The organism is Bacillus sp. FJAT-26390 (assembly GCF_001682865.1).
Lineage (GTDB): Bacteria > Bacillota > Bacilli > Paenibacillales > Paenibacillaceae > Pristimantibacillus.
This window is the reverse complement of record NZ_MAQX01000003.1, coordinates 1-57,671: the sequence shown is the minus strand read 5'-3', so window position 1 is coordinate 57,671 and position 57,671 is coordinate 1. Positions and strand designations below refer to the sequence as shown.

Here is a 57,671-nt window from a genome sequence, read left to right as displayed (position 1 = left end):
ACGGCAAGCTTACCGATGAAATCGAGCAACGGATCATGGCATTCGGACAGATTAGCTGTCTCCACGGACCAATAATTCATCTGCGCATTGATATTTAGCGTCCAGTTGCTGCTCCATGGAGCACGGGTATAAGCGTTCCAAATGCCTTGCAAATTCGCAGGCAGCGTGCCAGGTCGTGAGCTTGCGATCAACAGATATCGCCCGTATTGAAACAAGAGCTCGATAAGCGACGGATCGCTTGCTCCGTAAGTCTCCATATGTTCACCGACAGGCATTGTATTCGGCTTCGTCTTGCTACCTAGATCAAGCTTTACCCTGTCGTAGAGCGAACGATGGTCTGCAATATGGCGGCTGCGAGCCTCGTCGTACGACCGAAGCAACGCGCCTTCTAGATAAGCGAGCGCGGTCGCTCCCGCATCTTTGCCTTGGCTGTGTCCTGCCCGTTATAGCTAGTTGCCCCACTGAAGTACAAGGTTATGCGCGTAGCTCCTGTAGCATGAATACCGGCCGCATCGACGTTCAACATTCCGCCATCCACCTCGGCATGCAGATATCCTGAGAAGCACATTGCTTCCGAAGTTTCGTCCCCGTAAACGATTGGATGATCGACTTCATGGTAGTTAGGCGAAACATGCTCCGGCGCAAGTCCCCGCAGAACGAACTTCCCATTATCCACCGCAACCGAATGCCTCAAGGCGCTGTCCAGACGGGCACGAACATCTAGCGCCCCCGGCACGCTGGCCTCTAGCCGTACGATCAGCACTTGATCCGGATGCGAAACGAACATTTCGCGGGTATACACGATATTGCCGATTCTATATTCGACGCGAACAAGGGCATTCTCTAAATCCAACGAACGGCTGTAATCGTGGTGCAGATCTCCGTGCCCGAAGGTCAGGTGCAGGTCGCCGAACGGCAAATAGGATTGCGTGTACGGGCCCATCATCTCCTTGCAGGTGATATCGGCTTCTGCATATCGCCCTTCTCTCACAAGCTCCCTTACTTTGGAAAGCACCTCTATTGCGTGCCCATTGCTCCCTTTCTTCGGCATCCCTGACCATAACGTATGCTCGTTGAGCCCGATTCTGTCGCGTTCTACTCCGCCGAATGCCATGGCGCCGATGCGCCCGTTGCCAAGAGGCAGCGCTTCCGTCCATACGGAAGCCGGTTTGTTATATTGATGTTTCGTTTAACACCTCTGTTATTTGTAGTCCCACCGCTGCTTGCACCGAATAATAAATTATTTAATAGCACCAAGCGAATTATTAAAAATATCCACATCGGTGCAAGCCGTCAATCGGATGCCCTCATTCACCTCCGTTATACATTCGAAGCCGGACACCGTCATGAGCACATTGTTTCTGATGCGCAGCGTGTGGGCGCTCTTGGCGTCCAAAAGCCGTGCTTGCGACATAAGGAAGAGATTGTCCTCGATCCGAATATTGCGGTGGACCGGCGATTCTGGATCGATCTCCACGTTCTCCGGCACAATGGCTATAACCGCCAGTTCGCCGCTTCCGCATTCAATGAACCCGTTCTCCTGAATCAGTAGATCCTCCACCCGACCGGATTCGTACCACGACGCCGCATCGTCTGCGACAAGTATGGCGCTCATCCGCATCCGCTCGAATACGTTGCGCGCGATGACCGTCCGCTTTCGCGTCGTCGCCAGTACCCCCCGCGTCGGAATGCGGGCGAAATAGTTGTCCGTGATTTCCACTTCCGGTGTCCATGTTGCATTCTCAACGGCATCTCCCTCCTCAATGCCCTCCGGTAGATTCGCTTCCAAGGTAAGCAGCATCACACGAGGCTCGATCAGCTTCGCATCCGTTACCCGGGTGCTGCCCGAGGATACAAGCGAACGCTTCTTGATCCATTCGATGTCGTCGCCTGCATGGAAGGCTTTGAAGCCGTATGTTTGCGGATGCATGAACCGAACCAGAACCTGATTGGCGGACGGAAACCCAACAATGCGTAGATGCGTGCCGTGCACGTTGATGGCATCGTCATGAGCACCGACAAAACGGCTGTTCGTAATGAAGATCCGGCCCTTACAGCCGGACAGGTGCACGAAATCCGCAAACGCCGCCACGGTCCGGCCCGTCTCCGGACGCGGAGACATGTCGAGTCGGTTGAAGCTCAGATTGTCGCTGAACTGGCCTACAATGCCAAGTCCATGCATGAAATGGACGCCAATGCGTTCCAGACGAATGTCGCGGCTTCTGTGTATGAACGCTCCCACTTGGTCGCGGATACCGTCCCGTGCCTGCAGAATCCAGCCTTCGGCAATATCGGGCAACAGCTCGTAGTGAAGCCTGATCCTCCCCGGATTCAGCTCTTCGGCGCGTAGGGCTTGCATGAACACGTTATCGATTCGCCAAGTCGAATTGCTCGCTTTATCAAAGATTTGCATGGGACCGTCCCGAAAGCTCCAGCCATCCCCGACCCAAAATAGCAAACCATCCCTAATCTCATATCGGGAGTCTGAATGTACACTAATGTCCAAGTAGGTGCCGGTATCCGCATTCGCCGCCGTCTTCTCCACTTTCATCTCCACGACTGTCGGCCAGGCGTAATCGAACTTCAGATTGCAAATCTCGATGCGCTCACAATCGTCGATCACGAGCATGGTCATTTTCCCGTGGAATAGGAAGAGCGCGCCGCCGCCGTCGAGCACGAAATCGTTCAGACCTTTCAAGCAGATCCCTATCGTCTTAACCGGATTCGGATTTTCTGCTTCGCTAGCCGTATTAGACACATAATAGACGGATCTTTCGGCGAAATCGGTATAAAAATCATACCGTCCCGGTTCTACGACGAGCGTCACAGCCGTCCCGCTTATCCGCGAGGCCGCTTCAATCGCGCGTTTCATCGCAGGCACGGCGTCTTCTCCCGAGTCCGGCTTGCCGCCAAACTGTGCAAATTCAAGTTTCACCATACTGCTGTCATTTACGCTTGCTACTGCCATACAACCTCCCTCTCCTCACACCAACAACAGAACTTCCTATCTATTTATATTAATTCCAATATCACTGGAACATGTGGCTCAAGCTTGATCCGAATCGATCTGTCCTCGGCGGTATAATCATCATAGAGTTCGCGGCCGTCTTTCGTTAGGCGATAGGCTTGATACTTCATCCCTTGCCAAGTCCGCGGAAGTGTCCATGCTCGTTCGCTCCCATGCCTGCTGTATGCATATATCCGATTATCTATCGGGATGAAACGGTCGTCGTTGTCTGCGATCACAAGATCTCCCCAGGTAACCGCGAGGCGATTCGCCCCTTTGTCCGCCATCATCGTCACGCCGTCGCCGAACCGCATCATAACGGTGTGCTCGTCCTCGCGCATTTCGACCATTTCCCTAGCCAAATAAAAGCGATAAAGCATCGATCCCAAATAGAGGATATCCACGATTTGATTCCAATTTGAATCAAAGGAGGCCGATTTTACCATTTCACCTTCGAGACGGGTAGGCTCGCCTCGGTACAAAATATCCGCATCGATCGAAGCGCCTTTGCCCCATGCGATTGCGTTCATGTCCACGCTGCCTCCGCCGACGATTTTCCCGTGATACATCTGGGACGGGGAGAAATGCCAATATGCGCTGAATACGCCCGCATCCTCGATTGGCATGCCGTTTTGGCCTTCCGTGGATACGTCGATCCCTCTTTCTTTGAAATACGCGATAATCGGTTTCATTCCGCAGACAAGCTCTTCCATGGGACCGATATATCCGTCGCCGTCCCAGCTTGCATTCGTGTTGCGGAATGCATCCAGATGCACCGTCCGCTCCACGGGCACGAGCTTAAGAAATTCGTCCAGTCGAGCAAACGCATGACCGCTCTCCACATCCTTCGAATGCGAAATGTGGTACACCCGCTGATCCAAGTCCAACCAGACGCGTGCCGCGCCGTCCGGATCGCGGCTCAAAATATCCGGATTCCAGTCCGGCGAATCGTCATAAGCATCGTCAACGTTTATGTGATAACTGACCGTGCATGCGTATTCCTTCTTAGCCGTTTGAACTAGCTCCGCCAACTCTTCGCCCGCTCTGTCCGGATTTACGGCCAGCTTCGGATTAATTCGGTTCAGCGACGGATACCCTGTATCGTGGCCGTCAAATTGCCAGCCGACCAAGTAAACGATTTGGGGAATCCCACCGGTAATATGGTGAACTTGACGTATAATGTCCAGCGTTTCCCGGAAAGTTGTAAGAACGCCTCGTTTTCTCTCAGCGCAAAACACCTTGTACCAGATCGCTTCCTTGTAGATCGGGTTCGCATCCGGAAACTGTCGATTCAGCCACAACTGGTAGTCGCATTCGTCCGCCTTGCCGTCGCCGTTGCCGTCCGTCAAAAAAACGATGCTCATCTCAAGAGGCTCCATCGCTTGTCCACGCACGCGGTATTGGTACGTATTCGGAGAAATGGCGTACGCATCCGACCGCTCCGAGTAATGGCCGCCGCCCGACGCTTTGCTAAGAAGAGGAATAACCGGATAGTTGGTATGCACGAAGCAACAAAGCTCGCCATTGAACAAACAGGAATGCATCGTCGGTACGTCATGGCGGTCGGGAACGGCATAGCCAATTTTATCCTTGATCTGCTTTCGATCGTACAATCCTCTGCCCCCGCCGGGTATCAGCTTCCAGCTTTTCGGATGAATTTCTGTCCGGGCATAAGAGAAGCCACTGTTCGTGCATGCAAGCAAGGGCTGATCAATCCAATCGATCCGCTCCAACCATTGCTCGGTATCTTCTTTCACTTGCAGATGCACGGATACTTCGTTTTGCTCCAGACGGAAGATGACCGATAGTCTCAAATCGTTGCTTTTTAATTTCATGTCGTAAGAAACAACTGACCGCTCGGGAAGCTGTCTGGCCTCAATCTCCCACTCTTCCCACGACTTCACGCTTCCGTTCAAGGCCCATTTTCCTTCCGGACCACTTCCGTTCATCCCGATTCCGGTATCCTTGTGTGCGTATCGCCTGATCCCCGGCCAATCGTACAACCCCACCAATAAATGATCATTCTCCAATAGAAACATGCCATGGCCTCCCGCCCAATGACCAAGGAGAGGAACGCATCAAGCCCGCCGCCCCTCTCCTTGGTCACATCAATGTCGATACTTGTTTTATTTTGCTATATTGTCGGCATACTGCTTCGTATATTCTGCCTCCAGCTTGGCAATCCCGAGCTCTTCCGACTTGTCCAGAACAAAGCTGAAGACGGATTCGAACTCTTCTTCGGATTCCGCGAAAACGAGCTTTGGCAAATAGTCGCTTCTCAGCGTATTTATTTTCGCCTCTATGACGCCAAGCTCGCTTGCGCTGTCGATGACAAAATTGAATTCAGGGAAAAACTTCATCTTCGGAGCCATTAATTGATCATAAGCCAGTTTCTCCTGATCTTGCGGATTCCAGAATACGGTATTCGAAACGGCCCAATTCGCCACCAGCATAATCGGCTCGCCGAGCCCAGCCTGTTTCCACGTGCCGCCCCAATCCTTGTTCAACGCATCGTTGAATCCAGTTGTAAATGTCGGTTTGCCTTGCGGGAAATAGTTGTTCACCGTCGATTTGTCATAGTAGAAGTGCGGTCCGTTCTCCAAATCTTTGAACGCCTCTACTCCCGTCCCCTCCACGCCGAAGAAAAAGTCGGCCTGACCTTCTTTGGAGGCCGCATATTCCAATAATTTCATCGTACGCTCCGGATTTTTATTGCTTTTCGGAATGACAAGCGCCATCCATCCTTTCGGAATGGTCGGATACATATAGCTCGAGAAGGGGGACAGCATTTCAAAGCTGGTGTCCGGATTATCCTTTGGAGGCGTGTTGTTTTTCGCTGCCGAGTTCAACGCCGATACGATCACGTCGCCTGCCGCCACCTTTTGCGCGGTAACTTCTCCGGTATTAACAAATGATTCCTTTGTCAGCAATCCCTTGCCGGCCATCTTGAAGGCGAACTTCACCATTTCTTTCCACTGCGGATCTTTGATTTTATGTTGGACGGTCTCTCCGTTTAAATAATAGTCCGCGATTCCGAATTGAGGTAGGAACCAGCCCAGATCGTTCGAATGCTGCCCCTTGTCGCCCAGGTAAGGAATTTTGTCGGGATGATTTTTAGCCATTTGCTCAAGCGCGGCCAAAAATTTGTCCGGGCTTGAAGTGTCAGGACGGCCGATCTCATCGTAATAATCTTTGCGGACGACGAATTGCGGCAGCCAGACCGGCGCCAGACCGGCGTTTAGTTTCGCTTCATCCAAATACTTTGTCGTTTGATAGCCAGAAATGAGCTTATAGGTTTTGCCGTCTTCTTCCTTGAAATTGGCGAGCAGCTCCTCGCCGTACTGCTCGTTCAGGATGCTACGCAGGTTAGGTGCATACTGCTCGATCAACTCATCCAGAGAATACAAATAATTGCCTTCGACCAATTGCTGAAGCATCTTGTTTCCTCTGTCAACGACCATAATGTCCGGCAAGCTGTTGCTTGCGATCATGAGCGAAATATCTTTGCCGTCGCCGTCGTCTTGTACAGGCTTCTTGACATTAAAGCTGATTCCGGTCTTTTCTGTAATCCTCTTCGCTCCCGCACCGGTCCAATCGCTGTACCAAGCCCGATCGGAATACAAATCAAGTGTCAACGGTGAATCGCTGGCTTGCCCATTGTCCGCGGGCGGTTCGGCCGATGTTTCCGGCGTTGCGCCGCCGTTGTTATTGTTTGCGCATCCCGCGAACACGGAGATTAACAGACTGACAATCAGCAACGCGGACAAGCTTCTTAACGATCTTTTCATTGAAAACGTCCTCCCCTGATTTTTTCTATATATCATAGGCTTGCCGAAGACAATCCTTCGATACCGCAACTAAGCTTTGATAGCTCCAACCATCATACCCTGCACAAAATACTTCTGTATGAAAGGATAGACGAGCGTAATCGGTAAAATAGTAACGATTAATGTTGCGTATTTGATAGCCAGCAATGTCGATAACGGATCCAACCGCATATTGGGCGGCAAGTTCTGCATATTGTCTATAATGGCCGTGTCGGACAACATGCGCACGATAATCGTAGGCAGCGTCCATAGCTCCTGATTAGAAACAAAGTAAGCGGAACTAAACCAATCGTTCCAATGATTAACCGCGACAAACAAGGAAACGGTAGCCAGCACCGGCTTGGAGAGCGGGAGAATGATTCGCATGAAAATGTAAAAGTCGCCTCCGCCGTCCACTTTGGCCGATTCCTCCAGCTCATTCGGCATCTGCCGGAAAAAGGCCATAAACAGTAGCGCATTGAATATATTGAACATCGCCGGAATGATGTACACCCAGAAGGAATTAAGAAGATGCAGCTTTTGCAGCAGAAGATAGGTTGGAATTAAGCCGCCGCTTACGTACATAGTAACCAGTCCAACCAAGGAATACACCTTTCTAAACAGCAGCCGCTCCTTTGATAGCGCATAGGCGCCTATTGCCGTAAACAGCACGCCGGTTAGTGTGCCGAGCAAAGTACGGGCTACCGTGACGAGAAAAGAATGGAGCAGCTGCTCGTCTTGAAAAATGACGCTATAGTTGGACCATGTAAATTGTCTCGGGAACAGATATAGCTGGCCGCTGGCCGCATCGACTGGATCATTTAAAGAATAGATGAGCAAGTAATAAAGCGGATAAAAGGTCGCCAGAAAAGCAATAATGCCAATGATTATGACGGTAACGTTCACAACCTTATCTTCCAGCGTTAGCTTAATGGATGAACGCATCGCAGTCACTCCCATGCAGTAGAATTAAAACAATCGGTTGCCGGATACTTTGCCGGAAAACCAGTTAGCGAACAATACAAGAACCAGAGACAAGACGGCCTGGAACGAACTGACGGCCGTAGCATATGAATACCGGGTGAGTTCGAGCCCCATTTGCAGGGAATAATATTCGATTACGTACGACGTTTCTTTGTTAAACGAATTGCCGAGCAAGATAGAATGATCGAGATTTCCGCTGAACAAGGTGCCAATCTTCAGAATGAATAAAATGGCGAATAACGGAACGAGATTGGGCAGCGTTATATGGATCATCTTTTTGATTCGGCCTGCCCCGTCCATCGTAGCCGCCTCATAGAGATCCGGATTAATGCCGGCGATGGCTGCCAAGAATATAATGGCGCTCCAGCCCGTCTCCTTCCAAATACTAACGAGCGTGGAGAGCGGCCGGAACAGTCCGGGCTCCGTCCAAAACTCAATTGGATGCTGGATCATCTCCAGCAACAGCAGCGATTGATTAACCAATCCTTTGTTGTCGAGCAAAATAATCCACATGGACGCAACCATTGCAAAGGAAATAAAATGGGGCAAGTAGCTTGTCGTTTGCACGAGCTTTTTAAACCGCAAAAACGGAATTTCATGGATTAGCAACGCGAACAGCAACGGCACTGGAAAGACCACCAACAAATATAGCAGGCTCAAAATGACCGTGTTTCGCATCGCCATATAAAAATTCGGGTCCGAAAACATCTCCGCGAAATTTTTAAATCCGACAAATTCGCTCCCTGTAAATCCGGACGTGATCTTGAAGTCCTGAAAAGCGATTATATTGCCCGCGAGCGGAATATAAGCGAATATAACGAGAAACAGTATGCATGGTAAAATCATCATTTGCAGTGTAATTTGAGATTTAAATAGGTTCCAAGTTCGATTATTCCTTCGTTTCCTTGCTGCTTCCAGCTCCATCATTGCGCGTTCCCCTCCTGTAAAAAGAATACTATGAGTTCTCCGAGCTGCCTATGAGACAAGTCTAAGCTTTACTGATACAAAACCAATCAATCGGATTTTCATCATTTCTAAAAAAAACGCCCTCCATTAAATGGAGGACGTCCTGCTTTCGCTTGCATCCGAGCGTTAAATATCTAGATCCGTCGTATTCAGCGGCAATACGGGATGCAGAAGAACAATCGTCGTTCCTCTGTCTTTCTCGCTTTCAATCTCCAATCCGTAGGACTCTCCGAAGTAATGCCTTAAACGCTCATGCACATTAATCAGTCCCAATCCTCCTTCGAAGTCGATCCTCGTTTCTCTAGCGTTATCAAGCAAGGTTAGCCTGATATCATCCGGAATTCCCGGTCCATTGTCGGTGATCCGGAAGCAAATGCCGCCCTTCTCGAGGCTGCCTTGAACAAGAATCATTCCCGCATCGCCCTTATCCGCAATACCATGCCGAATCGCGTTTTCCACCAGCGGCTGAAGGACAAGACGCATGAACGGCAGATGCTGAATTTCCTCTTCTATCCGGTACATGATGCGAACCAGACTCGACTGCCTAACTTTCTCGATATGAATATACGATGCCAGTAGCTCCAGCTCTCTTCGCACGGTCGTCAATTCCTTTCCCCCGTTCAAGCTAAGGCGGAACAAAGAGCCTAGGGAACTGACGATTTCGCTGATTTCGTCGATATGATGGGCTTCAGCCTTCCAACGTATCGTATCCAGTGTATTATACAGAAAGTGAGGATTGATCTGGTAAGCCAGCACTTGGAATTCAAGCTGTTTTTTTCTCTTTTCTGATTCTTTTGTTTCCTTGAGCAACTTGTTAATTTCCCGGATCATATTGCTCATACTACGATAAAGCCATCCTACCTCATCGCTTCTTTCGACCAGCTTCGAATTGGTTATCGCGTCTTCCTTGAAATTGTTTCTGGCCAATATTTTCATTTGCCGAACGAGCAAGGAAATCGGATTCGTATATTTGATCGTAATATACCCCGCTAGAAACAAAGATAACAAAAAATAAAAAACGAGAAACGCCACGGTCAGCTTATTAAGCACGGCAACCGGATTGTTCAGATCTTTGAGCGGCACGATGCTGACCAACCTAAGCTCATCTCTCAGTATGGCGGAAACGTTTACAAGCGATTTTAATCCTTCGTAATCCATCGTTTTTGAAACAAGCGGACGTTCGAGCACTTGCCACAAGTCTTTATCGATGCTTCCGTACTGATTATCCGTGCTATAGATGATCTGATTATTTTTATTGATTAACATCAGCCTCTGATTGTCGAATTGCTTCACCGGATCAATAAATTCCGCCAGAATCGACGGCCTGATCTCCATAATGACGATGCCAAGCGGCTCAAAGGTCGATAAGCTGTGGAGTCTCTTAACGCTGCCGAGCGTGGCCTGAACGAACAAGCTGGGATGATCCGCGGTTTCGAATACTTTCCAGAACGAACGGCCATTCGTCGCGATATCAGCAAACCATGGAACCTCCTTCATATCGATAGACCGATACGTCGATTTCATATAGGTCGGATGCTCCGAAGGATCGAGCGGAAACAATCGAATCTTAAACAATCGATTGGAATAATTGAGGGTATCGGTAAATGAAATCAGCTTGTTGGTGTAGCCGATCTCGTCTTGCGGGTCATTAAGCATGGGATTGAACAGCGCCTGCATATCATCCGACGCCATAATTTTATCCTGCTCGTTCATGACATAATAAAAAAACTGGTCCAAGTTTTTGCCCGATTGCACGACGGAATCAAGATTGCTGGCATAAATCGTCTTCTCTGAATTGGATAAGGCGATATAGCCAACGAGCACGAACGGAACGACGATCAGAATAAAAAACACGAACATAAACCGATACCTCATTGACATCGGATAGCTGATCAGACGCTTAATCATCACCGTCTATCCCCTTCATGTTTCGATATTCCCTCGGCGTGCAGCCGAAATTCTTTTTGAACAGCTTGGAGAAATACACGGTGTCTCGGTAGCCGACCTCGTTGCTGATTTGATAGATTTTCATAGAAACGTCCTGTAACAGCAGCTTTGCTTTTTCCATTCTTAGATGAGTGACATAATCCAGGAACGTCATGCCGACGTTTTTTTTAAACAAGGTGCTGAGCCACTCCGGCGACACAAAGACGTGATCCGCTATCGTCTGCACCGTGATCGGCTCCGAATAATGCTCCCGTATATATTGCTCCGCCTTTTGCAAAATTTGATTGCGGGAACTCCCTTGCAGCCCAGAGTTCACCTGCAACAAGCTGTCCAGCACCAACTGTTGGAGAGCTTGAATCGTATCGAAAGCTTCAATCTTCTCCCATAAGAGGAGCGGTTTCCTTTTCCACTCCTCGTTCTTCCAGCCCATCCGTCTAGCCTCATCGAAAACCTCCAACAGCCATTCAAATACATGATGGTGTAAATCGCGCATCATACCGACGCCCCACTCGCGAATCATAACGGGAAACTGCAACACGGCCTCCCGCACATCATGTTCTTCTCCATGCTTGAGCAAGTCCGCTAACGCCTTAGGCTCGAGCAGAAGATCAACATCCCTGAACAAATTGGCCGATTCAAGCTCCAGCTCCCCTTCCGATTCTACGTCTCCGTATATTCTGGCCTGGGTCAGTTTGTCGAGCGATTCCTTGTACAGCTCCGGCAGCGAGTTTAAGTTTCCTTGGGACGAAATCATGATTGTTGCGCTTACTTTAACGTACTTTTTAATCCGGGCGGCCATTGTCGATTTGAATTCTCGAATCCAGTATTCAAATGCAGAAAGCGCGTTTGGCTGAACGCCAAAGATACCAATCCATTTGTCCCCCGGCATCATGCGGAACAGCACATAGTTTCCGGCATGCGCGGCATGTTCCTTCAGCGAATGCTCCAGCACGTTACCGATTGCAAACATGATTCTATTCTGTTCCTTAGAAGAGAGTCCCGGATTCGCATACGACTTCAGATTATTAGCTTCTAGCAGCAGAATAACCAACTTGTCTGAGCCGATCCAGCCGATGTCATATTGGTCCAGCAATTGCTTATTGGGCGGAACCGGGCTTACGCTCGCCGAGCGATCAACCATTTCCTGTAGCATTCTTTCCCTGAGCTTCGGCATAGCGCCTTCTATCATGCTAAGGCTGCTCTGGCGTTTCTCCTCTTGCTGTAGGAGTAGCAACGCTTTGATAACGACTTCCCTCAGCTCCGCCATGTTGACCGGCTTAAGTAAGAAATCGACTACTCCATAGCTCATCGCCTTGCGCGCGTACTGAAAATCATCGTAGCCGCTTATTATGATAACTTTACCGTCAAATGAAAGCTCCTCGTACAGCTTCTGTATAAATTCGAGACCGGACAAGTTTTTCATTCGGATATCCGTAATAACGAGACTAATATCAGGAACCTCCTTAATCATCTCTATAGCCGTATATCCGTCATCTGCTTCATATAGCCGTTCGAAGCCCAATTCATTCCATATCTCATGCCTGAGCAAACCATTGCGAATATCCTTCTCGTCTTCAACGATAAGCAATTTATTCATAACATCCACCTCGCTTTCCGATTACGAACCGATTATACTCGATTTTAACGAAAATGTGCAGTCAGTTCCGTCTGAAGCGTATAGGGTAACTCTCATGGGAATTACTGAGTGTATAATGGGTACTTGTAAAATCGCTCGGATACGTTAAAGAAGCTTCGATATCGTTGTTTGAAGAAATAAATTTCTAGACTGAAAATTATCAAGACCTAAACTTAAGGAAATCAAATAAAATAAAGGGTTCTACATATTATGCATGACTAATATGTGGAACCCTTTATGTTTTAACTATCGTTTCCCGTCGTATTATAAGGTCAGCCAGTTATTACTGGTTGACCACTTTTTATTTTGGTGGTGTATTTGTTAGTAGCCGGGGCAGATCGGTCGTTCCCCTGGGTCTGAACCCGTCGCTAAAACTGATCGCCCCCTACTTGTAAAAACCATGTTTAAGCTGGTTGAGACGAATAGATCTCGCATAACAAGCGATGTTGTGGAACTATGAGCAGTTCTTAGGTTACCGGCAATATTTATGAGAGGGAGAGTGTTTATGAATCCAGACATTGGTCTGGATATTTCTAAAGGTAAAAGTAGTGATGGACAAGTCTTCTTTGACAAAGGCAAGCCCTTTGGGGCCGTATTACCGAAGGTGCGCGCGCTGACCTTATTCTCGTAAACGGTGATCCGACAACCAATATCTCGGATACCTTGTCGATCACATCCGTGTGGTTTAATGGTTCGCAGCAACTAGGTTAATCGGGTTCGATCTCCCTGTACAATGTCGTCAATGCGAATGATGAGCGAACCGGAGATTTTGATAACGTTGCTGATCGTAAAATCGTTAAAAAGAGGGACTGCTGACTAGTCCCTCTTCGACTTTAATCTATTAATCCAAATCCTCCTGTCAGGAACGACAGCCAGATCAACGTTCCTCCAGATACTATCAAACCCGTTTTATTCCCATTGGATTATCAATGTAGTCATTGTTTAAATTTTACTACATTTTGGAACTATTCTGCCCGTTCGTATTATGAGGTCACCAGATCTTTCTGGTGGACCTCATTTTTGTGTAATCGTAAGATAGCGGTAGCCGGGGATCTAACGTTTCTGCCTGTGGGAGCTAGATCCCGAGAGCTATACAGTTCATCTCCCCTACTTGTTAAACCATGATTAGGCTGGTTGGGACACGATCCCGAATCACATGCGATAATGTGGACGACAAGAAGGTTAGGGGTTGCCGGCGAATATAATATCGGGAGTGGTGGAATGAACCCTGTCATTGGATTAGATGTATCTAAAGGAGAAAGTCATGCACAAGCTTTTTCAGATCGAGGAACGCCTTACGGAAAGACCTTTCAAAAATAAATAATATGCCGCCGAAAACAATATTTTTTCAATCACCATTCCCCACAAAACATGAAAGAGTAAAAAACACGCATTAGCATTGATGGTTTCCCCCTAAATCATTCAAAAACAAAAGCGAGTATCAGTTTTGCACGCAAGGTCGACTGCCGAAAGCGTTCTTTGATGGGACTCCACATAAAACAGGTCTCTCTTCTTTTACATAAAATAGGGAACGCTATCTATCTTAACGCAGAACGTCTTTCATTTCAGCACAATTTTACTGGCAAGCGTATACGGCCTGAAAGAATTCGTGCGAACACATACTCGCTAGATGAATCCTTTGAAAAAGTATTTGAAATGTAATTTTCATTAGTTAAAACATGATTTCATAGCTTTTTCCTTTATAAGATACAGGGGATGATGTGCAATGAGCCATATCTTTATATAGCTAAGATCGGTCATATCATCCCAGCCTGGAAAACAACCAGATCGGGTATACTTGCGGCTTCTCGATATTCCGGTGCCAGACATCTACGGTCCCTCGGCCGACGAATAAGCCCAATGAACTAAGTTCCTCTATCTGATATGCGCCTTTTTAGACCATCTCCCTAATGCCTCGCGAACTTATTTGTATTTTAAGGGAGTAATCTAGAAATGTTCCTCCCCCTGGTTCTGTACATCATTTAATGACTCTGTTTGAAGACGCACGGGAATAAAGGGGGATTATTGTCGCCCCATTTACTTCCAATTACTGCACGCATTCTCCACGCCGCCCTTGGAGGTTTTCACTCCCATGTCTTAACGGGTCAGTGCCGTACGGGTCGGTGCCCTTTGGTTTAATGAATCCGGTACTCTGTGCTTTCTTTGAAATCCTGCGAATAAGCCAAAACTCGTACAACGAAACGGGTTGTTGGGCTAAGCTGCTTGCAAGAGCGGTAACGTTTTTTGTGGCATATAGGCTTTGCCGCTGCGCGCCATCCCGACTAGTATTCTAGCCAATTTACCGCATAGTTTCATAATGGACCTCATTTTCTTCATCTTCTTGAATTGCACATTGTATGCATGCATCGCTTGAAACTCCGAATTGTTCATGACCAAACTCATAGTAGCCATGAAGAGGAAGCGGCGAAGGCGGGATCGTCCGCGTTTGCTAATCTTCATCTGCCCGGTCCATTTGCCTGAGCTCGCTTCTGCGAGGTTAAGTCCGGCATGGCGCAGCAAAGCATTACCGTGAACAAATCCGCTTAAGTCCCCAGCCTCACCCAAAATACCAGCTAATGAAATGACACTAATCCCTTTAATAGTGAGGATGTATTTTGCAAAGGGAATACGTTCTAATACGGTTGAAATTTCCTTCTCCACAACCTCTAGCTGTTCGCAAGCAAGATCGTACTCGGCGAGCAATTGATTCAAGTGAAGCTTGTAGTAATGCGAAGCTGATTGAGATCCTACAGAATGGTTGGCCAACTCGATGAGTGCTTTTGCTTTTCTAGCACCACAGTGCCGTTTCATGATGGTTTTCCATCCCTGAATCAGGTTCTGAGGTTGTAGTTTACTGAGCTCCGCTGGAGTAGGGAAGAGGCGAAGCGTAGCGATGGAGCCGACACATGTGATGTCTTTGAACACGTGACGTAGTTCAGGGAAAACGACGTCAACCCAGCGGTGGATCTGGTTTTTGGCACTAACAAGTCGTTTGACGACGAAGTCACGGTTAGAGAGAAGCACACGTAGATCCTCGAAGGCTTGGGGGGTCTTGCGTGATACCAAGTAGTAACCGTTCTTGACCATGTCGGCGATAACGAGAGCATCCTTCCGGTCACTCTTTGAGGGCGTATTGTCGCGATTCTCTTTGTTCTTTTTGACGAGATGTGGATTGACTAAAACGACTTCAAAATGGTGTTCTGTGAGCCACCGAGAGAAGTTAAGCCAGTAATGCCCAGTTGGTTCCATCCCGACGATGGCGGCGCTTAAACGATGGGTGGTTGGCAGCTTTTGAATCCATAGCAAAAGATTGTGAAACCCCTCCTCGTCATTAGAAAAGGATAAGTGGTCTCCGATGATGATGCCACGAAAATTTACAGCGCGTGCAACATGCATCTGCTGGGCGATGTCGATCCCGACAACTAAATGCTGAGCAGTAATTTTTTCAATGAGTTGATTTTGTCTCGCTTGCGATTTAAACTTCATAGTAGAGCGACCTCCTGGATGATGGAATTTTTAGGGCTATGACCCGTTGCGTACTTCCATCGTACCGAGGCGCTCGTTTTTATGCAAAGCGGAAATTTAACGCTCTACAGGAATGCTAACGGGCCGGATAGCTAAATGACTTCGCGAATACTTTTTGAGACGGAATATTCAATTTAAGGAGGATTATATGAACACCATCGTCTATATGGTTAGGCATGCAGAATCACCATACGATGAAGGAACTGAAAGAACAAGAGGACTCACCACAAAGGGCAAGGGCGATGTTGAAAAAGTTACAGAAATTCTTAAAAAAGAAGGAATAGATATTATTATATCTAGCCCATATAACCGAGCAATCCTGAGTATTGAGGGATTGGCACAAAACTTGGGATTAGATATCGAAACATTTGAAGATCTCAGGGAAAGGCATTTTGCTGGAGAAATTATTGGAAATTTAATGTCCGTTATTAAAGAGAAATTTTATGATTTTGATTATTTTTTACCGGGCGGGGAGTCTAATTCTGATTGCCAGAATAGATCGATATCAGTGATAAAAAACATATTAAAAGAACACTCTGGGAAAAAAATAGCTATTGGAACACATGGACTTGTAATGACTTTGATGATCAATTATTTTGATTCAAGTTATGGTTTGGATTTTTTAAATCAATTAAAGAAACCAGATATTTATAAATTAAGTTTTGAAAATTTAGAACTAAAAGAGGTAATAAGACTATGGAATGAGGATTTTTGATTTAGCTAACGGATACGTTAGCTAAATCAACTAAACCCTGTCTAATACTTTATTTTCCGGTTAGTTTCTTTTTGTGGGCTCTCTGATGCCTCATTCTAAAACTTATTTCTCTGAACCTGACGATTTTCAAAACCGAAAACCCCGTCAAATAACAACTCCGGTCTAATACTTTATTTTTTCCATACAACTTAACCCGGTATTCCTCCTCTGCGTCCCATAAAACCATGTTAAAGTAGTCAATCACAATGAAAGCTTTATCGACGTAGATATCAAAAGCGACTACCGCATATCGGCAAGCGTTTGCTTGTAGTCCGAACGGTCGATCAGATTGGTCAGTTCGCGAGGATTGTTCGTCTACAAGCCACAGCGAGCTGACCAATCTGATCACGCAATAAGCATTCTATGATCATGTTGTCCTCTAATGCAAGCTACCAGTATCCAGCATTTCGTAACGTTTTTTATCGTAAAGGAAAATCCGTTGAATTATTGGTGAACTTTGAACCCAGTTATCTTTCTTAACCGAATGGTGGAAACCGTTGTTTGGTGAAAACGGAGACCAGGATCATAAAGGATTATCCCGGTATCGATTGTGAATAAGATGAAGACATGATTGAGTAAATAATAGATGAGTGCCGCGCCACCCGCTACTTTTTTTCCCGAGTTGCTGGCGACACTGGATGTCCATGAAAACCACGTTGGTACCAGACCAATTTGAGACCGTCGCACATAACGATTAACACATTTGAGCTGAGATCGGGATCGTCTTCTGGGATCGACATCACATATGGCTTGGCGAGATCACAAGTTTTGGTTTTGAATCATCTTTAACCTTTTCACCCATTTTTGATTGTTGCGCGTGATGGGTATAACAAGAGAAGTACCACGACAAGCGACAACGTTAGAAAAATCACAGAACCGGTTATGGATATTGAAACAGCGTGTGCTAGTTCTAGGCTCCCTCCTTTCGATGAAATCGTTCCTTTGCCAATTGCTCTCTCGAAAAATGTGATAAGGATAGCAAGCCCTATTGATCCACCAATTTGATGTGCAACATTGACAAGTCCTGATGCTGCGCCCGCATCGCGTTTATCTACCCCCGCTAGTCCAAAGGAAGTGAAAGGAATAAAAACAATACCTGCCCCGATACCAAGGATCACCATGGGAATAAAAATTTGTGGAAAAAATTGAGATTCTATAGTGATACGACTCAACCAGCCCATTCCTGCTATCGCTATTATTATTCCGCTCACAAGTAATCTGATCGGTCCAAATCGGGAGGTGAGCCATGGCATTAGGTACATCATTGCGAACTGCACAGCTGTCATAGGGAGGAATGCAAGTCCAGCTTGGAATGAACTAAAACCAAGTACCCTTTGCAAAAATTGTGATAAGAAAAAAATCATCGAAAACATGCCTCCTACAAATAGGAGCCTACCTAGATAGCTGCCAGACCGCTCGTGGCTCGCAAACAAACGAAGTGGTGTAATCGGTTGTTCGGCACGAGCTTCAATCAAGAAGAAAGCAATGAGTGACGCCACCCCGGCAATAATCGAAACTAATGTCCATATATTAGCCCATCCGCTAGAAGCAGCATGCACAAAGCCAAATACTAGAGCGGTCATTCCAATAACGGATGATAACGCTCCTGTTAAATCAAATCGTCCCGTGTTTCTATCGGTTTCTGATAAGTACCGAGGAGCCAGTAATAGTAGCGCCACCCCAATAGGTACGTTAATAAACATGCCAAATCGCCATGAGATTAAATCAGTTAGCACACCACCAAGGACGAGACCTACACTGCCTCCTGCTCCAGAAACGGCACTATATAAAGCGATCGCTTTTGATCGTTCTTTGGCCTCTACAAAGCTCACGGACAGTAATGCGAGTGTTGAAGGCGCTGCTAATGCAGCTGCGATACCTTGCAAGGCTCGAGTAACGAGAAGCCATTCTGCGGATTGAGATAAACCGGCCAGTAGAGAGGCCAACGTGAACAAAGTAATACCTGTCATGAATATACGCCTTCGACCCAAGATGTCCCCTGCCCTAGCACCTAGCAACAAGAAACCTCCGAAAGCCAAAATATAGGCATTTTGCACCCAAGTCAAGTTAGTCGTTGTCAGATGCAGTGATCGACCAATCTCAGGCAGCGCAGTAATCATAATGGAGGCGTCGAGCACAATCATAAGCTGACAAGCAATGATAATAGTTAAAATGATTCGTTTAGACTGCTGAATTAATGCTCCCAAAACCATCTTCCTTCCTATTTATGTGTCTTTCAAATGATGGTACATTCCTCAATCCTTTAAAGAAGCTACCTTAAAGTTTAATTTTATCAATTTAAAATCAGCATTTTTGGACAATGCATAAGGTTTGACAAAGTCATGTTTAAAGTCATGAAGACAATAAATCAATTTATCAAGAAAACAACATCCCTTTCCAATTGACTCAGAGGTAAGGGATGTTATTTTTGCGATAATCGGATAATCTTATTCTCTTGATAAGAGTGATTTAACAATATTTATCGGCGACCGGTTGGTTTTCTAATTAATCATTAATTACGCTGAAATAAGATGGTTCCTTCTTTAAAAGGCACCTCGGATCAATCCGCCATCAACGCGAATTGTAGATCCGCTGACATATTCCGCATAATCACTGCAGAGGTATGCAACAGCAGCAGCAATTTCATCCGGATAACCAAAGCGTCCGCGATCATTAGGGATAAGAGAGTTCACTGCATTACGCTGAATGTCGTCCCATGTTTCTCCCCAACCACGAGCTGGTCCGATACTCTCCACTAGATCTTTTACCGCATCTACAAGCATCGCTCCAGGTGAGACGATGTTCGAGGTAATACGAGTGTCTTTCAGTTCGCGTGCAAGTGATACCGCAAGGTTGTGACGAGCAGCCAAGGTTGCGTTGTACTGAGGATGAGTGTTCATCGGTTGCAGCGCAAGTCCTCCTCCGATCGTAATGATACGACCCCAATTGCGTTCGCGCATTTGCGGGATCAATCTTTGAATCATGCGAACACCGGAAACCACATTGACGTTGTAGGTATCTGCCCACTCATCTGCCGTAGCTTCCATCCAAGACAAGTGACGGTAGAAGCCTGCATTGTTGACTAGAATGTCAACAGGACCATCTGCCAACGATGCCTTCGCGACAGCATCAGCTCCAGCATCAGAAGAAAGATCACCCAAAGCAATAACAGCGGAACCACCATTAGCACGGATGTACTCTGCGACAGTGCTTGTACGCGCCTCATCACGACCATGCACAATAACAGTCGCCCCTTCCGCAGCCAGCAACTTTGCCGTAGCCATCCCTAAGCCGCTGCTAGAACCTGTAATCAGCGCACGTTTACCAGTTAATTTTAAATCCACAGTATATTACCTTCTTTCAATTATTTTGATTACTGTTTGAGGAAATTTAAACAAAAGTCTAAATGAACTTAACATAATAATTCCTATGACCAAATGAGCGTCGGATCAATATCGAAGTAGGCTTACCTGGCGGCGGAATGCCGTAGTTAAATTTTCATTTCATTTAATGCACCACTCCTTCGTTTCAATATAGTCAAAGGATAACATGCATCTCGAACAAAGTAAACAAATAGTTTATAAAACGTCTATTATGTCTTAATTGTATTTATCATCTTCACTCGTGAAGACACCAAAAGTGTAAAGTAAAATGAAATAAAAAATTCTTGTGAACTAAACTTAGTTGAAAACATTAATCTTTCTAAAAATCAAGGCTGAGGCAGTTTCTACATACTTACTTAGAATTACTATTCCTTCAAAAAGATATTGCTAAGAAAAACAGAAGAACGGCTCTTTCGCAGATGTTGCGAACATAGCCGTTCCTTTAGCTTTTATATAGAGATTTTATATAGAACTTGTTGGATTAAATGAAATATAAAGCGTTCAATCACAACCAGAACCGTCAAGTTAATACCCATTTACCTTCTAATCAACTCCAATCAAACTCATGTAAGGCTATTATAGTCCGTGGAAATACTGATCTTCTCCCAACGGTCCGTTTCTTGCAGTTTATTTAGATCGACAGCCCGAGCAATGGCTACCGCATCGCTACCAAGTAGAAGTCTCAACGGTGGATTCTGACTGTTAACAATAGCAATAATGGCATCCGCAGCTTTGACAGGGTCTCCATTTTCTTTTCCAGTTGTTTCACGTAGATGCTTCAGCATTTCACCGACGGTGTTTTTGTATTCCTCACGAGGCTCGATATGACTCATCGATGAACCAGCCCAATCCGTTCGGAATCCTCCAGGCTCGATGATCGTCACCTTCAACCCTAACGGCATAACTTCCTTTGACAATACCTCAGAGAAACCTTCTACAGCCCATTTGGCCGATTGATAAGCAGCTAGACCAGGTGTGCTGGTACGACCACCGATTGACGAGAACTGTACAATATGCCCGAATCCTTGCTCTCTTAAAATGGGTAAAGCTTCCTTTGTGACATTGATGACTCCCCATAAATTAGTCTCGATCTGGGCCCGAAAGTCTTCATATGACGTTTCTTCAATAGATGATATATTGCCATAGCCAGCGTTATTGACTAAGACGTCTAGTCGTCCAAAGGATTGGATAGCGAAGTGAATTGCCGTTTTTGCTTGTATGGGGTCGGTCACGTCAAGAGCCACAGTGCGAACTTGATCCCCATAACGTTCAACTAAACCAGAAAGCTGCTCGGGCTTTCGGGCCGTTGCGATTACTTGATCACCACGTGCCAAAACAGTTTCCGCGAGACTGCGACCGAAACCACGCGAGCTGCCTGTAATAAGCCATACTTTTGTCATTGAGAATTATCACCCTTAATTTATTAAATTAGTTGTAACCCGTAATGGTTTTTGTTTCTAAGCATTCCTCTAGGCCATACAGGCCATATTCCCTGCCGATTCCGGACTGCTTAAAGCCACCGAAAGGAGCTTTCATTTCAAAGCCGGCTCCATTGATAAGAACAACACCTGCCGCGATGCGGGATGCTAGCTCGTTAGCTTTCTCTAAATTGGAAGAACTTAAATAAGCACCAAGTCCATAATTGGTATTATTCGCCATCTCAATGGCCTCATCTTCTGATTTATAAGTCAAAATGGACAATACAGGACCAAAGATTTCTTCCTTCGCAATCAGCATATCTTCTGTTACATTGGCAAATACAGTAGGTTTAACAAAATATCCTGCATCCAGATCATCTGGATGTCCTTCTCCACCAATGATTAGTTCAGCACCTTCTTCAATACCTGCCTTGATAAATCGTTGAACTTGGTCATATTGTTTTCGGGTTACAATTGGACCAAGATCTGTATCTTCATCCCATGGATTGCCTACTTTAATAGCTTCAACGGCTTCTTTGACCAGTTTTTTCACTTCATCAAGACGATGCTCTGGAACCAGTAATCGCGTCCCAGCAACGCATGCTTGACCATTGTTATTAAAACATTGCTTTACAGCAGTAGGTATAGCTGTTGCAAAATCTGCATCATCGAGAATGATATTAGGCGATTTCCCCCCTAGCTCCAATGTAACTCGTTTCATCGTATCCACTGCACCTCTTTGAATCTCTTTCCCTACCCGTGTAGATCCTGTAAAGGAAATCATCGAGATATCCGAACTCCTCGTCAATTCAGCGCCAACCGTCTGGCCCAAACCGTTTACCACATTGATGACGCCGGCAGGAATCTCAGCCTCATGAAAACATTCCGTTATCAGTTGTGCTTGGATCGCGCTAAGTTCACTTGGCTTAATTACAACCGGACACCCGGCGGCAATGGCTGCACCCAGTTTAGCCGTAATTTGCGAATAAGTAGCATTCCATGGAGTAATAATTCCTATAACACCGATTGGTTCGGAGACGACCTTTGCTTTGCCAATATATTTAATGAATTCAAAATCCTCTAATGCTTCTTTCGAATCTAGAAAATTTGTAGCCGCCAATTTAACTCGACCGATTGCTGCAAATTTTGGAGCACCATATTCATTAATATTCGCTGCAATCATAGCCGACGATTTTGACATAATCGCGTCATGTAATCGTTGTAACATTTGACTGCGTTCTTTCAACGTTGTCCGCGAGAATGTTTTGAAAGCTTCTTTCGCAGCGGCTATGGCTCTTCGTGCATCTTCCTCGTTCCCCAAAGTCACTCGCCCAATGACTTCTTGGGTTGAAGGATTAATGAGCTCCTGCTCTTCATTGCCAAAAGGCTTAATGAATTTCCCGTTAATATAAATCTGATCAATAATTTTCAATTCGAAAACACCTACCTCTTCTTTCTTATTATCATGTAATGTCCCTCAAATCGAATGACATTATTGCTTGCAGAAGGAATAATATCACGAAATAAAATTAAAGTAAACAATTTATATCTAAAATGTCTATTATGTAACTGTTGTATAAATGGCGAGTATTTATGTATAATAAGAAGAAGAACTATTGAGAGGGGGAAACCTACATGAACAAGATCATCGAGAACCAGCAAGATCAAACAAGAAAAAAATTACTAAAAAAATTAATCTCAACCGTCATGAAGGAAGGCTTTCAACAGTTGAGAATGGATGACATTGCAAAATCTATGGACGTAAGTCGTGCCACAATGTATAAACACTTTTCATCAAAAGAAGAAGTCATCGAGGGTGTTGTACGTGTTTTTGTGGATTATATAGATAGGCTAGAAGATCGGACCGTGGAAGATGATGAAGAATCATTCGGAATCTGGTTCCAACAATTGTTTGAACAATCGGTTTCGCTTGTTGGAAAAATTACAGATGTATTTCTTAAGGATCTTCAAGCTGCCTATCCCGATTTGTACGATCAGCTTAAAGGAACCCTGAACAAACGTGAACAACAAACCTTGGAGTTCTATCAAGATGGAAAAAACAAAGGTATTTTCAATCAAATTAATGAAAAATTCATCTTACTCCAAGACAATATCTTGCTTCGAGAGATAATCAATACGAAGTATTTACTTTATAACCAAGTATCCATTGAGCAAGTTCTTTATGATTATTACAACTTCAAAAAAATTCAATTATTTAAAGCAGATAAGTTATCAATCGTTGACGATTCCAAAATCAAACCAATTATTGAGTATAAGGTTGAAAAATTTAATCGAACATTGTAAAAAACGGATCTTGAATTATAAGTGAAATAAATACATTAACTTCATAAGTTGTTAATGTATCTATCTCGTCCGGAAAGTCTCTTTCCTTGAATTTTATGACATAAAATAAAAAGAGCCGCGATTTCCGCGGCCCTCCCTAAACTTTCTGAACCATCTGCCTCTTCTCAAACAAGATTGCCTTCTCGGCCCAACATCCCTCAAATAAAAAAAACTAGCAACTATTAAAAATATAAAGTTCATAAACCATCCATTGCTCTTCATCAAGAAGCTATAACTATTATTGATAAAATAAGTACAAATATTAAAATGTACGGTTAATCATCTAACAAGTCATCAATAAGAAAAGGTTTCGAATATAATCCTAGAACCTTATAAAAATACAAATAGTGATCGAAAGAAATCCGATGACACAGCTACACCATCTGCATCCAATGTATGAAAATATTGATCGGTCGGGATCATCGAACTGTTTTCAGCAATCTTGACGAGTATTCATCGAACATCGCCACGTATCCCGTATTGATTCCTAGATCCTTCATTTGGTATGCTTGCCTCAATCACCATGTAGCCGTTTTTCGTGTGATATATCAATTGATTTTTCTATGTCCCTAATTATTTGGTTTAATTTTTCAATACTCCAAGATGGGAATATTTGATGCGCAATTTTTAGCAAATAAGTATTCTCTACATCGGCCTTTAGCATTTCTTTCACAAAATATTCAACTTCTGATTGTGTCGTCATACTTTACAATTCACCAAATCGATTAACCTCCCTATACCTCATAAGATTGGCATACTAGGCATTGCCTAATTATGACGTATCGGTTAACGAAGACGAAACATTCTGAGCCAGGATGCCTTGTCAGCTCGTCACAGAACAGGTTGTCTGGAATCGAAGGACGCGCCTTTTACCCCAGGCCACAGCGTTCACATCGACTCTTACGCCTCCGACGATTTTACCGTGGTACAGAAGCAACGGTGAGTAGTGCCAGTAGGCGAGTACACGACGTTTCTATAGGCATTCTGTTCAGACCTTTCGTCGACACGTCAATTCTTCTTTTGCCGAAGTAGGTGAGAATCGGCTTCATCCCGAAAACCAGTAGCTCTATCGGGCCGATATAGCTGCCGTCAGGCTCTCAACTGGCGTTTGTGTTGCGGAACGCGTCGATGTGTATGGTACGGTCGTGGTGAACAACCCGTAGGAGATCGTCGATCAGGTGGAATACATGGCCTCTATCCACCTCCTCCGTGTGAGCATATATGATCCCGACCAATATGCCGCCACATAATTGGGTTTTACTTCAACCTATCAATGTTTGGTATACGTTACCAATAATCTCATTAAGCCCAGATCGTCGGATTAAAGATTAATTAGATTGTAAGACGGCGGAATGTAGAAGTAAGAGCCATTAATTGAAGCCAATCGAGCGCTCCAGTTGCCAACCTTCATTTAGACTCACAGCTTGAGTCGCTGCACCAGCTGCAGCATGTCCTCAGAGATGCGGTTCATCGATTCGGCCGATGCCGCAATCTCCTCCGTAAAAGCCAATTGATCGGCGGCGGATCCCGAGATCCTCTGCGCCAGATCGTTGGATCGCACCGCCATATGATCGATCTCCAGCAAGGACGCATTCAATTCCTGCGAGCTTGCGGATATTTGTTCGGACGCCGCGGATGTCTGCTGCACATGATGCACCGCGCTGCGCGTCGCTAACTAAATCCGGTTAAACTCTTCGCCTGTATGCCGAATAAGCTGCGCACCCGCTTCTACTTCGCGCTCTCCCTTGTCCATAGTCGCAACCGCTTTGCCGATATCCACGCGGTATCCTTAATAAGCACCGCAACCTGCATCGTGAACTGCTGCGAACGTTCGGCTAATTTCCTCACCTCATCGGCCACCACAGCGAAGCCTTTGCCCTGTTCACCCGCTCTTGCCGCCTCGATCGTCGCGTTGAGCGAGAGCAGATTCGTCTACGAGGACAACTCCGTTATCGCTTCGGCGATCTCTCCGATATGCTGCGACCGCTCGCCGAGTTTGCCAACTATGGAAGACAGCCCCGCTACATTCGTAGTAACGGCGACCATTTGTTCCGTTGACCGGGTGATGAGCTCGTTACCTTGTTCCGCATGGCTTAATGTAGCAAGCGATGCCTCATGGGCGAGCGAAGAGGAAGCGGCGATACGCTGGGCGTCCTCCGACAGCTCCTCCATGGCTAGCGAGCTTTCCTGTAAGCTTCTCTTCTGCGTTTCATTGCTCGCGGCGACATCCTGCGCGGACAGGGAAATACGATCTGTTGCCGCGGTTGTCACCGCGAAGGTCGACGACAGATCGCGGGAAGCCAAAGACAAGGTGTCGGCGTGGACGAGCAATTCCCGCGTCATCATTCGCAAGCTGTCTCTCATCGCAAGGAAGGAGTTCTACAAGTCGCCAATTTCATCCCTGCTGCGGATGAATGGCTCCCCTTCTGACGATAAGTCGCCTTCGGCAATTTTGCCAACTTGACGAGTTAACGCAACAATCGGCTTCGAGAATTGCATGGCGAACATGATAACAATAAGCGTGCCTACGACAAGACAGCCGATTAGCGTATACAACGTTCCTTGAATGATGCGTTTCTGACCCGAATTGTAATCCTGTATGTACGAGCCTGCAACAATGGTCCAGCCCCATTCCGCGTCCTTCAGCGAATAGGCAATTTTCATATCTTCCTTGGAATAATCCGGCAGTGGCCACTTGTAGACCGTGAACCCTCCCTCTGGCTGCCCGCTCTTCGAAAGCATATCACGAATATGGTAGAAACCGTCGCTCGTCTGCTGATCGTACAAGTTCTGTCCCTCAAGCGAAGGATGTGCCAGCAAATCGCCGCGATCGTTGAGGACAAAGAAGTAGCCGTGTTTCCCGATGTCGATATTCGTATTGATCGTCCTCGATCCGTCCGATTGTTTGGGACCGAGAAGCAGTTGCTTCACTTGCTCCTGCGCCCCCTCTTTGCTGATCGCGCCTCTTGATACAGAATCTTAGAATGACAACATCATTTCGGAAGCCATCTTGACCGTATTGCGCAGGTTGGTCTTCATCTGAACATCGCTTTCGCGCGACGATATCCAAATGCTCATCGCCGCCATCGTCAGCATCGGAACGATCAGAACGGATAAGATGATGAACAGCAATTTATTCTGAATCGTGAACCGCCTTCGGTTTTCCTGTCGTCTCAAGTAATTTCCTCCTAAGGTCGTAGTCGTCTCGCTGCCATTGAGGTCAATAAGAAAACAGCAGTCCAAAGTAACCTTTGAACTGCTGTAGCTGAATGTTGTCGGGCATCTGTTCCTACTTCAACGCTTTCAGGATAGCCGAGACATTGCCTACATGCCAAGACGCGTGCACAGTCGTAGAAATAACCAGTTCTCCCAACGTTTCGGCTTTGAAGAAGTTGTCTTTCACAGGCGTATCAAGCTTATCCTTCAGCCACGCTTCCAATTGGCCCAGCTGTTCCTTCAATTGAGCAACTAACAGTTCCCAAACTGGCGGGTCCGTCTGCCAATCGGAAGGTTTGGTACCGTAACCGAAGAGCTTCAGGTATTCGGGTGGAAAAGTCATCTCCTGCGCATTGTCCGATAGATAGAGGATATGAAGCTCGGTTGAGACTAACACATGCCCCAGATGCCAGTGAATATGATTGTTGAAGCCTTCCGGTACCGTATGGCGTCCATCCACCGGACATTTCGCAGCAAGCTCCAGCAATTGGCCGTATTGATTGTTCAAATTATGAAATACAAAATCCGTTCTCATCCAACTTGTCCTCCTTATAATGTCATTCGTTGTTTACTATGGATTGTAACAAGATTATCGCATAAACAAATGTGCGAATCGTCATGAATTTGAGTGGCCATTATCTATGCCAGAAGTCATGTCAATGCCTTGCAGGAGAGGGTGAACAGCATAAATAGCTGCTTGCGTTCTGTCTCGCAGCCCAAGTTTCGCCATCAAGCTAGACAAATGATTTTTTACGATCCCTTCCGCAATATTTAACGACTCCGCAATCTCTTTATTATTCAGACCATGTCCAAGAAGAGTCAAAACCTCTTTCTCCCGTTTCGTCAGACTTGGGAGCCATTCTTGATCGCCCTTCTGAAATGAAAAATAATGCGACTTATTCCCGTTTGGTATTTTTTTCAGTTCTTTCAGTAGCATTGAGGTAATATCGGGTTGAAGCACCGTTCCTCCGTTGCAGACGGCATGAATTGCGCTAACGATGGCTTCGGATTGCATATTCTTTAATAAGTAACCGTGCACCCCTTGTTCCAAAGCAAGCATGATCAATTCCGCATCGTCAAACGTAGTTAAGATTAATATTTTTGATTTTTGTTTCAGGATAATGTTTGAGAATTATCGCCGAGGCTTCCACACCGTCCATTACCGGCATTCGGATATCCATTAATACTGCATCATTGCGCCATTCCATTGTTCTGGCATATGCGTCTCTTCCGTCAACCGCCGTACTGACCACCTTAATGCCTGGCTCCAGATCAAGAATCGTGGCTAACCCTTCCCTCATTAATCTCTGATCATCCACTATAAGAACCTTCATTAATAGAGGTAACCAGCTGCAGCTTGACCTTGGGAAAATCAGCATGAAAATCAATCAATTGCTTCGTGATATGATAATCCAAATCTGACGGATGCACGCCGACTACCAATGTTCCCCGCTGCCCGATACGCAATTCTGCCAGGGCATCCTGAGTATTCTCCAAGTGGCGAACCATCTCACTACTGTATTCCAATCCAACTGACGAATCTCCATTACAACCACCCTTAATCATTGGGATTTCCAATCACTATAATAGAAACAATTGTATTGTGAAATACTAGTTCCCTTAGCTCTTAGATGCATATTAACTTCAGAGGTGACTTGTTCCATGCGAATTATTTATTTGATCCTTGCGCTTGTTCTAGCGGCGCTTAATTTACGACCTTCCATCACTTCAATTCCGCCGCTCCTCGGAACGATTCAAGATGAACTAGGCATTTCCGGTTCGATGATCAGCTTATTGACCTCCCTCCCCGTCCTCTGCATGGGGATATTCGCCCCGCTTGCCGTCAAGCTTAATAAACGATGGGGCACGGAAGGAGCGATGTTGGCCGCACTATTGCTAATAGGGATTGGCACCAGCCTTCGTCTTATAGCAGATACCATATCCACCTTACTAGCAACCTCTTTCCTGACTGGTGTAGGCATTGCAATAGCCGGTCCTTTATTGTCCGGCTTTATTAAGCGCCACTTCCCCAGTCGTGCTTCCGCCATGGTCGGTGTATATTCAACTGCAATGGTATTCGGAGCAGTCTTCAGCATCTGGCTGTCAGTACCTCTGCAGAAGCTGTTCCGTGGTTCGTGGAACGCTTCGCTTAGCATATGGGCATTGCTTGCCATCATCACGATCCCCGTCTGGATGCAGCTAGCAGCGACTAAGCGGAGAGAGCAGCATGAACGCATAACCGTTTCCATTGCTGCCATCAGTACCGAGCGCACTCCTCTGAGAAATCTCAGAGCGTGGATACTAACGCTGTTCTTTGGACTTATGGCCGCCATTTTCTATTCCATAACGACCTGGTTTGCACCAGCTGCTATAAGTATGGGATATACGAAAGAAACGGCCGGCAGCATCCAGACGCTATTAACGCTTATCTCCCTGCCAGCTACCTTATTAATTCCTATAGCTGTCCAACGCTTCCAGAGACGGTTGTGGTGGCTGATCGGCTGCTCTTTACTTGAGCTGATAGGCATTCTGATGCTTAATCTGTCCATCAGTCCATGGCTTGCTGCTATTCCACTTGGCATTGGTTCCGGCGGCCTGTTCCCTATCGCACTCATGCTGCCAATTGATGAGACACGCAGCGTAGGAGAGGCTAACGCTTGGTCTGCGATGGTGCAATCCGGCGGATATATTCTCGGAGCGGCAGGACCGATCCTAATCGGTCGTATCCATGATATAACCGGAAGCTTCGTGCAGCCGTTCTATCTTCTAGGCATCGTCATCGTATTGCAGATTGCCGTTCAAGTGCTGGTTGGCAATAGGAAGGCAGCCTCTCATTTGCGTTAACGATGTCTATTTCAATCTTCCATAGTTCTATACACGAATAAACCTAAATTACGAAATCCTATAATACTAAGCACCTAGGTTGGGACGATCAGGAAGTTTTAACTATTTATGGATGATTGTTGTATCATTTTCCCATCTAATTGCGTTATAAGCACACACTAGCCCCTCCCCAGACGAAGAAGCAACGGCATTTCCAAGACTAATTTTGGGATTATCGATCATTCCAATAAAATACTTTTTTGTTCCATTCGAAGCCATGCCCACTTGTTTTGAAACGATTGCGCCAGCTTTAACGTGAATTGGCGTCCGCTTCGTACCAGCACCCCAGCACAATGAATAAACTCCCGTCGAAATTGATGGATCGTAAAGGAACGATGAATCGGATTCCAACATTGCAGCTTGAAGCGCTCGAATAGATTGTAGGCCAGCAGCTTGAGCAAAAGATCAATCTCATTGGCAGCAAAGGACAGTGTCGGAATACGGTGAATGGCAAATCCATTTTTGCCATCCTTGATGTAGTTCTCCATGCAGCAACGCTGGTTATAGAACCGCCAGACGTCAATGGCTTCCCACGCTTCAGTGGTCACCATCGCTTCATACTGCCAGAAAAGATCCAGTTCGAGCTGCGGATGACCGTCATCGTAACGCTTCATCTTTCGTATGATAGCCGACGCTTCACATTCCCTTACACGACGATAAAGAGTACTATGCGTCAATTTCAATACTTCCTTAGCTTCCAAAGCAGTAATAAATTCAGATTTCCAATACTAGAGGATTATAATGAATCTTGCATCAATCTCTTTTCTTGGTAGGTCAAACATATCGCCTTCAGATTTTGCTACTGCAATTCCTTCAGCTTGGCGGATATGATTCTTTTTTCTTTCTTGCTCTGCCACGTAAGCGAGCAAGCTAAGAAACTGATCCTCCATCACTTTTCCAAAGTCGGCCATGGTCCGGAATTTTCCCGAATCAAATAACGTTTCATTATCTAAGCAGACAATATCAGCGCCAAGTGTGCGTGTTATATACTTCCATTCATCTATAATCCCATCGTAGTCCTATCCTAATCGATCAAGTGCATGATGCTTATTCGTTATTTGGAGGCTTGCGAGACAAAGTCATTGACTGCATTGACAAACTCTTGCGGAGTCTCCACATGATTCATATGTCCGCCTTGTTCAAACATCACGAGCTGCGAGGCCGGGATTTTCTCATCCATTTCCTCGGCCCAACGCGGTCCGCAGTTAAAATCGTACTCGCCGACAAGGATCAGGGTGGCGTTGTGAATGGTTTCTAAGGCATCACGAAAATCCCACATATACGGCTTGCGATTCGGGTCCACGGAGAAATCCAACTCAGCTTGCCATTCTTTAACTTCATCCGGCAGTTTCCAATAGTTACCGAAGAAAGCAGGCATCAAGCGCCCTAGAACCTTCAAAATCGCTTCTCTATCCTGCGCTTTACCCGTAATCATATCCATCCATGCCTGCTTCGTATCTTGTGCTTCCGGACGATCCGTCCAACGCTGAGTGAAAATCTCGAGCTGTTGAACCTGCTCCATTCCAAGCTCTTGATTCATGCAAGGAGCCGAACTGTAAAGGATAAGACCTCCGAGTTGATCCGGATAATCCAGCGCATATTGAAGACCTACAAAACCGCCATGCGAGTGGCCCAGGAAAAAGGGTTGATGCGCACCTATATATTCGGCTACTTTATGCGCAAAGTAAGCATACTTCGACATATTGTAATCTCCGTCAGGCAGGTTATCGGAATTTCCTGTGCCTACGGGCTCCAAATAGATGACTTTCATCGATTTTTCCAATAGCGGCATTCGCATGTAGCTCCAATGGAAACCAGGTCCTCCTGCATGAACCAGACAGACCGGTCCCTCTCCCGCAACATGGTAAACTTGCCGAACTCCATCTATTACAACCTCTTGCATAACCGGTGCAATGGCACCCATGGAGTCTTGAAAATGAGATTCAGCCATGAATATCCCCTCTTTCCGTTACATTTGCAGATCGAATCCGGTAATCGTTTTGTTTCCAATCAGTCTTCCATACCGAGAACGCCGTACTCGCGACCGATACCTGAATGCTTGAAGCCTCCGCAGGGAGCTTTCATTTCAAAGCCTGATCCGTTAATAAGCACGACGCCGGCTTGATTCCGGGACGCTAGCTCATTCGCTTTACGCTTCACCTGGTTACCTTTTGTTTCTGTGTCATCAATCCCTCCTGTCCGAACACCAATAAAAATAACACCATCTTAAATCAAAGTAAACAAAAAATATATAAAATGTCTTATTAATATATGTGTATATCTATATCGCATTTTTGTATAATGGGGTAAAGTTTCTCTGGAGTAGGCTGTGAATTGAATAACATTCCAGAAATCGATACGGGTCAAAAACCAAAATTGCTGAAGAAAGTCTCAATTTTTATAAATGAAGGCTTTCAACATTTAAGAATGGAAGACATCGCCAAGTTGATGAATGTTAGCCGGGCAACAATGTATAAATATTTTTCTTCAAAAGAAGAAGTGATTGAGGGTGTCGTTCGTGTTTTCACGGATTACATTGAGCGGTTGGAAGATCGTAAACCGGAGAATAACGAAGAATCATTCGGGGTTTTGTTTCAGCAACTATTCGAACAGTCCATAATGCTCGTCGGGAAGATTACGGAGGTTTTCCTTCTAGAGTCACAATCGGTTTTTCCTGAATTGAATATTATCCTGTTGCAAGACAATATCCTCCTTCGGGAAATCGTCGGCACCAAATTTCTCTTGAGTAATCAGACCACTATTCGTCAAGGGACAGATCAGGTGTAAAACCTGCTCTGTCTTTTCGTTTTTATACGTTGCCGGATCTCAAATGGATTTCGTTTTGAAGTTTGCGGAACACGATGTAGGAGGCCATTAGAAGCACAATCGCTACAACAGCTGCAATGCTTTCCGCAGGGTAGCCACTCGCAATGTTTGACCAGATAGCCGATATGGCATCGATAGTGAATCCAGCATACGCCCACTCTTTTAATCTATTGAATTTTGGAACAAGTAGCACGATAATTCCCAGAACTTTTGCGATTCCAAGTACATTCAAAAAGTATTCCGGATACCCCAACTTGGTGACTATCTCAACAGTTTGAGGAGTATGAGCTAAATCTACAAAACCACTTATAAAGAAATATAAACTGACAATGCCCACAAAAATCCAATTGATGATTTTAATTGCTTTCATTTTAACTGCTCCTCGTTTTCCGTTTTTCTTGTACTCTATGCCGCTTCGATAGCGCATTCAGCGCGAACAAGCTCGTTTTGGGACGAAAGACATCGTCATCGGATCGGCGATTTCGCCTAAGTTAAATAATATTTGCATAAATTAATAGTGATATCAAAGTTTCTGCTTGTTAAATTGCGTGGCATAAGCTCCATAACCTCTTTTTACAAGATCAACTTTCGGAACAAAATCCATGGCTGCAGAGTTCATGCAAAATCGCAGTCCCATTGGTTGAGGTCCATCCTTGAACACGTTGCCTAGAAAGGAATCAGCATCACGGCTTCTGACTTCAATCCCCCAAAAAAAATTGCGTTTTAGTTTAACATTTTTGGGATTCAAAGGCTTTGTAAAACTTGGCCAACCTGTACCTGCATCATATTTGTCCTTAGAGCTAAACAACGGCTCACCCGAAACAATATCTACGTAGATCCCCTCTTCTTCGTTATCCCAATATTCGTTTTGAAAAGGCGACTCGTCCGCTTTATTCTGAGTTACGTAATACTGAATTTTGGTCAGTGCCTTCAACTTTTCTGCTTTGTTAAATTCATTATTGAAACTTTGCTTTGCACTATTCTTCATTTAGATATCCCCACCCCAAAGAATTGATTATGTCCACTAATTAACCTCAACGATCATAACTACTTCGATATTGGCATCGATAGACTCCCTCGAAGTCGATTTCTACGTTGTTTATTAATTCAGTGCCTTCAGCTTTGTTAAGTAGGCAGCAGTGTACCAAGATTATATATGGCGGAGCACGAGTGGCAACCCTAGCGCCGCCAAGTTCTAGAACTTACTTTTACGTCAGCGCCTATTCTATATAAAAGCCGTTATGGACGGACAAAATTAATGATCTGTTCGTTGTATTTGTCTTTTTCATCATAGAAAATCCCGTGACCGCTGTTTTCGAAAGGCACCAACTTGGAGTTATTGATTCCCTTATGCAATTCTTCCGCAACTGCAAATGGAACGGTTTTATCTTGAACGCCGTGCAAAATAAGAGTCGGCACTTTGATTTGGTTCAATTTTTCGGTCAAATCCGTGGCAGCCACTGATTTAATGCTTTCGATGGTTGTGTGGGCATCCGCTTCGAGTCCCAACTGACTAAGCCATGCCATATACTCCGTAGAAGGCTTCGTTACGAAAGTGTCTGCGCCGACTGCAAGTGTTTTAGGGCGGTCCTGGATCAGACTGGCTACGAGGCCATCGATGACTTCCTTCGGAAGTCCCCATTTTGGCGTGGGGGCAGCGGTGAGAATTAATTTGGAAACCCTGTTGTCATGATATTTGGTCATATATTGGGTTGCGACGGTTGATCCCATGGAGAAACCTACTAGTGTGGCGTCTTTTAAATTGAGTTTTTCAATTACGGCACGAACATCATCCGCGTAGGTTTGCATGTTATTGCCGTTGTAAGTGTGGTCTGATTTGCCGAATCCTCTGAGGTCGATTCCGATAAACCGAATTCCCTTGGCAGGCAACGTATTTTGTTGATATTCGAACATCTCATGGTTAAACGGCCAACCATGAAGAAAGATGACCGGTTTGCCTTTGCCTACGTCCTCAACGTACAACCTCGTGTTTTTTTCAACGGTGACATAATGTCCACTACCAGTGTCAGCGACTTCATTGGAATAATTTGGAGTAGCTGCATTCGCAACGTTTGGTCTGGATGCGCTACCTGCCAGACCGACCCCGGTTACGATGATTGCTGCTGCTAGTGATGCGGTTAAAAGGGTTTTGCTCTTGATGAATTTCATGATTTCTTTCCTCCTGAATTTGAATGTTTAGTTCCTATTTTCTTGCTAAGTTATCTTATTGACGGTGCTCATCGAGCTTTTCTTATTTAAAGTCAGCTTTCCACCTCCTTTTTCTTATACATTGATTCTAACAAGAAGCCAAAGAATACAAACCTGTGAGACGTCATGTATTTATAAAAGAAAAAGCACGACTTTTGATCACTGAAGCATGAAAAATTTCATGCCACCTGCCAAAAGTCATGCCTTATGATGTTTAAATGAGATGCCGAACCGAAAATACAGCAGCTTGCGTTCTGTCGCGCAGACCGAGCTTGGCGATGAGATTTGAGACATGATTTTTCACTGTACCTTCCGTAAGAAACAGCGAGCTTGCGATTTCTTTATTATTCAATCCTTGTCCCAATAAAGCCAGTACCTCTTTCTCCCGTAAGGTCAGTGACCCAAACCCTTCCGGTTCATCACAACTTAAGGTATGCGTTTTCTCCGGATTCATTTCAGACATTTTCTTTAACTCTTTTAGCAGCATCGAAGTCATATCGTGTTGCAGTACTGTTCCACCATTGTAGATGGTTTGAATAGCGCTTATGATCGCTTCCGCAGGCATATCTTTCAATAAATACCCATGGACGCCGTTTTCCAAAACCTGAATAATCAATTCCGCGTCATCGAAAGTGGTCAGAATCAATATCTTTGTCTTGGGAAAATTCTTGAGAATCAATTCTGATCCTTCGACGCCATCCATTCCCGGCATTCGAATGTCCATTAACACCACATCCGGCCGCCATTCCACCACTTTGGAATAGGCATCTCTTCCATCCACTGCAGTTCCAATCACTTCCATACCAGGTTCCATGCCGATGATCTTCGCAAGCCCGTCTCTCAAAATCCGTTGATCGTCAACGATAAGAATCCTCAATTCATTTCACGCTCCGCATCTATCAAAGAATATGGAAATTCGACTTCAACAGCGAAGCCCTTAATGGGATCCATCCTAAAATGCACCTCTCCATTCCACTCCTTCACTCGTTCTTGCAAGCTGATTAACCCAAACCCAGGTTTTAGTTCGTCAGGCACTTTACCGTCATTGCTTACGCAAAGAAAAAAGCCGTTGTCAGAATAAGATAACGAGATTTCAGCATGATTCGCATCTCCATGTTTCTGAGCATTTGTTAGCGATTCCTGGGCGATTCGGTAAGCAGTCAATTGTAGATTGCTAGGAATGGCAACGGGAATCCCAACCACTTTAAAATCAGTATGGACCTGTGCATATTTGGTAAACTCCTCTGACAGCTTTTCAAGGCTATCGTTCAAAAAAGTGGATTTAATAGGTTCATCTCGTATTGCCCTTACCGATAATCGCACTTCTTGTAAAGATGAGCGAATTAATCCCTCGCACTCCAAATAGGACTGTTCTCCGCGTATTGGATCAATCGTACTTATCTTACGTGCCACTTGCATTTGGACCAACAATGCCGTCAGTTTATGACCTACCGTATCATGAATTTCTCTGGCGATTCGCACTCTTTCTCTTGCTGTCGCCCACTCTTCCGCCTTGAGAGCATTTTCCTGCAATTGCACATGGGACTGTTTTAATTGCGCATACAGTTGCAATGTATCCCTGCGCGCCCTTTGGTAGAAATTAATTAAAACCGTCACGATGCATGCGAAAATAATAAAAGAGCAGGCTATAAAATAGCCGGCCTCATCGAGACGTTTATTCAAGTACCAGTCAATAATACCCATCGTAACAACTAAGAATAACATCAATAAAACACATGCGAGTATAAGTATGCGGGTATTTTTTATAAACATAAGTATAGCTAATGCCGTAATTCCAACAAACAGGTAATTGGGAATTTCCCCGCCAATAAAAACGTAGCCATACGATGCGGATACCAAAAAATCTAAAATCAGAAGGTGAAAAAGCAAATTTTGCTTTTTCATTTTGGCATAAAACCGATAAACAATAAAGAATGCTACCACTGAAAAGATAACAAAACTTAGGCCCCAAAATACAATATTCGAATTTTCAAAATAAAAAATACCTGCTATGATTAAACCAAAAATGAGCTTTAACCCAAAGAAAAGCTTCCACAAGAGGGGACTCCGAAGTAAATTATCCGTTTTTTGTTGCACTATCTCTATTTCCCCTCCCATTATAATTTACGCATGATTACTGTCTAATTTAAGTTCAAATTATTTAGCTCCTATTGTTGTCAATTGTCCTTGAAGATATATAGTCCTTTATAATTATTCCGTTTCCGATGGCCTTATATGGATATTCATATACCTTCTCCATATGAGGCTCGATCTTATACGCCTTTGCTTTCTTGAACCCTGCGATAGGGTGGTCAGAAACTTTAACGCATATGCGCTGACGACTAAAGCCCCTGTTAATATTAATCAAACATAATTATAAACAATATACACACTTTTTGTCTATTATATCATTCATGAACGACACCATATTCCCAACCGAATCCACTACATTGCTAAGTGGGATCCATGAGAATGGCTCCCACACTTAATATAAAATGGTACATGAGATTTTCCTCTCGACTATAGCTTTAATTGCTTGACCAGAAGGAGCATCTCCTCAGAAATCCGGTTCATCGAGTCGGCCGAAGCCGAAAGCTCCGTCGTTGCGGCGAATTGCTCTGTCGTTGCGGACGAAATTTTTTGCGCAAGATCATTAGAAAGATACGCCAAGTGATCGATCTCCTGCAGCGAAGCGGCGAACTCATGAACTCCTGCGAGATTGCTGTCATTTGTTCGGCAGCGGCTGATGTTTTCCCAACATGATTCACTGCATGTGCGTAGCAACAAGGATCTGGTTGTAAAAATTCTTAAAATACTGGGAATTACGAGGTTTTACAATTGAATACGAGGTAATGATGAATAAACCGAAGGAACAACATAGAGTCGTTCCCTCGGTTTATTTTGTTTATACAAAACGATACAGAGACATTTTGTGTATAGTGAGTTACAAAGTTATTTGATATTCTAAGTGTACGGAATGTATGACTGGCCGAAAATATTGTATCTACAATGTGCAAAGGAGGTCAAAGTAATGGATGCTATTGTAAATAAGTCATATTTAAGTTTTGCTGTTCCACTAAATGTGAATAATCTGCTACCGTACTTTTGGCTTTCAATGTATAGGTTTTGTTTATGTAGTACATTTCATTCGGTATTCAGGAAATGAAATCACACATGTAAAGCGCCGGTACAGGCGTTTTTTTTGCGCCCATTTTAAAAGAGTATTTGGAAGAACAATTAAAGGTGCAGATAGGAAGGCGCTTATTGTCACACCTGCAGCAGATAAATTGTTAATAAAGCGCAAGCAATATTCCCGGTGTTGAAACCGCATTTTCAATTATTCTGAATGTGTATGATATTCTACGAGATGACAAGCTCATTATCGCAAAAGATGCTGTCACAATAATTACAGTAATGTATACAAGATCATAATTTCCAACCCATTGTAAATATCTCTGATGAAAGGCGGAATATTCATGGCATTTGACGGTTTACTAATGCATCAACTTGATAAAGAAATCAAGACTAATCTACCGATGACAATCAATAAGATCTTACAGATTTCCGATACGGAGATTCTCCTGGATGGACAATCAAACGAGCGTAAACTTAGGTTGATTATCAGCATTCATTCTCAAAATAACCGTATAAATTTCACAGAAGAAAATTATTCGGAATCGAAGCAGGTAATTGAATTTTTGATATTACTGGAAAAACATCTACGCGCTGGCGTCATCCAAAGTATGGAACAGGTCGGTGTTGAACGAGTATACTGCTTTCAAATCAGTGTTGAGGCAGTTCGCTTCTCACTTTACATTGAACTACTAGGCAAAGATGCAAACATCATACTTGTCGATGAAGCGAATAACATTATTGGTGCAATGAAACAAACATCGCTCTGCAAAGCCAGTGCGCGGACACTCTCACCTGAAGCCGATTATCACCTTCCATTTGATTATAGTGGAAAACAGAATCCTTTTCAGCCGTCTTCCATAAATGAATCAGAGTCACTTGTAACACAATTTCATGGTTTTTCACCTCTGTTAAGCCGTGAATTTCAATACCGCATACAACAGGGGCAGTCATTTTACGAAATTATGTATGAGCTAAATAGAAGCGACAAGCTTTATTTGTCGGAAACAGAGCAGGGTATCCATTTTCATTGCATTCCGCTAACACACTTGAGGGGAAAATTGAGTTTTTATCCAATTATGGAAGGTGTAGATATTGCCTTTTATAAAATGAAAACTCGTCAGCAAACAGAGAGTTTATTCCAATTGGTACGAAATGAATTAATTAAACGCTCTCGAAAACTTTCAAAATTGGAGCAAGCAGTTCTTGAAGTCGGGCATTTTGAACAATATCGTACCTATGCGGATCTACTTTACACATACTATCATCTGCTGCCCCGCAACGATGCTTCTGCCGATCTCAAGGATTTTATGACAGGAGAAATGCTTCATATTCCGTTAGACACCAAACTGAGTGCAAAACAAAATGCTCAAAAATACTATGAAAAATACCACAAAGGAAAAATTGCTCATACCAAACTCAAGGAGCAAATTGTGCTTTGTAAACTGGAATCAGATTATTTTTTTCGGCTTGAGTCCCGGCTTGAACAGGCTGATAGCATAGATGTATTAGAAATCCGCAGGGAGCTTGAAAAACACGGCTATTTCAAAGCAAAGAAAAACCAATCAACGAAGAAAAAGCAGAACAGGAAGCCTAACATTATGACATTTCAATTCGATCATGATATTAAAATCTTCGTAGGCAAGAACAGTATTCAGAATGATTACCTAACCTTCCATTATGCCAAGAAAGAGGATTTATGGCTGCACGTAAAAAGTTATCACGGAGCACATGTTGTTATAAATACCGCAACACCTGATGAAGAAACATTATATTATGGGGCCTTACTGGCTGCTTACTTTTCTCAAATCAAGGCCTCTGATTCGGTCGAAGTAAATTATTGTCAAGTCAAGACTCTTAAAAAGCCCAAAGGCGCCCCAATGGGATTGGTGTTACTTGGAGCCCATAAAACAATTTATGTCAGGCCAAAGGAAGAAGTTATTCAAAAGCTCCTGACCGAAAATTTAGTTCAGATGGCGTAACTTATTAAGTTATTTTACTTTCGGACAATTCTATTTGTGCTGTCCCAACCTAAATGGTATTTTTCTATCGGAAACCCTATCATAAGCCTAGATGCTAAATATTGCTAAAAGCCTACCCTCTCATAGGACGGGATTTTGTTTTGAGAGACATAGCAACTATGCTCACTCCATTAGATTAAGGCTCTACTCAATCCCTAAATTAAACTAATATTACCGAATTATTCTATAGATTCCTTTAGCTAAAAATCAAGATATGGGCACGCTATCCTGCCCGTTCGTATTATGAGGTCACCAGATCTTTCTGGTAGACCTCATTTTTGTGTAGTCGTAAGATAGCGGTAACGGGGGATCGAACGTTTCTGCCCGTGGGAGTTAGATCCCGAGAGCTATAAAGTTCATCCCCCCTACTTGTTAAACCATGATTAGGCTGGTTGGGACCATGATCCGAATCACATGCGATAATGTGGACGACAAGAAGGTTAGGGGTTGCCGGCGAATATAATATCGGAGATGTATTTAAAGGGGAAAGTCATGCACAAGCTTTTTCAGATCGAGGAACGGCCTACGGAAAGACCTTTCGATTTGAGCACAATCTTGAGGGATTAGCTTTCTTCCTCCGCTTTGCTCAGAACGTGGAGTCCTTTGCCGGACAGTGTCCTGCCATTGTGTTAGAAGCAACGGGCCATTATCATAGATTCAGTTTCTAGATAAGCATCAATATCTGTATATCGTTATCAATCCGTTAATTTCACACCAAGCGAAAAAGATGAATACGTAAGGTGAAAACGGATGTTGCTGACGCTTACCAGCTGGGGGAATTGTTCTACAAAGAAGAGCTGGAGCCTTACAAAAAACGGGGTCAGCATCTGATGAATCTGCGTTACCTGACACGGCAACATGAGTCATTGACTGAAATGTATGTCCATGCAAAGTAGCAGTTTCAAGCGGTACTGGATCAAGTCTTTCCAGAGTATCACGTCGTGTTTGGTGATCTATATTCTAAGGTGTCGCTTCGTTTCCTGGCTCAGTATCCAACGTCTCAATCCGTGCTAGCGATGTCCGAGGAAATCGTTAAGGCGAACTACGACGCCTTGTTAGGGATGTCGCCTCGAACCGATGGTCGCTTGAACGGGCACAGAAACTAATGGCTGCAGCACAGTGAAATCCCTTCAGGGAGACTGCATTTCCGAGTCATTTAATCTCATTAGAGCTGTTCATTAATTTACTTCTTCAGTACCAGGAACACCTAACGAAACTTGATAAATCGATAGAGACCCTGGCTGAAGAATTACTGGAGTATGATTTAATCCAATTATTGATACCCGGCATTGGCACCAAAATTGCTGCGACAATTTTAGCTGAGATCGGAGAAATCGATCGGTTCGATCATAAGAAGCTGGTTGCGTTTGCTGGGATTGATCCAAGTGTCTTTTCTTCTGGCAAATTTACAGCAACCCGAAATAAAATCACCAAACGCGGCTCAATATGTCCAAAACGACCGTCATCACCATTGCAAATCAAAAAGGTGGAACAGGAAAAACAACTACTGCCTACAATTTAGCTTTCGCCCTATCTAATGAAGGAAAAAAAGTATTACTGGTCGATTTCGACCCTCAAGGCAATCTGTCCATGTGCTTCGGTATTGAGCAGCCGGATCAGATCAAATTCTCTATGTTCAATATTATGAATGCGATCATGCTTGATGAACAGTTACCAGATGCCGCGGAGTACATTCACTCAAGAGGGAATATTGACTTAATTCCGAGCAATATAGAGTTGTCAGTCGCAGAGATCAATTTACGGGATGAGATGGGCGGCGAGAAAACACTGATCTCTTTATTAGAGCCAATGAAATATAAATACGACTACATCATTATTGATACGAACCCATCACTCGGTCTACTGACCATAAACGCTCTTGCCGCCAGTGATTCAGTGTTAATCCCTGTCAACCCGCAACTTTGGTCAGCCACCGGCCTTACACAGCTATTAAAAATTATAGTTAAAGTAAAAAAACGAATTAACCCAAGGATTAGTATTGAAGGCATCCACTCTATTCGACTTAGCGCCATGAGCGAAAGCTGGCAAACAAGCACCTCTATCAAGTTAACGCGACTCGCTTTCAATTTATACAACGGCTATAGCGGTGATGAACTGAATGGTCATGATCGTACTCAAAATTACAGTCCTTACTTCTTATTTGACACCGGCCTGCTCCCCTATTTCTTTGAGGCTGTGAAATTGCGTTACCCTGAATATGTCCGCTTACAATCGTATGATTTTCTCGACATTCAACAGTCGTAATGAATAACCATGTAGATTACGACTTGGAACATTAGAAGAATTCAATTGGGCACAAGTCAACCTAGAAGGAAAGGAGGATCATTATGCATAAAGTGGAACGCTTGCAGAATCTTTACGGGTCAGTGATTGCGGAACTGACTCAAAGTGAGGAAGCCTGGAAAATCTATTTACGATTTGCTTCCGGCATCTACTTCTATTAAATCATGGTCAGGAATACTCCATAACCATTGAATCAGAGGTTCCTGTAGAATCCTTCTGTATCTTTTTCCACGAGAAAATGGTTGAAGAGGTTTATCATAATTTAGTGACCACAGATGAGAAACTACTAAATGACCCATTCTCGCCACAGCAGCGAACGATAAATTTTGTCAAAAAATCCTACTGCTATGATGAGTTGCTTGCCCCAGCCTTTTCTCACATACGTGCCGAATATACAAATCTACAAAGTAATCACACTTGGCTTGAGGAACGATTGCACGAATTATCGCAAAGACTCTGAATAGAAGAGATATTTTTGTGAATTTGTTGATAAAAATTTATTTCACATGAAATTGCTTTCGAAAAAAAATGAACGGCAAATGGATTATCCTTTAACTCTGAACTACTCCCTAATATCTATGTTAAACGGATAAGAAAGAAATAATAAAACATTCCTCTACCATCGCCCGAAAAATCAGAATGGACGTTCATATTGCTCCTTACAGATCAAGTAGATAATGAAGACCACCCTATTCGTCAAAAGTTCATATCAAGGCAATAAAAAGAGCATTCCGATCGTTCGTTGGGAAGAGAGGTCCGTATAGGCCTATGCCGCATCCGCATGCCCCGTAAGCTATTACTTGAATAGCTTACATTGCGTTTTCCTCCAGCGTTATTATTGGGAATCTAACTGGGCCCATTAAAGTGTAAAACCTCCATCCACAACCAAAGTTGACCCAGTCACAAAGGAAGCATCATCGGACCGAAGATAAACGGATACCTTTTGCAATCTCTTCCGCTTTAGCGATTCTCTTCAACGGTACCATTTGTCCAAGTTGTCTGGATGCTTCTTCTGCTGCTTCTCCCAAAGATGCTAGTATTTCCGTTTTTGTCATGGCAGGGGCAATCGAATTAATCCGAATGTTCTTTTCCGCTACTTCAATTGCAGCTGACTTAGTCAAAGCTTCAACGGCATATTTAAGTTATAATCAGAAATAGCAAAGGATTATTCTCATCAGAAAATAATTCCTTTGCTATTTCGTCTTGTATATTTATATATTGCTTGTAATTTCTTAATTTCTTAATTTCTTAATTTCTTAAGACCAATGCCATAATGATCAAATTCTTTTCATTAGATTCATCATGAGTTGATACGCATTGGCGTACAAAGGGCCTACATTCAGTAGAACTTTAGGCTTCTGACGTACTCAAATTAATATCCACTCTCAAGAGTGCTTTTTCATCCGAACTTGGACCCACAAGAAACACATAGTTGGTATCCTCTAACACCCATTTTTCTTCATCATTGTAATATTCCAGTTCTTTCAAAGCGATTGGAACAATAACCTCTTTGCTTTCCCCAGGTATTAGATAAACTCTTGCGAACCCTTGTAAAACTTTAATATGCCTTTCCACTTTGGAGTTAGGAACACTGACATAAACTTGCACAACTTCTTCCCCGGCAACGTTTCCTATATTTCTCACTTTAACCCTAACATTAACGTAATCGGCTTCCTTCTCGACGTTCTGATCGGAATATAAGTAATTCGTATAGCTCAATCCGAAACCAAAAGGATAGGCGGGACTATGTTTTTCCTTATCCAACTTACGATAGCCATGATAGAATTCATAGTACGCTTGATGAGAAGAACTATCGAAAAGGTGTAAATGACTCTCATCGGTCGGAATCACGAATGGCAACTTGCCGCTGGGATTTACATCACCAAACAAAATACGAGCAAGGGCATTACCACCTTCCATGCCGGCATACCAACTGTACAGAATAGCTGGAACGTTAGCTTCCCATTCTTTCGTCATGATCATACTTCCGCATACTAGAGATACTACCGTATTTTTATTGACCGAACCAATTTCATTAATTACTTGTATCTCTTCTTGCCTAAGAGATAAATTTTTTCTGTCTCCTCCTGGTGCAAACGTTTCGTCAGATGTGTAGGATGAGGAGGGGGTTTGTTCCATCATCTCTTTGAATATTACACTTTTCTCCGTCATTCCTTGATGCTCGTAACCTCTAGTGATAAAGTCAACGGCATTTGTAGAATCCGGCATCACATACTCGCCTTCATCGTTATAATCGTTACCGACAACAATCACCACAGCATCTACGTCACTCGCTAAAGCTTTCGCCTTCTCCAACTCATACTCATGACAATGGATGACTTCTATTTTATCCATAAAATAACTTTGAATTCCTTGTAGCGGGCTGACCGAATAAATTGGATTAATTCTACTACTACCATGGTCCCCAAGGTTTGCTTTTACAGCCAATCTTCCGACCAATAAGATTTTCTTTATATCCTTTTTATTGAATGGTAAAACTTGACCTTTATTTTTAATCAGTACCATCGACTTTTCAGCCGCTTCTCTCGCAAGCTCCGTGTGAGATTTGCAAGCAATTTTTTCTTTTGAATAAGTGGCCTTATCCGGTGTGCTTTCAAATGCAATAATGGTTCTGATTACACGAAGTGCAGCTTGATCAATATAACTTTCTTCGACTTCTCCCGATTCCACCATTTTCAGTAAATTCTCGCTATATTGGACCGGCATGGGCATTTCGACGTCCATTCCGGCTTCGATGGCTTTTTTCCCATCCCTGATACCGAATATAAAATCGGACGAAGTAAACCCTTCAAACCCCCATTCATCGCGAAGGATAGTTGTTAACAGATATTTGCTTTCGCAAGCGTGATCTCCCCTAAAATTGTTATATGAACCCATTAGAGATGCCGCGCCTGCATCCACACATTTCTTGAAATGCGGTAAATAAACTTCTCTAAGTGTTCGTGCCGACAAGTTGACATCCACGTGGAATCGAGTATTTTCAATATTATTTACTGCATAATGTTTTACGCATGCCATCACATTATGATCTTGCACACTTTCCGTTAGCGCTTTTCCCATCTCTCCAAGCAGGAACGGATCTTCCCCGTAGGTCTCCTGGGCTCTGCCCCATGCAGGGTGCATCAAGACGTTAATGCAGACACCGGCAAAATAGTTGGCTCCGCCTGATCTTGATTCAATACCGAAAACATCACCAATCCGACGTTCCAATTCAGTATCAAAAGATGCTCCCCGCGCCATAGAAACCGGGAAACATGTCGATTGGCCCATAACAACACCCCGAGGACCGTCGGTAAAGGAAATAGGGCTAATGCCTAATCTCTTGTTCCCATTAGTTTTAATCGGAATTGGGTTATACTGGTTCCCATATTGTATTCCATTTTCAATAGGATCCCAATTTCCGTTCAGCAACCATACCTTTTCCTTTAAGGACATCTCTTTTAATAAAGCATTTGCTTTCTCATGAATTTGTTGGTCTGTCAACGTTGATTGTTTATTAAACATACTATCTCTCCTTAGAAATCTTGTATTATGAACAAAGCAGCAAGCGATCTCTCTGCCTCTTCTTCTTGAGGCCCTTCCACCGTCAACTTCAATACGGTACCCTTTGCAACTTCAAGAGCCATGATACCGAGAATGCTCTTGGCATCCGAAATGATATTTTTACTTTCCCAAATGATTCGTATATCCTCCGAATGAAAACTTGCGGCGAGATCGGTGAGGCGCTTCGCAAATACAACCGGAAAGCCATCATATTGAATCGTTATGAAAGTCGACTTCATGTCAAGTAACCCTCTTTCTCATGCCTTCATATTTTTAATTTCTTCCAAGTCCGCGAGCACTCGAGGGAATTCTTTGTCCAATTTATAGAACATGAGGAGCCCAATCAGACAAATACATATAATTATCGGAAGATAAATGAACATGAATTGTATGGAAGTAATTGCCGATGTAGTTTGTTGAGCTTGACTACCCACATATCCGCCTGCCGCAAGGATCCATCCTACCAAGCCAGCACCAATGCCACTGCCGGCTTTTAGTCCGAAGCTGCCGCCACTATAAATAAGACCCTCATTGCGAATACCAGTCTTCCATTCGCCGTAATCAACTGTGTCTGCAAGCATTGCGAATAAGGTAGCAGACAATGGAACGAATCCAACGGACTTAATAACAGTGCTGGTGATCACGATGGCCAGTGATGCGGGATTGATAATGATGATAGAGGAACCGATCAAAGAAATGACTAGCCCTGCGATGGATACATTACGTTTTCCAAATCGCTTAATGAATGGCGCAATAAGGAAAAAACCAATTAGCACCGGAACCATACCTGCAAGGCCAAGCGTACCTACTAAATTAACATCATTTAATACATATTGGGCATAGTAAATGCTAGCTCCTCCACTTACGCCGCCGCTAATGTAAAATATGACCATAACCAAAACGATTTGCTTCCAGTATTTATTGCGGAACAGAGCCTTGAACCCTCGTTTTATATCTACCTCCTTTCGAACGACAGTCGCTTGAACACGCTCTTTCGTGCTAAAAAAACTCACCAAGAACATGATGACTGCTATGCCGGAAAAGATACCATAAGTAGTAGCCCATCCGGAATTTCCACCGCCGAACATTTTCACTAATGGCAATGTCAGCATATTCACTAAAATTGTGGCGACGACAGCGAAAAACATACGGAATATATTCAACACGGATCGTTCATAAGGATCCTGCGTTATTCTCGAATTTAACACACCATATGGAACATTAATTCCAGAATAAACAATGTTAACTAAAAGATAAGTACTATAAGCGTATATTAATGAACCTGTTGGACCCCAACCTGGATTGAAGAAAAGGAGAAAGCCCGCGAGTCCAAACGGAAATGCCATCCATAATAACCAAGGACGTGCTTTGCCGTAGCGGCTCCTCGTCTTTTCAATCAGTACCCCTACTCCAATATCTACGAACGCATCAAGAACGCGAGCAATTAGCAACAAAGTGCCGACCGCTGCAGCTGTCAGCCCCACTACATCCGTGTAGAAAAAGGCAAGAAAAGTACTTGCTCCTGCCCAGATGAAGTTGCTCGCTAAGTCACCAACACCATAGCCAAGTTTTTCTTTGAAACTAATTTTCTTGGTTTCCATTGTCTGCTCCCCCGAACGTTAAAAATTCTGAATGACAAATTGATTGTAAGGGGTTACAGTGATTAAAAATAGGATTTATCCGATCTAAATTGTACTTTTACTAAAAAAAGGTGATGATGTTATGAAAATGATGCATGAGGAACTTATTTATGTGTGTGAAATGATGCAACATTATGCAAAGATGCCAATCTCCTCTATTGATCCGATTGGAGGAACGTTAACATCTTTAGTATCTAATTCAATTGATAATCCTTTACATGAAAAGTGGCTAGAAAATATGCTCCGATATTTCGCTGAAAAGGAGTTTGACTTTCCCATTACCGTTATCACCCTTAACAATGTCGAATACTATTTATGTATTCGAGCACCGAAGTCAATGATCAAAGATCATATTTTGCTGCTCGGTCCGTGTGTATTTGACAAAATAACGAAGGCTACTATTTACGATTACTTGATTATGAACAAGGTACCTCGGCAGCTTGAAGAAAAAATGAGAAGTTATCTCCTTTCCCTTCCATTCTACAATAAATGGACAATCTCTCGATTTGGTCAAATGCTTTATTATTTGTTGGTAAAAAAACGAGTGGAACTTAATGACATTCGATATTTCACCCCATTATCTAGTGATATTGAATCAGAGTTACAGCAACAAGTCACAAATCAGAAAATGGATGAATTTCTTCATCATGATAATAAATATGAAAATATTATTAGACAACTCATCCAGGAAGGTCGTTTAGATGCTCTTGAAAAATTTATGGCATCTGTGCCTGAACTACAAGGAGGTGGAATTGTCGCCAGAAACAATCCGGTTCGAAATGAAAAAAACCTGGCCATTGTATGCGTAACTCTTGCTAGCAGAGCCGCTATGGACGGGGGTTTACATTCAGAAATAGCGTACACTTTAAGTGACATGTCTATCCAACAAATTGAGTCCGATCATAATTTTAATACTTTTACTGAGACTATAAAGAAAGTGTTCAAGGAATATGCCAAACAGGTCATGCAAGCAAAGGAGCATCAGTATTCCAAAGCGGTCTTCAAAGTAGAAAAATATATTTACAACAATCTATATCAAAAATTGAGTGTTCAGGAAATTGCGGACAATGTGGGTCTGAGTACTGATTATCTTTCCAAACAATTTAAGAAGGAAACTGGCATGACGATTGTTGAGTATATACTTCAGGAAAAAATAAAAGAAGCGAAGAACTTAATGAACTACTCTAATTTATCAATATCAGAAATCTCGAATCACCTTCAATTTTTCGATCAAAGTCATTTCATTCGGGTTTTTAAGCGTATTTGCGGAAAAACGCCTAAACAATACAAACTTCAATAGATAAATTCATAAATTAATGACATAGAAATCAAATGTTCTGTTTGAGCATTTTTACCGATTGGATTCCTTAATCGATACACTTGATGGATACAAAGTTGAAATGTGAAATTGGTTGTGCTACAATGCAACTAATTAATCTAGGGGAGTTGATGAGAATAATGTAATATTTCTTGCGTATTTACGAATGATAAAACAAAAAACTGTTTTATTCTTTGTTAAGCAAGAAAGTTACTTATTCTCTTCACTCAAATAAAATAACAATTTCCAATCCGTTTATTGGGTTAGATTTTAATATTTGTTTATTTGAGCTACAAGAAAGGTAACTTTCTTGTAGCTTTTTATTATTTTATGGAGGATTTTGACAATGTCTTTAATCAATGTGACCAACCTAACTTTTGCTTATGACGGTAGCTACGACAATATCTTCGAAAACGTTAGCTTTCAAATTAATACGGATTGGAAATTAGGGTTTACTGGAAGGAACGGTCGAGGCAAAACAACATTTCTGAACTTGTTGCTTGGTAAGTATGATTACAGCGGAACAATTTCAGCAAATGTCAGCTTTGAATACTTCCCCTTCTATGTTGAACACAAGGAATTAAATACCCTAGACGTTATCGACGAAATTTATCCAGACTATGAGCATTGGCAGATCGTACGTGAGCTTTCGTTGCTGAAGGTGTCAGAGGATGTGTTGTATCGGCCGTTTGAGACCTTGTCAAACGGGGAGCAAACGAAAGTATTACTCGCAACCTTATTTTTAAAGGGAAACAGTTTCCTGCTTATCGACGAACCAACTAATCACTTGGACATTCACGCACGTAAGCTAGTCAGCGATTATCTAAAAACCAAGTATGGATTTATTTTGGTTTCACACGATCGCGCATTTCTAGATAATTGCGTGGACCACATTCTTTCGATAAACAAAACTAATATTGAGATCCAGAAATGTAATTTCTCGGACTGGTGGGAGAATAAACAAAGGCAGGATAACTATGAACTAGCCGAGAACGACAAGCTGCGAAGAGACATTAAACGACTATCTGAAGCCTCAAAGAGAACGAATAGCTGGTCACACGAAGTAGAAAAAACAAAAAACGGCACTCGCAATTCCGGCTCAAAAGTGGATAAAGGATATATCGGGCACAAAGCCGCCAAAATGATGAAACGTTCCAAATCCATTGAACAGAGACAGCAATCCGCGATTGAGGAAAGTTCCAAACTCCTGAAAAATATCGAAAGCTCAGAAATTCTGAAAATCTCTCAACTTGCTTATAATAAAAAGCAGATGGTGGAATTAGAGAATGTTTCGATTCATTACGGAGAACACACAGTTTGCAACGACGTAACCTTTACCATTGAGCAAGGAGCACGCGTTACACTTGCGGGTCCAAACGGTTCGGGAAAATCAAGTATTCTCAAGCTAATTCTTGGCGAGGAGATCCCTTTTACGGGAACGTTTCGCAAAGGTAATCAACTAAAAATCTCATACGTATCACAAGATACCTCACATCTGCAGGGCAACTTATCAGATTATGCGAGTCGGAATGAGATCGACGAAAGCTTGTTCAAAGCGATTTTAAGAAAACTCGATTTTTCGCGCATACAATTTGAAAAAGATATTTCTTCATTCAGCGGCGGACAGAAAAAAAAGGTACTAATCGCAAAGAGCTTATGCGAGAAGGCGCATCTCCATATATGGGACGAACCATTAAACTTTATTGACGTCATTTCCCGTATGCAGATCGAAGAACTATTATTGGAACATTCTCCGACAATACTTTTTGTAGAGCACGATAGCGAATTTTGTAAAAACATCGCCACTAAAATCGTGGAACTGTAATATAACATAATACTTATTTTATCTTAGGAGGTTGAAATAAATGTTTGAAGTTGTAAATGTTCATGTGAACCGCTCATTGTCCGTTGGCACGGTTCACGTTCAAACTAAACGGATGCCGGAGGATTTTCCATCTATTGATAGATGCACGTAGCGACTCTAGCTAAAAGCTTCGTGGGTTTTAATCTAGTTGGTTAATTTACATGTTAAAGCACCAACTAAGGGTGCTAATGACATTTTCTCCGGCTAAATAGGAGAAAAAAACATGAAATCAACTTCGAAATATGAAATGATTCAACACATATTGAAAGATTTGAAACAACCTGCATATCGATTCCAACAAATTGCGGACGCAATCTTCAAGCAAAGAATTGGTGAATATGACCGAATGAACATACTACCCAGGGGTATAAGAAACGAATTAATAAAGAGCCTTGGCGAACACATTTTGAACTTAACTCCTGTCATGCAAAAGACATCCAAACAAGTGAACAAAGTGCTGTTTGCCATTGAGGGCGGTGAACAAGTAGAAGCTGTTCAACTAAGCTATGAGCGTGGCTGGAAATCATACTGTATTTCCAGTCAGTGCGGATGCGGATATGGTTGTAGTTTCTGTGCTACAGGCACAATCGGACTGAAACGAAATCTAACTTCTGATGAAATTACCGATCAATTGTTATACTTTCATTTAAATGGTCAATCCTTGGATAGTGTCTCGTTTATGGGTATGGGGGAGGCGCTAGCCAATCCTTATATCTTCGACACGCTTAAGATTTTAACAGATCCTCGAACCTTTGGCTTGGGGCATCGAAGAATTACAGTTTCAACCATCGGAATTTTGCCAGGAATCGATCGTCTGACAAAGGAATTTCCACAGGTTAACCTTACCTTTTCACTTCACTCTCCGTTCGACGAACAGCGGAGCAGGCTAATGCCAATTAATAATCGCTTTCCGCTTAATGATGTGTTGAATAAGCTGGATCAGCATATTCGTGATTCAGGTAGAAAAGTATATATTGCATATATTTTACTGCGTGGAGAAAACGATTCAAATGAGCATGCGGAAGCCATTGCTGCTTTATTAAAGGACAGAGGTCCTTGGGAACATTTATATCACGTCAATTTAATTCCCTACAATTCAACCGACGTAACGCCTGAAAGCTTCCATCAATCGGACAAAGATCGCGTTCAAAGGTTTGTCAGTATCTTAAAGTCAGCGGGAATCAAAGTCACTGTGCGAACTCAATTCGGAACAGACATTGATGCAGCATGCGGTCAACTATACGGACATAACAAGTAAAATATAAAAATTCAGACCAATAGGAGAACGTGTATCTTTATAAAGCATTCCCCTAATAATGCAAAAAAATTTAAAATATTTTCCATGGTGTAAGACGATATTGATTTGTAAAGTGGAGTTACTAGTTCCATTAGATTGTTAAATATGAGAACGAGGAGAATGATTATGTTTCATAAGAACTTTATAGTAACCCATGTTCAATTCCATGCAAAGACAGATATTTGGTGATATTTGCATGGAATAACATCATCACCAATCATGCTGGCTTTGCTACTTGAGATATAATTATACTTTATACAAGGAGTGAGTCTACATGAGATATATCAACGCTAATGAAATTCTCCCAAAAGAATTGGTTGGAAAATTGCAAGATTTTGTACAAGGTGAATACATCTACATTCCCGCAATAAAAGATCATCATAAAAATTGGGGAGAATTATCCGGCTTTCGGGAAGAGATTGATAAGAGAAATAGTGAAATAATAAAAGCATATACTTCTGGCACTACGATTCAAGAACTTGCAGAATCTTACTACCTTTCTGTTTATGCTATCAGAAAAATAATTTATACCAAATAAAAAACGCGGCCCGAAGATCTTACCATTCAAATCGACTTTTGTGTTGATTTGTTCGTTTTGTTCCAGTTGCTCCGAATCCGATTCATTATTTTCGAAGTTTAGTGATTCTGGGCTACTTGATGATTAGAAGTAGATATTCCTAATAGAAAAATCTCCTTTCAGTCCTAGAATAATAGAAACAGCACCACAAACGCAGGATAGTTCCTGTTTTTGTCGTGCTATAGTCGCGAGGATTTACTTTGCAACGGTCTACTTTTCATATACCGCTTTTCCTCCATCCTTTCTGATAATTGCATATGCACACTCTTGCCATCGACATGCCTATAACTAGGTCTGCGTTGGCTTTTTTTATTATCGAATAGAGTTCTAAGCTGCCTTTAGGGACCTATCTTAAAGGTTTTACCAAACAACACAGAAACATTTAGTATATAGTTTAGGTGGTTTCTATCTGTTAACTTTATAACCAAGGGTTCTTCTAAAATGTAGCAGGACAAACGGAGGTTTAAATAATGGATGCTATTGTAAATATACTAAGAGCGTCAATCCAATAAGTTTTCTTATACAATGAAGTTTTTACTGCGGATGTGGGTACCAATATCGTGAAAGTTTAGGATTTGGAGGAGAGAATATTGTTGAATGTCACTATTTTTAATATGGAAGGTATTGATGTTGGTGAAATGGAACTTGAAGAATCAATTTTCGGTATTATTCCCAATGAATCGGTTATGCATGATGCAGTTATAAATTATCTGGCAAATAAACGCAGTGGAACACAATCTGCATTGACACGTGGTGAAGTTAGAGGCGGTGGTAGAAAACCGTATAAGCAGAATAAAATTGATAAATCTAGAGCAGGTTCGATTCGTATGCCTCATTGGCGTGGTGGAGGAGTTGTGTTTGCTCCTAAACCTCGCGATTATAGCTACAAACTCAATAAAAAGGTTAAGAGGCTTGCTATAAAATCTGCATTATCTAGCAAAGTACAGAATAAAGAATTCATTGTCGTCGATGAGATCAAGTTAGAAAATTACAGGACAAAGTCTATAGTAGCTATGCTTAATGCTCTTGGGGCAGATAAAAAGGTGCTAATTGTTACACCTTTGTTAAATAACTTTGTTATGAAAAGCACCAATAACATACCTGGTGTAGATACCGCCGTAGCTGATTCCATTAACGTATACACTGTTCTGAATTGTGATAAATTAATAATCGCTAAAGATGCTGTCAATATGATTACGGAAATGTACTCGTAATTAAAGCTCTTCGATTTGTATCCTGGAAATGAGGTCAACAACATTGAACGGTCCGTCCCAAACAGCTAACTTAACTTATCACACATTCCGATGCGAACGAAAAGATGAAGACGATGTATGACCAGGTTCGCATTGAGTCCAAAGGCGTAAAGTTCGTCGTTGTGCTGGAGCACAATGGTAATAAACAAGAAATGGATCTTTGGGATACTTATCGAAATGCAGAAAATTTCGCATTCTATCTGGCACGGCTTCTAAAGCTTGAGGTGTTCTTCCAAGAGAAAAAAATAGTTGAAAATAAAGATCAGTTCTTGTAAGCTGCTATCAATAAAGTACGTTTTACCAATAACTGAACTGTGACCCATAAGAAGGACACAAAAGTGACCCTCTTATGGGTCACAGTTCAATGAGAGCTTCAAGGTCTCTTTCATATTTAATGTGTGAGATGAGTTTTAGCAATATCCCAGATGCTATCTTTAATCTGTACTTTTACGATAGTTGTCTTTTCAGTACCATTTGAGTAAAAGGAAGTAAAGAGGAAATTATAATTGCCATCAGGTAGGGAATCGAAATTCTTTCGCCACATTGACCCCTTAAAGATAATGCTACCTGAAGGGTTATTATTGAGATCTACAGTTACACCCTGCCCTACTAAGCTTACGGTTACCCGATCCGCCTTAACCAATGAAGATCCAGTATCTGTTACATTTGCAGAAAGAACACATTCTTCACCTGCCCAGAACATATCTGTTTGGCGTGTCGCAGTCGGATTGGCTTTATTGTAATCTAATCGGTTTTCCTCCCATTTAACGGTATGACTGACCCATCCTATAATTCCAAGTGGGCGAACTTGAATTACCTTCCTAAATGAAACGCCGATATAGCTCGCGTCTCCGCTCTCCACGTAGCTACGCATATATTTATGTGGTTGATGCTATCTCATGACCCAGCATGCCTTGGATGAAATCCAAAGACGCTCCGTTATCCAGCAATTGACAAGCATAGGTGTGGCGAAAACGGTGCGAGTATAATCTATTTTTGGTCCTCTTAACATTAGTGATGGGTTTAAAGCCAGATATGCTTCTTCATATGCGAAGCGAAAAAGAGATTGAATAAAGCGAATACGATGGCCCAAGATGTTTGGTTTTAATCGGCCGAATTGCTTCGCCAAGTATTATTTTAGCAACTGTAGAGTAACCTCTGAAAATATCTAGATCACCAAATTCAGAAACCAGCAGCTTTAGCTGCAAGGCGTATTCCTTATCAGCTGTATACAATCTCCGCAATTTATCTAAATTCATAATAAAACCTCCCATTAGACCTAATAAATCTAGGTCTGCTTCTAATGAGAGGTTTTAATCTGTTTGTATAGAACTATCGTTACCCGTCGTATTATAAGGTCAGCCAGTTATTACTGGTTGACCACTTTCTATTTTGGTGGTGTATTTGTCAGTAGCCGGGGCAGATCGGTCGTTCCCCTGGGTCTGAACCCATCGCTAAAACTGATCGCCCCCTACTTGTAGAAACCATGTTTAAGCTGGTTGAGACGAATAGATCTCGCATAACAAGCGATGTTGTGGAACTATGAGCAGTTCTTAGGGGTATCGGCAATATTTATGAGAGGGAGAGTGTTTATGAATCCAGTCATTGGTCTGGATATTTCTAAAGGTAAAAGTGATGGACAAGTCTTCTTTGACAAAGGCCAGCCCTTTGGGCAGTCATTTTGCTTTCAGCATAACCAAGAAGGTCTTAGTCAGCTCTTAGACGTCATTTCAAACGTACGAATTAAGACTGAGAAAACCCCCACTGTTATCTTGGAATCAACGGGGCACTATCATCAAGCCGTTATTCAGTTTCTAGAAGAACACGGCATCTTGTTCTTGGTCGTAAATCCACTCATTTCACATCAAGCGAAGAAATCAAGTCTACGCAAAGTGAAGACCGATGCAGTCGATGCTTATCGGCTATGTGAACTGTATTACAAAGAGGAATTTGAAGACCATAAACAACGAGGGGTTCAACTCCTTAATCTTAGGCATCTTACTCGTCAGTTTGACACTCTTACGCAAATGTATGTACAGGTTAAGTTACAATTCCAAGCGATTTTAGATCAAGTCTTTCCGGACTACAGAGGTATTTTCGGTGATCTCTATTCGAGAGTATCACTACAACTTCTTAAGCAATTTACGACTCCTACAGACTTTCAAGCAGCTGGAGAATCGAATATAGCCTACACAATTGCATCTCTATGCCCAAGTCGTTCTGTTCGTTGGGCTGACGAAAAAGCAAGTCTTATCGTTGTGGCTGCAGCAAACAATCCTTTTCAAAAAGTAAGCTATACTAGCCATCTCATAAGCCTGACGTTGTACATCGATTTACTCCTTCAGTACCAAGAGCATCTTTCCCACCTACGAAGTCAGATTGATGCTCTTGCTGAAGAAGTTGAAGCTTATCAAATTATCCAATCAATACCCGGTATAGGAGGCAAAATCGCTGCAACGATTCTATCTGAGATCGGGGAGATCCATCGGTTTAATCATGCTAAAAAGCTGGTTGCTTTCGCAGGAATTGACCCTATTGTTTACGCTTCAGGTAAGTTCACAGCGACCAGCAATCGCATTACCAAACGTGGTTCAAAAAAGCTACGACACGCCTTGTATCTCGCTGTATTGTGCGGTCTTAGGAAGACAGGCAGCAAGAGACTACGTGAGTTTTATGACAAGAAGCGTGAATCGGGAAAGCCTTATCGCGTTGCTCTGATTGCGTGTGTTAATAAGCTCCTTCACTGGATTTATGCATTATTAGTGAAGCAAGAAGACTTCGTCGACTTAGCTTAGTTGGCATATTTATTATACAAAAGAAAAACCTTCCAGCAGTCGCAGAGAGGGTTCTTTGGTGCATCCATTTTTAGTATACTGCCAACGCCAACTTAATTTAAGAGAAAAATGTTGACAAGATATTAGCTGGTTTTAGTTGAACGATAGGTTCCATTTTGTAATTGTAATTTTATGAATTCAAGTCTGAACTTTTGTTAGGCTCATCATTTTCACTGAAATAATCTATATAATATCCTTCTGAATCCCAGTAATCTTCATACTCTTTATAAATATCGTTGATATTATTCTTTGGTAACCCGCAATTCTCTAATAGCCATTCTCTTATATAGTTAATATCCTTATTTTCATCTTCCCAGATGAAATCCATAATTGCAGACTCTTTTGCAGCATTATCTGGGACATAAATAACAAATGAAGATTTAAAGGTCTTCATAAATCCGTAGCTAACATTTCTCAGTAACTGTTGTATCTCATTATCTACTAAAAATCCTTTCCATCTAAAATAATGATGAAAATAACATACTTTCTCTGATAAAGTAAGTGAGATTCCACAGGGGCCTGCCAAGCTAATTGTCCCGTCTGCTCTATCAACACTTGAACGCCACTTCCTCACATTATCTTTTGGATTGAATGGTAAAAGTGTATCAAATTCAGTGCATAACTCTATTATTTCAGTTTCTTTAAGGCTATGTGACATATACGCAGAAAAATCCATTCCCACAAAAGACACCCCCGAGTAAATAATTAGAGATAATATTAATATCCGAATAACTAAGGTATTCGAGAAATAAATAAACGAACCTCCCTCTATGGAGAATCATTTTTCTCTTAAATACGTTTGTTTTCCTTTCGCACAAGACAACTATTAGATGGGATAAGGTTGTAGAAGATGATAAATATGGGAGCAAAAAAAGCGCGAAAACACATCCACCCAGACCACTCGTTTTAAAAAGTGGACATTCTGGAGATATATGGTCGCACTCTTGGATCTCCACTTTGACTCA

Annotated in this window: 56 protein-coding genes and 4 pseudogenes (1 of these 60 running past the window's edge); 17 read left to right on the top strand and 43 right to left on the bottom strand. The window is 43.1% G+C overall.

What is annotated here, in order from left to right; genetic code table 11:
• From A7975_RS09610 to A7975_RS09570, 9 genes and pseudogenes are all read right to left on the bottom strand, one after another.
• Nucleotides 1-380: the 5' portion of a glycosyl hydrolase family 95 catalytic domain-containing protein gene (locus A7975_RS09610; protein ID WP_065385046.1), read on the bottom strand. The gene continues 304 nt to the left of window position 1, outside the view; only the first 380 of its 684 coding nucleotides appear in the window; it begins with the start codon at nt 378-380; its stop codon lies beyond the left edge, outside the window.
• A gap of 8 nt (nt 381-388) precedes the next feature.
• Nucleotides 389-1,168: pseudogene (locus A7975_RS09605) on the bottom strand (glycoside hydrolase family 95 protein); the annotation flags it as partial.
• 72 nt (nt 1,169-1,240) lie between these two features.
• Complete coding sequence (locus A7975_RS09600; RefSeq protein WP_082198115.1) at nt 1,241-2,968, bottom strand: alpha-1,3-galactosidase-related protein; 1,728 nt, start codon at nt 2,966-2,968, stop codon at nt 1,241-1,243.
• 44 nt (nt 2,969-3,012) lie between these two features.
• Nucleotides 3,013-5,046 carry an endo-alpha-N-acetylgalactosaminidase family protein gene (locus A7975_RS09595; protein WP_065385044.1) on the bottom strand — a complete coding sequence of 678 codons (2,034 nt, stop codon included), beginning with the start codon at nt 5,044-5,046 and terminating at the stop codon, nt 3,013-3,015.
• An 87-nt stretch (nt 5,047-5,133) separates the two neighbouring features.
• Nucleotides 5,134-6,795: an extracellular solute-binding protein gene (locus A7975_RS09590; RefSeq protein ID WP_065385043.1), complete on the bottom strand. Its 1,662-nt coding sequence runs from the start codon at nt 6,793-6,795 to the stop codon at nt 5,134-5,136.
• A gap of 69 nt (nt 6,796-6,864) precedes the next feature.
• Complete coding sequence (locus A7975_RS09585) at nt 6,865-7,758, bottom strand: carbohydrate ABC transporter permease (protein WP_065385042.1); 894 nt, start codon at nt 7,756-7,758, stop codon at nt 6,865-6,867.
• 24 nt (nt 7,759-7,782) lie between these two features.
• Complete coding sequence (locus A7975_RS09580; RefSeq protein ID WP_065385041.1) at nt 7,783-8,724, bottom strand: ABC transporter permease; 942 nt, start codon at nt 8,722-8,724, stop codon at nt 7,783-7,785.
• Between the two features lie 165 nt (nt 8,725-8,889).
• Nucleotides 8,890-10,671 (bottom strand): sensor histidine kinase, encoded by a 1,782-nt coding sequence (locus A7975_RS09575; RefSeq protein ID WP_065385040.1) that lies wholly within the window; start codon nt 10,669-10,671, stop codon nt 8,890-8,892.
• Nucleotides 10,664-12,307 carry a helix-turn-helix domain-containing protein gene (locus A7975_RS09570; protein WP_065385039.1) on the bottom strand — a complete coding sequence of 548 codons (1,644 nt, stop codon included), beginning with the start codon at nt 12,305-12,307 and terminating at the stop codon, nt 10,664-10,666. Before A7975_RS09570 ends, A7975_RS09575 begins: the two co-directional genes overlap by 8 nt.
• A gap of 544 nt (nt 12,308-12,851) precedes the next feature.
• On the opposite strand from A7975_RS09570, the gene A7975_RS34825 reads away from it, so the two are divergent.
• Nucleotides 12,852-12,977 (top strand): hypothetical protein, encoded by a 126-nt coding sequence (locus A7975_RS34825; protein WP_255314245.1) that lies wholly within the window; start codon nt 12,852-12,854, stop codon nt 12,975-12,977.
• A gap of 1,583 nt (nt 12,978-14,560) precedes the next feature.
• On the opposite strand, the gene A7975_RS09565 is transcribed toward A7975_RS34825, so the two are convergent.
• Entirely contained in the window at nt 14,561-15,832 is a 1,272-nt protein-coding gene (locus A7975_RS09565) for an IS110 family RNA-guided transposase (protein WP_065385038.1), read from the bottom strand.
• A 187-nt stretch (nt 15,833-16,019) separates the two neighbouring features.
• Between A7975_RS09565 and A7975_RS09560 the strand changes: the two genes are divergently transcribed.
• Nucleotides 16,020-16,586 (top strand): histidine phosphatase family protein, encoded by a 567-nt coding sequence (locus A7975_RS09560; RefSeq protein ID WP_065385037.1) that lies wholly within the window; start codon nt 16,020-16,022, stop codon nt 16,584-16,586.
• Nucleotides 16,587-17,419: 833 nt separating this feature from the next.
• Here the strand turns inward: A7975_RS09560 and A7975_RS09550 are convergent.
• From A7975_RS09550 to A7975_RS09535, 4 genes are all read right to left on the bottom strand, one after another.
• On the bottom strand, nt 17,420-18,832 hold the full coding sequence (locus A7975_RS09550) for an MFS transporter (RefSeq protein WP_255314244.1): 1,413 nt from the start codon (nt 18,830-18,832) through the stop codon (nt 17,420-17,422).
• 336 nt (nt 18,833-19,168) lie between these two features.
• On the bottom strand, nt 19,169-19,969 hold the full coding sequence (locus A7975_RS09545; RefSeq protein WP_065385034.1) for an SDR family NAD(P)-dependent oxidoreductase: 801 nt from the start codon (nt 19,967-19,969) through the stop codon (nt 19,169-19,171).
• Nucleotides 19,970-20,571: 602 nt separating this feature from the next.
• Nucleotides 20,572-21,408: an oxidoreductase gene (locus A7975_RS09540; RefSeq protein WP_065385033.1), complete on the bottom strand. Its 837-nt coding sequence runs from the start codon at nt 21,406-21,408 to the stop codon at nt 20,572-20,574.
• Between the two features lie 28 nt (nt 21,409-21,436).
• Nucleotides 21,437-22,858, bottom strand: a complete 1,422-nt coding sequence (locus tag A7975_RS09535) for an aldehyde dehydrogenase family protein (protein ID WP_065385032.1) — start codon at nt 22,856-22,858, stop codon at nt 21,437-21,439.
• Nucleotides 22,859-23,061: 203 nt separating this feature from the next.
• On the opposite strand from A7975_RS09535, the gene A7975_RS09530 reads away from it, so the two are divergent.
• Nucleotides 23,062-23,730 (top strand): TetR/AcrR family transcriptional regulator, encoded by a 669-nt coding sequence (locus A7975_RS09530; RefSeq protein WP_065385031.1) that lies wholly within the window; start codon nt 23,062-23,064, stop codon nt 23,728-23,730.
• A 553-nt stretch (nt 23,731-24,283) separates the two neighbouring features.
• Here the strand turns inward: A7975_RS09530 and A7975_RS34460 are convergent.
• The 10 genes and pseudogenes from A7975_RS34460 to A7975_RS09485 form a co-directional block, all read right to left on the bottom strand.
• Nucleotides 24,284-24,472: a hypothetical protein gene (locus A7975_RS34460; RefSeq protein ID WP_065385030.1), complete on the bottom strand. Its 189-nt coding sequence runs from the start codon at nt 24,470-24,472 to the stop codon at nt 24,284-24,286.
• Between the two features lie 714 nt (nt 24,473-25,186).
• Nucleotides 25,187-25,336: a hypothetical protein gene (locus A7975_RS34095; RefSeq protein WP_176707705.1), complete on the bottom strand. Its 150-nt coding sequence runs from the start codon at nt 25,334-25,336 to the stop codon at nt 25,187-25,189.
• A 161-nt stretch (nt 25,337-25,497) separates the two neighbouring features.
• Nucleotides 25,498-25,695 (bottom strand): methyl-accepting chemotaxis protein, encoded by a 198-nt coding sequence (locus A7975_RS35385; RefSeq protein ID WP_082198113.1) that lies wholly within the window; start codon nt 25,693-25,695, stop codon nt 25,498-25,500.
• A gap of 6 nt (nt 25,696-25,701) precedes the next feature.
• On the bottom strand, nt 25,702-26,115 hold the full coding sequence (locus A7975_RS34085) for a methyl-accepting chemotaxis protein (protein WP_065385028.1): 414 nt from the start codon (nt 26,113-26,115) through the stop codon (nt 25,702-25,704).
• A gap of 33 nt (nt 26,116-26,148) precedes the next feature.
• A complete protein-coding gene (locus A7975_RS34820; protein ID WP_255314252.1) occupies nt 26,149-26,268 on the bottom strand; it encodes a HAMP domain-containing protein in 120 nt (39 codons plus the stop codon).
• A 63-nt stretch (nt 26,269-26,331) separates the two neighbouring features.
• A pseudogene (locus A7975_RS09510) lies at nt 26,332-26,730 on the bottom strand (cache domain-containing protein); the annotation flags it as partial.
• An 18-nt stretch (nt 26,731-26,748) separates the two neighbouring features.
• A complete protein-coding gene (locus tag A7975_RS09505) occupies nt 26,749-26,946 on the bottom strand; it encodes a hypothetical protein (protein ID WP_065385026.1) in 198 nt (65 codons plus the stop codon).
• Between the two features lie 112 nt (nt 26,947-27,058).
• Complete coding sequence (locus tag A7975_RS09500) at nt 27,059-27,520, bottom strand: DinB family protein (RefSeq protein ID WP_065385025.1); 462 nt, start codon at nt 27,518-27,520, stop codon at nt 27,059-27,061.
• 81 nt (nt 27,521-27,601) lie between these two features.
• Nucleotides 27,602-28,319: pseudogene (locus A7975_RS32970) on the bottom strand (response regulator).
• Nucleotides 28,297-28,482 carry a type 2 periplasmic-binding domain-containing protein gene (locus A7975_RS09485; protein WP_065385022.1) on the bottom strand — a complete coding sequence of 62 codons (186 nt, stop codon included), beginning with the start codon at nt 28,480-28,482 and terminating at the stop codon, nt 28,297-28,299. Before A7975_RS09485 ends, A7975_RS32970 begins: the two are co-directional and overlap by 23 nt.
• A 165-nt stretch (nt 28,483-28,647) precedes the next feature.
• Here A7975_RS09485 and A7975_RS09480 point away from each other — a divergent pair, with 165 nt between their 5' ends.
• The gene (locus A7975_RS09480; protein WP_065385021.1) at nt 28,648-29,829 is read left to right on the top strand and encodes an MFS transporter; all 1,182 of its coding nucleotides are present in this window, start codon (nt 28,648-28,650) and stop codon (nt 29,827-29,829) included.
• 218 nt (nt 29,830-30,047) lie between these two features.
• Here A7975_RS09480 and A7975_RS09475 read toward each other — a convergent pair whose 3' ends face one another.
• The 4 genes from A7975_RS09475 to A7975_RS33595 all read right to left on the bottom strand — a co-directional run bounded on the left by A7975_RS09475 (nt 30,048) and on the right by A7975_RS33595 (nt 32,028).
• Nucleotides 30,048-30,545 carry a transposase gene (locus A7975_RS09475; protein WP_141680260.1) on the bottom strand — a complete coding sequence of 166 codons (498 nt, stop codon included), beginning with the start codon at nt 30,543-30,545 and terminating at the stop codon, nt 30,048-30,050.
• Between the two features lie 51 nt (nt 30,546-30,596).
• Complete coding sequence (locus tag A7975_RS34815; RefSeq protein WP_065385019.1) at nt 30,597-30,779, bottom strand: hypothetical protein; 183 nt, start codon at nt 30,777-30,779, stop codon at nt 30,597-30,599.
• A gap of 143 nt (nt 30,780-30,922) precedes the next feature.
• Entirely contained in the window at nt 30,923-31,819 is an 897-nt protein-coding gene (locus tag A7975_RS09465) for an alpha/beta fold hydrolase (protein ID WP_082198111.1), read from the bottom strand.
• Nucleotides 31,820-31,878: 59 nt separating this feature from the next.
• The gene (locus tag A7975_RS33595) at nt 31,879-32,028 is read right to left on the bottom strand and encodes an aldehyde dehydrogenase family protein (RefSeq protein WP_255314243.1); all 150 of its coding nucleotides are present in this window, start codon (nt 32,026-32,028) and stop codon (nt 31,879-31,881) included.
• 174 nt (nt 32,029-32,202) lie between these two features.
• Between A7975_RS33595 and A7975_RS09460 the strand changes: the two genes are divergently transcribed.
• On the top strand, nt 32,203-32,655 hold the full coding sequence (locus A7975_RS09460; protein ID WP_065385018.1) for a TetR/AcrR family transcriptional regulator: 453 nt from the start codon (nt 32,203-32,205) through the stop codon (nt 32,653-32,655).
• Nucleotides 32,656-32,677: 22 nt separating this feature from the next.
• Here the strand turns inward: A7975_RS09460 and A7975_RS09455 are convergent, their stop codons facing one another.
• The 6 genes from A7975_RS09455 to A7975_RS34080 all read right to left on the bottom strand — a co-directional run bounded on the left by A7975_RS09455 (nt 32,678) and on the right by A7975_RS34080 (nt 37,572).
• Complete coding sequence (locus tag A7975_RS09455; protein WP_065385017.1) at nt 32,678-33,064, bottom strand: DoxX family protein; 387 nt, start codon at nt 33,062-33,064, stop codon at nt 32,678-32,680.
• Between the two features lie 153 nt (nt 33,065-33,217).
• The gene (msrB, locus tag A7975_RS09450; protein WP_065385016.1) at nt 33,218-33,682 is read right to left on the bottom strand and encodes a peptide-methionine (R)-S-oxide reductase MsrB; all 465 of its coding nucleotides are present in this window, start codon (nt 33,680-33,682) and stop codon (nt 33,218-33,220) included.
• Nucleotides 33,683-33,933: 251 nt separating this feature from the next.
• Entirely contained in the window at nt 33,934-34,863 is a 930-nt protein-coding gene (locus A7975_RS09445; protein ID WP_082198109.1) for an alpha/beta fold hydrolase, read from the bottom strand.
• Nucleotides 34,864-35,116: 253 nt separating this feature from the next.
• Nucleotides 35,117-35,779, bottom strand: coding sequence for a response regulator (locus A7975_RS09440; protein ID WP_065385015.1), 663 nt, complete (start codon nt 35,777-35,779; stop codon nt 35,117-35,119).
• Nucleotides 35,776-36,999 (bottom strand): sensor histidine kinase, encoded by a 1,224-nt coding sequence (locus A7975_RS09435; protein WP_065385014.1) that lies wholly within the window; start codon nt 36,997-36,999, stop codon nt 35,776-35,778. The genes A7975_RS09440 and A7975_RS09435 overlap by 4 nt, the downstream gene beginning before the upstream one ends.
• A 423-nt stretch (nt 37,000-37,422) precedes the next feature.
• Complete coding sequence (locus tag A7975_RS34080; RefSeq protein ID WP_176707704.1) at nt 37,423-37,572, bottom strand: hypothetical protein; 150 nt, start codon at nt 37,570-37,572, stop codon at nt 37,423-37,425.
• Between the two features lie 639 nt (nt 37,573-38,211).
• Between A7975_RS34080 and A7975_RS35630 the strand changes: the two genes are divergently transcribed.
• The 5 genes from A7975_RS35630 (at nt 38,212) to A7975_RS09425 (ending at nt 42,320) form a co-directional block, all read left to right on the top strand.
• Entirely contained in the window at nt 38,212-38,334 is a 123-nt protein-coding gene (locus A7975_RS35630; RefSeq protein ID WP_141680266.1) for an uL4 family ribosomal protein, read from the top strand.
• 44 nt (nt 38,335-38,378) lie between these two features.
• Entirely contained in the window at nt 38,379-40,016 is a 1,638-nt protein-coding gene (locus A7975_RS09430; RefSeq protein WP_065385013.1) for an Rqc2 family fibronectin-binding protein, read from the top strand.
• A 779-nt stretch (nt 40,017-40,795) separates the two neighbouring features.
• Nucleotides 40,796-40,951: an IS110 family transposase gene (locus A7975_RS34810; RefSeq protein WP_255314242.1), complete on the top strand. Its 156-nt coding sequence runs from the start codon at nt 40,796-40,798 to the stop codon at nt 40,949-40,951.
• Between the two features lie 380 nt (nt 40,952-41,331).
• On the top strand, nt 41,332-41,577 hold the full coding sequence (locus A7975_RS34805; RefSeq protein ID WP_255314241.1) for a transposase: 246 nt from the start codon (nt 41,332-41,334) through the stop codon (nt 41,575-41,577).
• The gene (locus tag A7975_RS09425) at nt 41,502-42,320 is read left to right on the top strand and encodes a DUF6075 family protein (RefSeq protein WP_255314240.1); all 819 of its coding nucleotides are present in this window, start codon (nt 41,502-41,504) and stop codon (nt 42,318-42,320) included. Before A7975_RS34805 ends, A7975_RS09425 begins: the two co-directional genes overlap by 76 nt.
• Before the next feature lie 898 nt (nt 42,321-43,218).
• On the opposite strand, the gene A7975_RS34075 is transcribed toward A7975_RS09425, so the two are convergent.
• The 5 genes and pseudogenes from A7975_RS34075 to A7975_RS09410 form a co-directional block, all read right to left on the bottom strand.
• Nucleotides 43,219-43,308, bottom strand: coding sequence for an SDR family oxidoreductase (locus tag A7975_RS34075; protein WP_082198107.1), 90 nt, complete (start codon nt 43,306-43,308; stop codon nt 43,219-43,221).
• Nucleotides 43,274-43,486, bottom strand: a pseudogene (locus A7975_RS35380) (SDR family oxidoreductase); the annotation flags it as partial. The pseudogene A7975_RS35380 and the gene A7975_RS34075, both read right to left, overlap by 35 nt.
• Before the next feature lie 223 nt (nt 43,487-43,709).
• A complete protein-coding gene (locus tag A7975_RS09420) occupies nt 43,710-45,884 on the bottom strand; it encodes a glycoside hydrolase family 3 protein (protein ID WP_065385012.1) in 2,175 nt (724 codons plus the stop codon).
• An 11-nt stretch (nt 45,885-45,895) separates the two neighbouring features.
• Nucleotides 45,896-46,162: an HPr family phosphocarrier protein gene (locus tag A7975_RS09415; protein ID WP_065385011.1), complete on the bottom strand. Its 267-nt coding sequence runs from the start codon at nt 46,160-46,162 to the stop codon at nt 45,896-45,898.
• Nucleotides 46,163-46,180: 18 nt separating this feature from the next.
• Complete coding sequence (locus A7975_RS09410) at nt 46,181-47,524, bottom strand: glycoside-pentoside-hexuronide (GPH):cation symporter (protein ID WP_065385010.1); 1,344 nt, start codon at nt 47,522-47,524, stop codon at nt 46,181-46,183.
• Between the two features lie 121 nt (nt 47,525-47,645).
• Between A7975_RS09410 and A7975_RS09405 the strand changes: the two genes are divergently transcribed.
• The 6 genes from A7975_RS09405 (at nt 47,646) to A7975_RS09380 (ending at nt 54,147) form a co-directional block, all read left to right on the top strand.
• The gene (locus A7975_RS09405) at nt 47,646-48,863 is read left to right on the top strand and encodes an AraC family transcriptional regulator (protein ID WP_065385009.1); all 1,218 of its coding nucleotides are present in this window, start codon (nt 47,646-47,648) and stop codon (nt 48,861-48,863) included.
• A 364-nt stretch (nt 48,864-49,227) separates the two neighbouring features.
• Nucleotides 49,228-50,706, top strand: coding sequence for an Lsa family ABC-F type ribosomal protection protein (locus tag A7975_RS09400; protein WP_065385008.1), 1,479 nt, complete (start codon nt 49,228-49,230; stop codon nt 50,704-50,706).
• A 262-nt stretch (nt 50,707-50,968) separates the two neighbouring features.
• A complete protein-coding gene (locus tag A7975_RS09395; protein WP_065385007.1) occupies nt 50,969-52,003 on the top strand; it encodes a Cfr family 23S rRNA (adenine(2503)-C(8))-methyltransferase in 1,035 nt (344 codons plus the stop codon).
• Between the two features lie 313 nt (nt 52,004-52,316).
• A complete protein-coding gene (locus A7975_RS09390) occupies nt 52,317-52,580 on the top strand; it encodes a CD3324 family protein (protein ID WP_065385006.1) in 264 nt (87 codons plus the stop codon).
• A gap of 629 nt (nt 52,581-53,209) precedes the next feature.
• On the top strand, nt 53,210-53,833 hold the full coding sequence (rplD, locus tag A7975_RS09385; RefSeq protein WP_082198105.1) for a 50S ribosomal protein L4: 624 nt from the start codon (nt 53,210-53,212) through the stop codon (nt 53,831-53,833).
• 104 nt (nt 53,834-53,937) lie between these two features.
• Nucleotides 53,938-54,147, top strand: a complete 210-nt coding sequence (locus tag A7975_RS09380; protein WP_255314239.1) for a hypothetical protein — start codon at nt 53,938-53,940, stop codon at nt 54,145-54,147.
• A 116-nt stretch (nt 54,148-54,263) separates the two neighbouring features.
• Here A7975_RS09380 and A7975_RS09375 read toward each other — a convergent pair whose 3' ends face one another.
• From A7975_RS09375 to A7975_RS34795, 3 genes are all read right to left on the bottom strand, one after another.
• The gene (locus tag A7975_RS09375; RefSeq protein ID WP_141680258.1) at nt 54,264-54,734 is read right to left on the bottom strand and encodes a hypothetical protein; all 471 of its coding nucleotides are present in this window, start codon (nt 54,732-54,734) and stop codon (nt 54,264-54,266) included.
• Nucleotides 54,735-54,750: 16 nt separating this feature from the next.
• Complete coding sequence (locus tag A7975_RS34800) at nt 54,751-54,822, bottom strand: hypothetical protein (protein ID WP_255314251.1); 72 nt, start codon at nt 54,820-54,822, stop codon at nt 54,751-54,753.
• A 93-nt stretch (nt 54,823-54,915) separates the two neighbouring features.
• The gene (locus tag A7975_RS34795) at nt 54,916-55,131 is read right to left on the bottom strand and encodes a hypothetical protein (protein ID WP_065385003.1); all 216 of its coding nucleotides are present in this window, start codon (nt 55,129-55,131) and stop codon (nt 54,916-54,918) included.
• A 333-nt stretch (nt 55,132-55,464) separates the two neighbouring features.
• Here A7975_RS34795 and A7975_RS09365 point away from each other — a divergent pair, with 333 nt between their 5' ends.
• The gene (locus A7975_RS09365) at nt 55,465-56,667 is read left to right on the top strand and encodes an IS110 family RNA-guided transposase (RefSeq protein WP_065385002.1); all 1,203 of its coding nucleotides are present in this window, start codon (nt 55,465-55,467) and stop codon (nt 56,665-56,667) included.
• Between the two features lie 169 nt (nt 56,668-56,836).
• On the opposite strand, the gene A7975_RS09360 is transcribed toward A7975_RS09365, so the two are convergent.
• Nucleotides 56,837-57,388 carry a hypothetical protein gene (locus tag A7975_RS09360; protein ID WP_065385001.1) on the bottom strand — a complete coding sequence of 184 codons (552 nt, stop codon included), beginning with the start codon at nt 57,386-57,388 and terminating at the stop codon, nt 56,837-56,839.
• Nucleotides 57,389-57,671: the final 283 nt, after the last annotated feature.

What these genes read in the sequence shown, in the direction of transcription:
- A7975_RS09405 (WP_065385009.1), top strand. Translation starts at nt 47,646, where the DNA reads ATGAAAATGATGCATGAGGAACTTATTTATGTGTGTGAAATGATGCAA.
- A7975_RS09410 (WP_065385010.1), bottom strand. Translation starts at nt 47,524, where the DNA reads ATGGAAACCAAGAAAATTAGTTTCAAAGAAAAACTTGGCTATGGTGTT.
- A7975_RS09530 (WP_065385031.1), top strand. Translation starts at nt 23,062, where the DNA reads ATGAACAAGATCATCGAGAACCAGCAAGATCAAACAAGAAAAAAATTA.
- A7975_RS09425 (WP_255314240.1), top strand. Translation starts at nt 41,502, where the DNA reads ATGTCCAAAACGACCGTCATCACCATTGCAAATCAAAAAGGTGGAACA.
- A7975_RS09480 (WP_065385021.1), top strand. Translation starts at nt 28,648, where the DNA reads ATGCGAATTATTTATTTGATCCTTGCGCTTGTTCTAGCGGCGCTTAAT.
- A7975_RS09560 (WP_065385037.1), top strand. Translation starts at nt 16,020, where the DNA reads ATGAACACCATCGTCTATATGGTTAGGCATGCAGAATCACCATACGAT.
- A7975_RS09570 (WP_065385039.1), bottom strand. Translation starts at nt 12,307, where the DNA reads ATGAATAAATTGCTTATCGTTGAAGACGAGAAGGATATTCGCAATGGT.
- A7975_RS09590 (WP_065385043.1), bottom strand. Translation starts at nt 6,795, where the DNA reads ATGAAAAGATCGTTAAGAAGCTTGTCCGCGTTGCTGATTGTCAGTCTG.
- A7975_RS34095 (WP_176707705.1), bottom strand. Translation starts at nt 25,336, where the DNA reads ATGGCGGTGCGATCCAACGATCTGGCGCAGAGGATCTCGGGATCCGCC.
- A7975_RS09595 (WP_065385044.1), bottom strand. Translation starts at nt 5,046, where the DNA reads ATGTTTCTATTGGAGAATGATCATTTATTGGTGGGGTTGTACGATTGG.
- A7975_RS09580 (WP_065385041.1), bottom strand. Translation starts at nt 8,724, where the DNA reads ATGATGGAGCTGGAAGCAGCAAGGAAACGAAGGAATAATCGAACTTGG.
- A7975_RS34820 (WP_255314252.1), bottom strand. Translation starts at nt 26,268, where the DNA reads ATGCAATTCTCGAAGCCGATTGTTGCGTTAACTCGTCAAGTTGGCAAA.
- A7975_RS34085 (WP_065385028.1), bottom strand. Translation starts at nt 26,115, where the DNA reads ATGATGACGCGGGAATTGCTCGTCCACGCCGACACCTTGTCTTTGGCT.
- A7975_RS09500 (WP_065385025.1), bottom strand. Translation starts at nt 27,520, where the DNA reads ATGAGAACGGATTTTGTATTTCATAATTTGAACAATCAATACGGCCAA.
- A7975_RS09585 (WP_065385042.1), bottom strand. Translation starts at nt 7,758, where the DNA reads ATGCGTTCATCCATTAAGCTAACGCTGGAAGATAAGGTTGTGAACGTT.
- A7975_RS34815 (WP_065385019.1), bottom strand. Translation starts at nt 30,779, where the DNA reads ATGGCCGACTTTGGAAAAGTGATGGAGGATCAGTTTCTTAGCTTGCTC.
- msrB (WP_065385016.1), bottom strand. Translation starts at nt 33,682, where the DNA reads ATGAAGAATAGTGCAAAGCAAAGTTTCAATAATGAATTTAACAAAGCA.
- A7975_RS34825 (WP_255314245.1), top strand. Translation starts at nt 12,852, where the DNA reads ATGAATCCAGACATTGGTCTGGATATTTCTAAAGGTAAAAGTAGTGAT.
- A7975_RS09600 (WP_082198115.1), bottom strand. Translation starts at nt 2,968, where the DNA reads ATGGCAGTAGCAAGCGTAAATGACAGCAGTATGGTGAAACTTGAATTT.
- A7975_RS09455 (WP_065385017.1), bottom strand. Translation starts at nt 33,064, where the DNA reads ATGAAAGCAATTAAAATCATCAATTGGATTTTTGTGGGCATTGTCAGT.
- A7975_RS09395 (WP_065385007.1), top strand. Translation starts at nt 50,969, where the DNA reads ATGAAATCAACTTCGAAATATGAAATGATTCAACACATATTGAAAGAT.
- A7975_RS09540 (WP_065385033.1), bottom strand. Translation starts at nt 21,408, where the DNA reads ATGACAAAAGTATGGCTTATTACAGGCAGCTCGCGTGGTTTCGGTCGC.
- A7975_RS34795 (WP_065385003.1), bottom strand. Translation starts at nt 55,131, where the DNA reads ATGAATTTAGATAAATTGCGGAGATTGTATACAGCTGATAAGGAATAC.
- A7975_RS09400 (WP_065385008.1), top strand. Translation starts at nt 49,228, where the DNA reads ATGTCTTTAATCAATGTGACCAACCTAACTTTTGCTTATGACGGTAGC.
- A7975_RS09365 (WP_065385002.1), top strand. Translation starts at nt 55,465, where the DNA reads ATGAATCCAGTCATTGGTCTGGATATTTCTAAAGGTAAAAGTGATGGA.
- A7975_RS09465 (WP_082198111.1), bottom strand. Translation starts at nt 31,819, where the DNA reads ATGGCTGAATCTCATTTTCAAGACTCCATGGGTGCCATTGCACCGGTT.
- A7975_RS09415 (WP_065385011.1), bottom strand. Translation starts at nt 46,162, where the DNA reads ATGAAGTCGACTTTCATAACGATTCAATATGATGGCTTTCCGGTTGTA.
- A7975_RS09565 (WP_065385038.1), bottom strand. Translation starts at nt 15,832, where the DNA reads ATGAAGTTTAAATCGCAAGCGAGACAAAATCAACTCATTGAAAAAATT.
- A7975_RS09575 (WP_065385040.1), bottom strand. Translation starts at nt 10,671, where the DNA reads ATGATTAAGCGTCTGATCAGCTATCCGATGTCAATGAGGTATCGGTTT.
- A7975_RS34460 (WP_065385030.1), bottom strand. Translation starts at nt 24,472, where the DNA reads ATGACGACACAATCAGAAGTTGAATATTTTGTGAAAGAAATGCTAAAG.
- A7975_RS09430 (WP_065385013.1), top strand. Translation starts at nt 38,379, where the DNA reads ATGGCATTTGACGGTTTACTAATGCATCAACTTGATAAAGAAATCAAG.
- A7975_RS09445 (WP_082198109.1), bottom strand. Translation starts at nt 34,863, where the DNA reads ATGAAATTCATCAAGAGCAAAACCCTTTTAACCGCATCACTAGCAGCA.
- A7975_RS09420 (WP_065385012.1), bottom strand. Translation starts at nt 45,884, where the DNA reads ATGTTTAATAAACAATCAACGTTGACAGACCAACAAATTCATGAGAAA.
- A7975_RS09380 (WP_255314239.1), top strand. Translation starts at nt 53,938, where the DNA reads ATGAAGACGATGTATGACCAGGTTCGCATTGAGTCCAAAGGCGTAAAG.
- A7975_RS09390 (WP_065385006.1), top strand. Translation starts at nt 52,317, where the DNA reads ATGAGATATATCAACGCTAATGAAATTCTCCCAAAAGAATTGGTTGGA.